The organism is Pontibacter ramchanderi (assembly GCF_002846395.1).
Taxonomy (GTDB): Bacteria; Bacteroidota; Bacteroidia; order Cytophagales; family Hymenobacteraceae; genus Pontibacter; species Pontibacter ramchanderi.
In genome coordinates, this window is the sequence record NZ_PJMU01000002.1 from 287,375 (window position 1) to 345,045 (window position 57,671).

The following is a 57,671-nucleotide window of genomic DNA, read 5'->3' on the forward strand; positions in this document are numbered from 1 at the left end:
GGTAGGTAGTCAAGCCAGTTTCTGACAGAGTTAAAAGTGTCCGGGACAAAGGAGATTTTGACAAAGGACAAAAGTCTACTCATACCTGCTCCATGCCATTTACAGCCGCCCACCCTGCCGCTATAGTGCCCCTCCTGCGCCCCAACCGCTGGTTTTCGGCCACTGGCTTGGTTACAGGCAGCATAGCTCCGGATTTTCAGTATTTTCTACTTTTCCCTTTTCTCGACCAGAGTGGTCATAGCCTGGCGGGTTTGCTGTACTTCAACCTGCCGGTTGCGCTGGTCATCGCATCGGTCTTTCACCTGCTCGTCCGCCGGCCTGCTGTAGCCCACCTCCCGAATTGGTTTAAAAGTCGAGCCCTGGCTGTGCCCCAACTCAATTGGCTAGCCTACCTGAAAGAGCGTTGGCTAGTTTTTGCCTTTTCGGTCATGCTGGGCGCTTTTACGCACATCTCCTGGGATAGCTTTACCCATGAAACGGGTTTCTTCGTGCAGCAATGGCCTGCGCTGCGAAGCATGGTGCATGTGATGGGATACGAGATCATGTTTTGCCGCATCCTACAGCACAGCAGCACCCTGGTGGGGTTCCAGTTTCTTCTTGTCTATACCTGGCGTCTGCCAAGCGTAGCTATACCTGATTCTATACCCACGCGACAAAAGCTCTTGTTCTGGTTAGGTATAGGTATAGCAGGCATGGCTTTTATGGGTTACGCTTTATACGCAAGCGCCTTCATGCGCTCTCCGATGGGTATCGTGGTTTCGCTCCTGACGGGTTCGATGATAGGTATGATCGCCCTCAGCGCAGCTATAAAGCTGAGCTGGCGCAATAAGAGAGCTTAAAAATCGCTTACTTCTGGGCTTGCGGCAGGTCGGCCAGCACGCGCTGGGCCATGTTGGGCATGTTATCGCTCACGATGCGCTGCACGTCGTTCATGTTGGACTGGTAAGGCACCTTCACTTTGTTGCCCGACACGAGTTCGCCTTTGCTGTCGTAGATGGAGTAGTGCACCAGGAAATCGCGCTCGTAGTTCCAGGTGGCGCGGTCGAGGCAGTTTTCATAATTGGTCTTCACCTCAAACTGATTAATGAACACGTAGTAGTCGATGCCGTACTGCCCGTTGAAGTGCGAGAAGAATTTCGGATCCTTCACTTTCACGCCGAAGTGTTTACTTGCATCCTGCGCCACAGGTACGGTGGCCGGCTGTCCGCCTTTTATATTCACTTTCTCTTTCTGGCGCTTCACCCAATCCAGTGCATTTTCGCGTTCTTTTGCTTTAATGGTAGGCTGGTGGTTGTAGCGCGACTGTTTGTTATCCTGGTAGCCGTAGCTCAGTGATTTGTACAAGGTGCTCAGCTCGCTCACGCTGTCGCGGTAAACGCCGCCCAGCAGGTTGATGGTTTCGTAGCCTTCCGGAGCCAGCAGGGCGTTCAGTCTGCCACGGAACACGTGGCGCACGTTCTGGCGCGGTATTTTAGAATGACGGGCGATCTCGTCGTCGGCGTCAGAGAAGTATAGGTATGGGTCGAACGGCACCACCAGAATACGCTGCTTCACTTTGCTCTCCAAGGTGGGCAGTGTGGAAGCCGAAGCTGAGGTACTGGCCTGTGTACGGGCCGGACCAGTCGGATTGTTTGTGCTGGCTGCTCTAGCTGCTTGTGCCGGTGGAGTAGCGGCCTGCCTGGCAGGCTGATTTTGTGGCGCGCCCTGTGTTGTAGCAGCAGACTGCTTTGCTGGTGTAGCCGGTGTTTTAGCAGCGCTGCCCGGTTGTGTGGCTACTGTCGGCGCCTGTTTTGCTGTGTTGCCCGGTTGGGCAGTGGCTGTTGCTGGCTTGGCGGCAACAGACTTAGCTTTTGTCTTGCGGTTGGTCAGGTATAGCGTCTGGCCCATGTTCAGCTGCTTGCCGTTCCACTTCTGCAGCGAGTCCAGTGGGATGTTAAACCGGCGCGAAAGGCTGTAATAGGTATCGCCTTGCTGCACCAGGTAAGTGGTATCCGTTGCTATGGCGTAGCCAGGTATCGAAAAAGCCGATGCTACTGGTGTAGCACCGGCTTGATTAAATGCAAATAAAACAAAAAGAATAACTAGCGTTAGAGCGCTCTTCACGATGGCTTTCATAAACGAATCTTTGGTTAGAAGATTATCTTGAATACATCGTTAAATATAGCAAAAGCCATTAAGCCCAACAATAAAACCATGCCCACTTTTTGAGCGTTCTCCAAAAAATTATCCGAAGGCTTGCGGCCGCTGATCATTTCGTATGTTAAAAATACAACGTGCCCGCCGTCCAGCGCAGGTATGGGCAGGAAGTTCATGAAAGCCAGTACCATCGACAGCATACCCGTGATCGACCAGAACTTGTACCAGTTAAAGGTATCGCCAAAGATCTGGGCAATGCCGATCGGGCCGCTCAGGGATTTGGATGCCGACACCTCGCCTCTGAATATTTTGCCGAACCCTTTCAGGTTGGCCGTGATTACCCCAAAAGCCTGATTCGTACCCAGTGGGATGGACTCACCCAGGCTATAGTCGCGGGTGGCGTACTCTACGAGTGGTTTTTGATAGAAGCCCAGCGTGCCGTCTTCGTTCACGGTGGTTTTCAGGATCACGGGTTGGCCGTTGCGCTCCACCTCTATTGTGACTGGCTTGCCGGCATATTTTTGCATGGCCGCCTGGAAATCGCTGAAGAACTGGGTGCTTTCGCCGTTCACGGTCTTGATATAGTCTCCAACCTGCAGACCAGCTTCAGAAGCCGTACTGTTGGGCGCTACCTCTCCTACCACAAACGGCACACGCGGCTGCACAAAGAACATACGTTCCTTGTTGTCGGCCATACGGTCCATAAAATCTGCCGGGATCGGGATGTTCACCTGCTCGCCGTTGCGCTCCACGGTGTAGTAAGCGTCGCGGCCAAGGAGCATGTCCATGGAGTATACATCGTCGAACTTCTCCAGCGGCTTGCCGTTCAGGGCCACGATCTTGTCGCCCGTCTGGAAACCAATGTCGCGCCCGATCTCGTTAGGCTGCACGCCATACTTCACTTCGCTGGCTGGCAGGTAGCTCTCGCCGTAGTAGTAGTTCAGAGCGATGAAAATAACGATACCCGTGATCACGTTCACAATAATACCACCCATCATCACGATCAGGCGCTGCCAGGCTGGCTTAGCTCTGAACTCGTAAGGCTCCGGGTCTTTCTGAAGCGCCGCTGTGTCAAGCGACTCGTCCACCATACCTGTTATCTTCACGAAGCCACCCAAGGGTATAGCACCCAGCATATACTCTGTTTCGCCTATTTTCTTGCTAAACACTTTAGGAGGGAAACCAATCGCATACTTCTCCACCCGCATGCCAAACCATTTGGCAGTCAACATGTGTCCCAGCTCGTGCAATCCGACCAGTATTGTCAGGCCCAAAAGGAGCTGGCCCACCATTATTAAAATATCCATTTAATCGAAATAAATTTAGAATCGATGATTTTGACTAAAACAAAACGCCTGGCACTGTCCGTCAGATGCTCAGCTTTCCTGCCACTTCTGCCGCATAAGCGCGTGTCTCTCTGTCTGTTGTAACATAGTCCTCGTAAGAAGGATTCGCAATATACGCAACTTTCGCCATACTGCCCTCGATGATGTCGGACATCTCCAGGAAGCCAACCTCCTCACGCAGAAAGGCCTCTACCGCTATTTCGTTGGCAGCATTGAGGATGCAAGGCATGTTGCCACCACGCTCCATGGCATCAAAAGCCAGCTGCAGGTTGCGGAAAGTCTCCAGGTCCGGCTTCTCAAACGTAAGCTGTGGGTAATCCAGGAAACTGAAGCGTGGGAAGTCATTTTTGAGGCGGTTGGGGTAGCCCAGCGCATACTGGATGGGCAGTTTCATGTCGGGCAGGCCAAGCTGCGCTTTGATGGAGCCGTCTTCGAACTGTACCAGCGAGTGGATGATGGACTGCGGATGCACCACCACCTCAATTTGCTCGTTCTTCAGCCCAAACAGCCATTTCGCCTCAATCACCTCCAGGCCTTTGTTCATGAGGGAAGCGGAGTCGATGGTGATCTTGGCGCCCATCTCCCAGTTCGGGTGCTTGAGCGCCTGCGCCCGGGTCACCTGGCGCAGTTCGTCGGCCTTGCGCCCACGGAAAGGCCCACCGGAGGCTGTGAGAATGATCTTCTCGATCGGGTTATGAAACTCGCCGGCCAGGCATTGAAAAATGGCGCTGTGCTCAGAGTCCACGGGGTAGATGTTCACGCCTTGCTGACGGGCCAGGTCGGTGATCAGTTGCCCGGCCACGACCAAGGTTTCTTTGTTGGCCAGGGCAATCTCCTTACCGGCCTTGATGGCGCGAATGGTCGGTTGCAGACCGGCGTAGCCCACCATGGCGGTCAGCACCATGTCTACCGTTCCCATTTCCACTACCGCGCAAAGGGCGTTGGCACCGGCGTATACCTTGATGTCCTCGTGCTGCAGCGCGTCGCGCACCTGCTCGTAGAGGGCCTCGTTGGCAATGACCACCACATTGGGTTTAAAGGCCAGGGCCTGTGCTATAAGCAGATCCGCGTTGTTGTTGGCGGTGATCACCTCCAGTTCAAAACTCTCAGGATTGGCCCCGATCACCTCCAGGGCCTGTGTGCCGATGGAGCCCGTGGAGCCAAGTATGGCAATTCGTTTCATTAGTTTGTGTTTGTTGTAAGGGCGCCCGCCGACTCAATCAGGCCTTCGGCCAGTTTGCGGTCGTTGCTCAGGCGCGGCACTTTGTTCTGCCCTCCCAGTTTGCCCTGCGACTTCATGTAGTGGCGGAACGTTCCTTGTGGCAGCGCCCTGATCTTCAGGTCGGCCAGAATGTGGCCCGTGATCAGGTCGTCGTAATATGTGTTCAATTTCTGCAGCTGCGCATTCAGCTCCTTTTCAAACGCCTCGGTGTTGGCTGGCGGTATCGAGAACTCCACCAGCCACTCGTGGAAAGAAGCTCCTTTGTCCTGGCTCACATAGGGCGCTACCGTAAACTCCACCAGCTCTACCATCGGATAGCTTTGCATGGTGCGCTGCATGGCTTTCTCCACTTCCTCACCGATCACGTGCTCACCAAAGGCAGAAATGTAGTGCTTAATGCGGCCGCTCACGATCAGCTTGTAGGGCTTCACGGAGGTAAACTTCACGGTGTCGCCGATGGAGTACGCCCATAGGCCGGCGTTGCTGCTCACGACCAGGGCATAGTTCACGCCCGGCTCCACCTGGCCAATGGTGAGGCGGGTCGGGTTCTCGTTGAAGTACTCCTCGGTAGGTATAAACTCAAAGAAGATGCCCGCATTCAGCAAGAGCAACAGGCCTTTGTCGTGCTGTTCGTTCTGGTAAGCGAAAAACCCTTCGGAGGCCGGAAATGTTTCGACCGAATCGACTTCGCGGCCGATGGACTCGAACAGCTTTTTGCGGTATGGCTCAAAATTCACGCCACCGTACACAAACAGCGAGAAATTCGGGAAAATATCCTTGATCGGCTTGCCTGTTTGCCGCATCAGTTTATCAAAATACATCTGCACCCAGGGCGGTATACCTGAGATAAGGGTCATGTTCTGATCGATGGTCTCCTCGATGATCTGGTCGAGTTTGGTTTCCCAGTCTTCGATGCAGTTGGTTTCGTAGCTCGGCAGCTGATTGGTGCGCAGGTAGCCTGGCACATGGTGGTTCACAATGCCAGACAAGCGACCGGTATGGATTCCCCCCATTTCGTCCAGCACCGGACTGCCCGACAGAAAGATCATCTTGCCATCCAGAAAACTGGAGTTGCCCGTCTCGTGGATATAGGAAAGCAGCGCGTCTTTCGCCCCGTTGATATGGTTGGGTATAGAGTCTTTGGTGATCGGGATGTACTTGGTGCCGGAAGTGGTGCCGGATGTTTTGGCCAGGTAGAGCGGCTTGCCGGGCCACAGAATGTTCTGCTCGCCTTCTTTTACGCGGTTAAAGTAACTGGCCAACCCCTCGTAATCGCGCACAGGAACTGCTTTAACGAAGTCGGCGTGGGTCTTTATCTCAGAAAAATGGTGTTCGCGGCCAAAGGCGGTGTGCTGCGCTTTCTTGATGATCATCTCGAAAACAGCTTGCTGCGCTTCTACCGGGTTCTGTATCCAGGACTGGTGTTTTTTGTGCACGTAGGCCGCCAGGGGCTTACTGAGCCATGCTTTCACACCCATATGGTTTTTCTTTTTTTAGAGGGGTAAATATAACCAGATAAACGGGCTTTGCCATAGTCGTTCGCCATGTTTTGCCTTATTACGGTGTTTTTAGGGTCAACAAAAAATGGCCTGCTGTAGTTTATGAGTATTGTATCTATCAAAAAACAACGCTAACGGTAAAACCCATGAAAAAAAGCACAGCAAAGGCCCAATGGAACAAAGGCCTGAAAAACGGAAACGGTGAAGTGTCGTCAGGCAGAGGTCATTTTAAGGCAAGCTATACCTACGCCTCCCGCTTCGGAGACGATACCTCGGCCACCAATCCCGAAGAACTGATCGGCGCTGCCAATGCCGGTTGCTTCTCTATGTTTCTGAGTGCATTGCTTGAAAAGGCCAATTATGAGCCCGAGACTGTGAATACAACGGCCACCGTGCACCTGGGCGAAAAGGACGGCGGCCCCCATGTCATGAAGATCGAGCTGGACACAGAAGTGAGTGTAGCAGGTATAGGCGAGGACGAATTCCAGAAATTGGCGCAGGAGGCCAAAGAGAAATGCCCCATCTCGAAGGCACTGGGAGCCGTGCCGGAGATCACGCTGACTGCCCGACTAAAAAAATAAATTTACTATATTGCAGCTTGCACATAAACTGTGCTTGTTTGTTTCACTTTAACATCCCTTTATGCCAACAGCCGGTAATGCAAGATCGTCGCTTTTAGTACAGTTAAGCCCTTCGCGCAATGCTAAGCTCTCGTTCACGGTTCAACTGGTGCTCACCCTGTTCTGGCTGGCCTGGGCCATCATGCTGCTCCTGAGCGATAACCCGACCAACGACCAAAACTACCTGTACTATATTTTCTTTGGTCTGGCGGTTATTTTTCTGGGATACGTGATCCTGCAGAACACCTCGGTGTTCGGCATTCAGTCTTACATCGAAGTGACACCGGAATACATTGTGCAGAAAAACGGCGTGTTTCGTACCAAGCTGATCACGGCTATACCTGATATTGAGGCGGTGCATGTTTCGCCTATGGCTTTGCGCATCACCCAGCGCGACGGCAACAAGGTATACCTCGACCTGAAGCAGATCCGCAAGAAGCGTGACATTGAGAAAGTGAAAAGCAGAATCCGCGAGTTGAGCCGCCTGCATAATTTTGAGGTAACAGAAGCGAACCTGGCCTAAGGTATATGCGCCAGGGGCTATACCTATCCTGGCAATAGATGTGCGCCTTCTGCAAAAGGTCAGAAAATGACAGGCTGCTAAAGAATAATCAGAAAGAAGCGGGCTATACCTGCATAGGTATAGCCCGCTTCTTTTTTTGCAAAACTTAGCCGCTTAACCATATCAAGCTAAAGCATTCTCACTGAGGAGAGCGCAGAGGGGTGTTGCAAGGTAGAAGGGTCAGCCTGACCAACTATTAGCATGCTATTACTAAATTCACCTATCTAGCTGTCCGCAAGGGAATAGTCTCAGTGAAAGAATCGGGCCCATCATGTTAGATTCAGCCCAAACAACAACAGCCGCTACGTAGGTAAAGTAGCGGCTGTTGTTGTTTAAAAGTGCAATGGTCAGGTATAGCTTAGCCCGCCTTCGATTTGAATTTCTTCTGAAGCTCCTGTATGCTCACTTTGAATTTCTTATCGGTATCGATCAGGTCAGAAACCGTCTGAACCGAGTGAATCACGGTACTGTGGTCGCGGCCGCCGAAGTGGTACCCGATGGACTTGAGCGAATGGCTGGTGAACTCCTTGGCGAAGTACATGGCCACCTGACGCGCTGTCACGATTTCTTTCTTACGGGTCTTGGCCTTAAGCGAGTCCAGGCTCACCTGGAAGTATTCGGCCACGGTTTTCTGGATGAAGTCGAGGTTCACCTCGGTTTCCACATCCTCAATGATATGCTTCAGGGCCTGCTTGGCTAGCTCGAGGTCAATTTCTTTGCGGTTGAGCGACGATTGCGCGATCAGGGAGATCAGTACGCCTTCGAGTTCACGCACGTTGGTATCCACGCTGTAGGCCAGGTATTCCACCACGTTGTCCGGGATGTCGATGCCGTCGCCCTGCATCTTTTTCTGGATGATGGCCATACGTGTCTCGAAGTCCGGGCTTTGCAGGTCGGCGGTGAGGCCCCACTTAAAGCGGGACAACAGACGCTCTTCGAGCCCTTTCAGGTCACGTGGCGGACAGTCGGAGGTCATCACAATCTGCTTGCCGGACTGGTGCAGGTGGTTGAAGATGTGGAAGAACATTTCCTGCGTCTTCTCCTTGCCGCTCAGAAACTGCACGTCGTCGATGATCAGGATGTCTACCAGCAAATAGAAGTTGGCAAAGTCCTGCACATTGTTTGTCTTGAGCGACTCGATGAACTGGTTCACGAATTTCTCGGACGACACGTAGAGCACGAACTTATCCGGGTTGCTGTTTTTGATGTGGTTGCCAATGGCTTGCACCAGGTGGGTTTTGCCCAGTCCCACGCCACCGTATACCATCAGCGGGTTAAAAGAGGTCGTGCCAGGTTTGTTGGCCACGGCGTATCCGGCTGAACGGGCAAGGCGGTTACAGTCTCCTTCAATATAGTTCTCGAAGGTATAGGCACTGTTGAGCTGCGAGTTCAGGAAGTTCCGGTCGATGGTCTTCGACTCGAACGGGCTCTTGATAAAGTTCTGCTCCGGCCGGTAAGAATTCACGACGGCCTGCGGTATTTTCTTGGTCGGGATATTGACCGTTTGCGGCTTGTTAGACTCGTTTCCACGGTCCACAATAATTGAGTACTCCAGGCGCCCCTCACTGCCCATTTCCTGGTAAATTACCTTCTTCAGCAAACCTACATAGTGCTCTTCCAGCCACTCATAAAAGAATTGGCTGGGCACCTGTATGGTGAGCACGTTGTCGCGCAGGGACAAAGGCTTGATCGGTTCGAACCAGGTCTTAAAGCTCTGCTCGCCAATATTTTCCTTAATTACCTGTAGACAGTTACTCCATACTGTTGAACAGTCTTTTATCATCCAATTTTCCAAAACACACTAAGATTCGTTTGGTGAAACAAACCTCTCCTTGACGGCGGGGGGTTACAAATTTGACTAATTTATTCTAAACAAAAAATTATTTATTCACGAAGTTAATACAGGGTTATCCACAGCCAAAACAGCCGTCCTTGTATCGGTCCTACGCTTTGATTTTCTGCTGAATGTAACATCTATTCTGCCCAAAAACAAGCCCGACCAGCCTACTTGGTTGATCATCGTTTCGTGGCCGTTTTCGTGGCGCAGCACCTCGGGCTTTTCCATGAAGGTATGGGTGTGCCCGCCCAGTATTAAATCGATGCCGCTGACCTGCGTGGCCAGCTTGCGGTCGTCTATCTTATCGTTGTCGTAGCTATAGCCCAGGTGCGAGAGGCAGATCACGTAATGGCATTTTTCTTTTTCGCGCAAGGCCTGCACCATTTCGCGAGCTTTCTCCACGGGGTCCAGGTATACGGTTTCGCCGTACATGTTCTTGCTCACCAACCCATCGAGCTCTATACCCAGGCCAAATATGCCTACCCGTATACCTTGCTTGTCGAACACCTTGTAAGGCTGAAAACGGTCTTTTAGGATGGTGTTGGAAAAGTCGTAGTTGGCCGTGAGGAACGGAAAACCAGCCAATGGCAGTTGCTTCTGCAGCCCCTCCAGCCCGATATCGAAGTCGTGGTTGCCGAGCGTCGCGGCGTCGTAGCCCATCTGGGTCATGAGTTTGTACTCGAGCTCGCCCTCAAAAAAGTTGAAATAAGGTGTGCCCTGCCAGATGTCGCCGGAGTCAAGCAAAAGCACGTTAGGTTCCTGCTGCCGGATGCTTTTGATCAGCGTGGCACGACGGGCCATCCCCCCCATGCCGCCATACTTGCGCCCGTCGTCCGGGAAAGGGTCGATGCGCGAGTGCTGGTCGTTGGTGTGCAGGATGGTGAGTTTGATGCCATCGCGGGCTGCTGCCTCTGCCGATAGCGGTAACCCCAGCATGCTGATACCTGCCGCGCCTAGGGCGGTGTGCTTTAAAAAGTCTCTTCTCTTCATGGGTCAGGTATAGCTTATTGAATGACAGTCACGCGTTTTTCGGCTGGGGCGGTCACCTGCTTGCCGGCCGCTGTGAGCTGCTGTATGTGCCGATGTATGGCATCGCGCAGCAAAAGGCCCAGTTTCTCGTATTGGATCGGGTTCTTGAGCATGTCAAGTTTATCGCCGCCTCCTGCCAGGTAATCAGACGTGAGCAAGGTATAGGTCTTGTTCGGGTCGAAGGGCTGGCCTTTGATTTTGATATCCTGTGCCTTGCCATTGGCCACGGTATAGGTGGCATTGCCGATGTAGATGATCTTGCGGGCAGCCGCGTTGTTGAAAAGCTGTTGTACCGCCTCGCCGCTCAGGGTCAGCACCACCATCTCGTTCTCGAACGGCATCAGCTCAAAAATATGGCCGGTGGTGATGTTGCCTGCAGGCAGTGGCACACGAAGCCCGCCTTCGGTGGTAACTGACAGGTCGATGGGTTTGCCGTAAACCGGTTCGCTTTGGGCCAGTTGCAGGTCCACCACAAAATTACCGAGCGGCGATTCGTATTCACCCTTGCCCAGCGCCACAGGGGCCGAGCCTACCACTTCTGACATTTTCACGGTCACCTCCTCGCGGTACGGGGCCACGAGCGCCTCCACAGCCTGATCAGCGGAGATAGCCTGGTTAACGGCAAGGTCAGTCTCGGTGAGCGTAGCAGCCGGGTGCAGCGGACGCTGGCAGGCTGCCAAACTCAGGCCTAAGACCAAACCGGAAATGTACTTCAAAAAGGGTCGCTTCATGGGTGCTGCTGTAATTATCCCCAAAGTTATCAACATTGAAGGGGATGGGCAACCTTGCCTGCTGAGAATATTTTTATTTCGTCCGCTTCACAAATATTACACGCTGTCACCCAATTATATGTGCCATTCGCTATGTTATGGCAGCTTGATTTCACTCAAAAAAGTACTTAAGGCATACCTTACGTCTCTTCTAGAGGCATGTGGGAAATTAAATAAAATCAAATTGATCAAATTTTACTACGGATAATACTAAATGAATCTTAAAATTCGTAATATAGTAAACTCCTATACCTATCTAACTGGCTATGAAGAAACTACCTCTACTCCTTTGCCTTTCCGTCTTCCTCTTTGCACCGATCGTGGCGCAGGCGACACACATTTACAGTGGCTATATCAGTTATACAGTAGATCCGCAGAACCCGCTCAAGCTGGATCTTGTGTTCACGCTCTACACAAAAATTTCCTCCACGGCTGATGATCCATTTGTAATGGTCAGTATGGGAGATGGCAATACTGTAAGAGTTGAAAGAGGTAAAATTATCCGCTACTCAGCTTATTATGAAAAGGAAATTTTTACATGGAGCCACACCTATGCTGCACCTGGCAACTATACCGTACATTGGACAGGTGAAAATCGGAATGGTGGCATTTTGAATATACCTGCACCAACTGACCAAGTGAACCTTAAAATACTAACGCGAGTGAAAGTCGGCCCCCCCGTACAAAACCCGCATGGTGCAAAGCTGGCCGGTGCCCCCTTAGCAGCGGTCTATACGGGAGAGGCCTGGACGCACAACCTCCTGGCTTACGACGAAGACGGCGACCAGCTGCATTACGAGCTTGTGACACCCAAGCACAGAACCTCTTCTTTCGAGATTGCCGATATACCTGGTTATTGGTTACCGGAAGGGTTAACCGTGAACGAATTCGGCGAACTCCATTGGCCAGCACCTGGGCAGAAAGGAGAGTATGTAATTGCTGTAAAAATCACAGAAATGCGCAATGGCAGAGAAATAGGCCACACAGTTGTCGACATAAGTTTAATAGTGACAGAACGGACAGATCAGCCCAGCATAAGCCTCCTTAACAAAGACCGCCTGACGGTGAACGACGATGGCTCTATACAGACCTGGCCGGGACAACCGGTGAAGCTGGAATTTTACTTACAGAAGCATCCACAGAGTAACTTACCACTCAGCGCGAGGCAGTATGGAGAGATCGATACGCTAGAGCTAGTGGAGGCTTCGTTTGCTGTCCGGGATACTGCAGCTGGTCTTGCCATTACCTATTCCTTCACTCCCAATGCTGAAATGGAGCGCACAGAACCTTACTTGATTGGTATGCGGGGCAGACCGATCGAAAGCAGCCCGCAACAGCAGCAGACCCTCAGGGTGGAACATGCCTGGGCCTTTGCCTACATCTACGTGGGTGAGCAGCGTCGGCCTCTCTCCTCCGGCGATTATTTTCCACCAGAAAAGCCTAAGCTATACCCGAACCCGGCACGCGGCGAATTCACCTTCGAGGCTCCTGACCTGCCCGGACTTCACCTGCTGGTGCGTGACATCACGGGCAAAGTCGTGGCGAGCTATACCCTGCAGCCGGGGAGAAACGATTTCGCCCGCCCTGCTAAGCTGGCCTCGGGACTCTATACCTATACCCTCACCAGCCAACTATCACCCATCGAAACAGGCAAATTGGTGCTGCAATAGGTATAGAAACAGCAAGCCCTCCCCTACTGCATGATAAGGGAGGACTTTCTATACCTATTTTAAAGATAACTGCTTACTTCTTCCCCTTTCCTTCCATGTAGTTCAAGGTCAGGCTTGTCAGCGTCTTCACACCCAATTTCAGACCACTTTCATCGATAAAGAAATCAGGGGTATGGTGCGGGGCTACTTCCTCTGGTTTCTTGCCTTTCGACATGCCGCCCACGAACAAAAACAAGCCAGGTATTTTCTCCTGGTAAAAAGCAAAATCCTCGGCACCTGTCACAGCCTTAGCCAGCACCACCTTGTCGCGCCCTGCCACGGTGTGCAGGGTAGGCAGCATGCGCTCTGTCAGGGCAGGGTCGTTGTAGGTAACCGGGGTCTGCGGGATGATCACCACTTCTGCCACAGCGCCACTGCTCTCTGCAATTTTGGTGGCCGTGAGGTTGATCTTCTCGTGCAGCTTCTTCTGCATTTCTACATCCAGCGCCCGGATCGTGCCTTCCATCAGCACCTCCTCCGGTATGATGTTGTTGCGCACACCTCCGTGGATGCTGCCTACCGTGATCACAGCGGCGCCTTCCGGCAGTTGCGTCTGGCGGCTGATGATGGTCTGCAGACCGTTGATAATCTGTGCTGACACCACGATTGGGTCTATACCTGACCAAGGGTAAGCGCCGTGAGACTGCTTGCCTTTTACTTTGATCCGGAAGATGTCGGCGCTCGCCATGGTGCCGCCAGGCGTGTACTTGATGGTACCCACCTCGGTCTGTGAGTTGATGTGCAGGCCGAAGATCACCTCCGGTTTTGGTCCTTTGCCGAGCACGCCTTCCTTCACCATCAGGGCGGCACCGCCTTCCTCGCCTATCGGAGACCCCTCCTCAGCGGGCTGGAAGATAAACTTCACGGTTCCTTTCAAGTCGTTTTTCATACCTGCCAGAATCTCGGCAGCTCCCATCAGCATGGCAATGTGGGTATCGTGCCCGCAGGCATGCATCACGCCCACTTCCTGGCCATTGTAGGTACTGCGCTCTTTGGAGGCAAAAGGCAAATCTACCCGCTCTGTTACCGGCAGTCCGTCAATGTCGGCACGCAACGCTACGACCGGTCCGGGTTTGCCACCTTTCAGGATGCCCACCACACCGGTATGCGCCACACCGGTCTGCACTTCCATACCTAGTTTGCGGAGATGAGCGGCAATCTTCTCGGCTGTTTTAGTTTCGCGGTTGCCCAGTTCCGGGTACTGGTGGAAATCGCGGCGCCATTCAATCACTTTCGGCTCCAGTTTATCGGCCATGGTGTTGGCTTTGGCAATCAGTTTGGAGTCCTGCGCAAAGGCAGGTATGGTCACCAGCAGCCCCAGGCAGAGAGGTAGCGACTTTTGGAGGAAGGTATAAGGATGTTTCATTTCCAGGTTTAAAGGTTTACTTCCTCTAAAGCTACATAATTTTTGGGATTGCCGTACAACAATCCATGCTACAGCAATGGAAAGCCACCGTTCGGAAACTGAAAGAGGACATCTATACCTTATACCTTGCCTACCGTGATCCGCGCGTGCCTTTTCATGCCAAGGTGGTGCTCATCATCACAGTCGCCTACGCCTTCAGCCCCATCGACCTGATACCGGACTTTATACCTGTGCTCGGTTACCTCGACGACCTGCTGTTGCTCCCGCTTGGTATCTGGCTATCTATTAAACTTATACCTAATGAAGTGGTGCAGGAATACAGGGAGAAAGCTAAGCAGCAGCTGTTGGAGCGAAAGCCAAACTACATCATGGCGGGCATCATTGTCCTGATCTGGCTCTTAGCAGGCTTTTGGCTATACCTCCGTTTTGTGGTTCACGTAAACTAAAGTCACAGCGATAAAACCACCAGACCTTTTCCCTGCTTTTTATAAGCTGCGGGAGAAAGTATATATTTACAGGAAATAACACGCATACACGATGACTGACGAGCAGAAGCTATTCTCAGAATTCAAGCCGGCCACGGCAAACGATTGGGCAGCACGCGCACAAAAAGACCTGCGCGAAACCCCACTCGAAAGCCTCAACTGGCAAACCTATGAAGGCATCACGATCAAGCCCTACTATACCCGCGAAGACATTCAAAATCTGTCTTTTGTGCAGCAGAAGCCCGGCGACTTCCCCTTTTTGCGCGGCAATGCCGGCAGCGACAACAACTGGCAGAACATCCAGAAGATAAAAGTGGAAGGCAATGGCAAAGCCGCCATCGACAAAGCAGCCGACGCCCTGAGCAGAGGTGCCGACGGCGTACACTTTATCGTGGAAAATCCGCAAAATTTTGATGTGGCCTACCTTGCCGAGAGCATCGACCTGACCTTACAATCAGTTAGCTATACCTTGAGCGGCGATCCTGCGGCGTTTTTGAAAGGCCTCTATACCTTGCTTGCTGAGCAGAACATCTCGCACCGCAACCTGAAGGGTTTCCTTAACTACGACCCGATGACGGGCAAAGGAGCCTTGACCGATTCAGAAAGCAAAGCCATCACCCAGGTGCTCGACCTCACGAAAGACAGTCCCGACTTTTACGGCGTGACGGTCTGCGGCACCAATTTCAGCAGTATCGGGGCTTCGCTCACGCAGGAAGTTGCCTATACCCTGAGTGCGGCCGTGGCCTATACCGACCGCCTCACCACTGCCGGAGAGCCCCTGGAATCGGTGCTGCGTAACATGCAGTTCTGCATGGGAGCCGGCACCAATTACTTTTTTGAGATCGCCAAACTGCGTGCCCTGCGCCTGCTGTGGGCGGTCGTGGTAGAGGCCTACCAGGCTGAGCCGGCACTGGCTGCCAAACTGCGCATCCATAGCGCCACCTCCAGCTGGTACCAAACTACGCTCGACCCTTATGTGAACATGCTCCGTGTAACCACCGAGGCCATGTCGGCGGTCATCTCCGGTGCTGATTCGCTTACGGTACTGCCTTTCGACAGCACCTTTAAGGACTCCGATGAGTTCTCGGAGCGCATCGCCCGCAACGTGTCCATCATCCTGAAAGAGGAATCTTACCTGGACAAAGCCGTAGACCCTGCTGCCGGTTCTTACTACCTGGACTCGCTCACAAACGAACTGGCCTCCAAAGCCTGGGAGCTGTTCAGAGAAGTGGAAGCACAGGGAGGTTTTGAAGCAGCCTATGAAAGCGGTTTAATTCTGGGCTCCATCACCGAAGTGAGTCGCCAGAAGTTCCGTGACATCGCCACAGGCCGCATGGTGCTGGTAGGCACCAACAAATACCCGAACCCGAAAGAGAAGATTGATTTCGACCCGGAAGAGTTGATCCAGCGTGCCGAGTTCGACACGACCCGCGCCGCCTACCCGACCGAGGTGATGCGCATGGCCACCGAGCTGCACCTGCGCAAGCGTAAGCGCCGCCCGCGGGCTGTTATTGCTGTAATCGGGCAGACGGCCAAGCGGCACATCAATGCCTCTTTTGCACAGGAGTTTTTTGCCTGCGCCGGCTTCGAAACCGAAATACAGCAGTACGAGGATGCAGAAGCTGCCGCCGACCGTTTGTTGCATGCCGCCGCCGAGGTAGTGGTTGTTTCTACTTCTGAAGCTACCTATGCCCGCGAGTTCGGTTCTAAAATACGGCAACACGAGTCGAAGCCAACCATGATCATGGCCGACGATCCGCAGCACATGAAAGACGAAATGGTAGCACACGGCTACGATGAGTTCATTTTCGAGGACTGCGATATGTCGACCATCCTGGAACTGGTGCAGAAGCGCCTGGAGCGGGAAGAAGACAACCACGGAAAATAGTAGTGGCATTGGGCTATACCTACAGCCAGGTATAGCCCAATGCTTTTACATTCAGAAACAGCGAACCTACGATCATGAACGACGCAATAACCGAAGTAAAGCAGGCCTTGGACGGACAGGTAGCCGCCTGGAACAAAGGCGAACTGGAAAAGGCCATGGACTTTTACTGGGAGTCACCGGAGATGCTCTGGATCAGCCGCAACGGCACCGAGAAAGGCTGGAAAGAAGTGCTGGAGATGTTTCAGAACGACTTTACCGACCGCAGCAAAATGGGCGAGTATACCTACGAACCGCTGCACATCGAGCAGGTAGGGCCAGAAGTCGTGTACTACGTGTACCGCTGGAAGATCGACCTGCAGGGCAAAAAGCTGATGGGCGGCGTGTCGTCGCAGCTCTGGAAGAAACTAGAAGGTCGCTGGGTCATCACCTCCGAGCACGCGAGCTAAGAAATGACTGAATTAGTGAATGAGTGATTAAGTGAATTTGTCTGAGAAAATTCTCTTAGTGACCCATTCTAAACTATAAAAACAAAAGTGGATTTTGATGAGCGGATGAATTGATGGAAAACCTATGCACTCATTCACTCAATCACTCATTCAAAAATAAACCCATGAAACCTGACTTTTCGAACATAGATATAAACAAGGTAGCCAAGGCGGAGCACGGGCCGAAAGACCCGATTCCGGCGAATGACTGGAAGACTGCCGAGCAGATTCCGCTGAAGAGCTATTATACCTCTGAGGATGTGCTGCGCTTTGAGCACATGGATTTTGCCGCCGGTCTGCCGCCGTACCTGCGCGGGCCCTACAGCACCATGTATGTGCAAAAGCCCTGGACCATCCGTCAGTATGCGGGTTTCTCCACAGCTGAAGAAAGTAATGCCTTCTACCGTCGCAACCTGGCGGGCGGACAAAAGGGCCTTTCCGTTGCTTTTGACCTGGCCACGCACCGCGGCTACGATTCTGATCACCCACGGGTGGTAGGCGACGTAGGTAAGGCTGGTGTAGCGATCGATTCGGTGGAGGACATGAAGATCCTCTTCGACCAGATTCCGCTTGACCAGATGTCGGTATCGATGACCATGAACGGGGCGGTGCTGCCAATCATGGCCTTTTACATTGTGGCCGCCGAAGAGCAGGGCGTGACGCCGGAGCAACTGAGCGGTACGATCCAGAACGACATCCTGAAGGAGTTCATGGTGCGCAACACCTACATCTACCCGCCGGAGCCAAGTATGAAGATCATCGCGGATATCTTTGAGTATACCTCTCAGAACATGCCGCGCTTCAACTCCATCTCCATCTCGGGTTACCACATGCAGGAAGCCGGCGCTACCGCCGACATCGAGCTTGCCTATACCCTGGCCGACGGTCTGGAGTATGTGCGCACCGGTCTGAAGGCAGGTATGGACATCGACGTGTTTGCGCCGCGCCTCTCCTTCTTCTGGGCCATTGGCATGAACCACTTCATGGAAATCGCCAAAATGCGTGCTGCCCGTATGCTGTGGGCGAAGCTGATCCAGCAGTTCAACCCGAAAAACCCGAAATCGCTGGCGCTGCGCACGCACTGCCAGACCTCTGGCTGGAGCCTGACCGAGCAGGATCCGTTCAACAACGTGACCCGTACCTGCGTGGAAGCGCTGGCCGCTGCCTTAGGCGGCACCCAGAGCTTGCACACCAACGCACTTGATGAAGCCATCGCCCTGCCAACCGACTTCTCGGCCCGCATTGCCCGCAACACCCAGATCTATCTACAACAGGAAACCAACATTACCAAAGTGGTGGACCCTTGGGGAGGTTCTTATTACGTGGAGGCCCTCACGCACGAGATCGCGCACAAAGCCTGGGAACTGATTCAGGAAGTGGAAGAGCTCGGAGGTATGGCCAAAGCCATCGAGACGGGTCTGCCGAAAATGCGCATCGAGGAAGCCGCTGCCCGCAAGCAGGCCCGCATCGACTCCGGCAAGGATGTGATCGTGGGTGTGAACCGATATAAACCGGAGCAGGAGCAGGAGATCGAGATCCTTGACATCGACAACACCGTGGTGCGCGAGTCGCAGCTGCGCCGACTGGCACAGGTAAAGGAAAGCCGTGACAACCAGGCAGTGGAAGAAGCACTTCAGGCACTCACCGTGGCTGCCGAATCAAACGAAGGCAACCTGCTGGCGCTGGCCGTGAACGCAGCCCGCCAACGTGCCACGCTGGGTGAGATATCTGACGCACTCGAGAAAATTTACGGAAGACACAAAGCTGTGATACGATCCATATCAGGCATCTATTCTGCCGAGCTCTCCGACGACGAGAACTTTGAGCGGGCGAAGGTGCTGGCCGATCAGTTCGAGGAACTGGAAGGCCGCCGACCACGCATCATGGTCGCTAAAATGGGGCAGGACGGTCACGACCGCGGCTCCAAAGTAATCGCCACCTCCTTCGCCGACCTCGGCTTCGACGTGGACATAGGTCCGCTGTTCCAAACTCCGGCCGAAGTAGCCATGCAAGCCGCCGAAAACGACGTGCACGTAGTAGGGGTTTCTTCGCTGGCAGCCGGCCACAAAACGCTGGTGCCGCAACTGATCGAGGAGCTCCGCAAAATCGGCCGCGAAGACATCATGGTGATCGTGGGCGGAGTTATACCTGCCCAGGATTATGACTTCCTTTTCAAAGCAGGCGCTGTAGGCGTGTTTGGCCCAGGAACGATCATCTCAGTTGCGGCTCAAAATATCCTGGAGCAATTGATCAGGCGAGTGGAAGAATAGAACAGCTCGTTCGGAAATGTGAGCTGCAGCTGACTTTGGTTGGCTGCAGCTTTTTATTTATATGCATAGCAGGTATTTCAGACACTCTGCCGGTTCTGCCAGGTATACGGCGCAGCGTTGTTTTGCTCTCCCGTTTCTTAAGCCGTACCTTTGTGGCTATTAAACTTTTAGATTATGTCATCGAAATCAACGAAATACCTTTTACTCAGCGTTGCTGCTGCCCTGATCATCTACTTCATCTACGACTCTTTTTCATTGCCCAGCGTCGACGATCTGAAAGGCGACTTTAAGGAAGTGGCCTTCTACCGCAACGAAAACAATACCGGGCCGATCGTCAGAATCTATGCCGTTACCGTTGCCGATACGTTGTGGCAGGAGATGGAGCAATATGGCAACTACATGCCCCATACCAAGTATGGCACCACTACGGTTTATTTCTTTCTGAACAACCAGCCTGCCCCTGACCAGGTCCTGCCCGGCCAGCAGCACGTCCCCTCCCAGTTTGAGCCCTATACCCTGGCCCGATACGAAAAAGATGCAATGGGGCAAATATCCTTTGTGCGGCATCCTTTCGGGCGCTAGTTAACCTTTCTGCAGGTATGGCGCTCCCTTCTTATAACGGGGCCCGTTGGTTCTAAATACACAATCGCTAAACTTGCTGTTATCCTGTGAGGATCCTGTTGAAAGAGGCATTATGTAAATAACTGTCATTCAAAGCAGTTTAAAAACATACATAAACGGGAGTCTGTTAAATCAGGCTCCCGTTTATGTTATATGGCAATAGTAGCACTTACAACCAGATCAGACTGTTCAGAAAATTCCAAGATTTTCCTGTAGGTATTCAGGAAGTAAAGCAATTCCTGAATTTATAGCTTGTGTAACAGATTGCATAATAGTATACTTGACCCCTTGCTTTGCTGATTCGTATGAATACAGATTCATATATAATGCGCAAAATCATGGAGCAAGGCAGATCAAAAAAATCATACTTCTTATTTAACCTGGTTCTTTTGCTTTTATCTTATATTTTCGCTCCCTCGCCGGTACAGGCCCAGTACCGACCGGAGATCGACCTGCAAGAGCTTTTTCATGAGGTGCAGCTGCAGCCTGTCTTCCCCGATTCCAAAACCTTTGCTGATTGTGTGCCTCTGCAGGAACCAGCGTATATTCTGCAGGCTTACCGGGAGCAGCGCAAGCAACCTGGCTTCAATTTAAAGGAGTTTGTGCTGGAGCATTTCCTGTTACCCACACAGCCTTCCTCCAATTTCACGACCGATACCAGCCTCTCCGTAACAGCGCATATACGACAGCTTTGGCCTGTGCTCACCTGCATGCCTGACGAAAGCGGTGGTTCGCTGCTTCCCCTCCCCCACGCTTATGTGGTGCCTGGCGGACGCTTCCAGGAAATTTATTACTGGGACAGCTTCTTTACTATGCTGGGGTTACAGGCGAGTGGCGAGAATGCATTGATGCAGCACATGGTCGATAATTTCACGCACCTGATCCACAGGACCGGCCATATACCAAACGGAAACCGAAGCTACTACCTGAGCCGTTCCCAGCCACCCTTTTATGCGCTTATGCTGCACCTGCTCACGCAGGAGATGGGGCGCGATGTGTTGGTAAAATACGCTCCTGCTCTGCGCAAGGAATACGCTTTCTGGATGGATGGTGCCGAGCAGCTCACTCCTGCCTACCCGGCACACCGGCGGGTGGTGCTGTTGCCAGACGGCAGCATCCTCAACCGCTACTGGGACGACCAGCCCGCTCCCCGCCCGGAATCCTACAAAGAGGACCTGCACCTTGCCCGGGAGTCTGGCAGACGGCCGGAAGAGGTATACCGCCACATCCGGGCAGCTGCCGAATCGGGCTGGGACTTTAGCAGCCGCTGGTTTGCCGATAAGCAAAACCTGAGTACCATCCATACCACTGACATCCTGCCGGTAGACCTCAACGCACTGCTCTTCCACATGGAACTGACACTGGCCGAGATGGCTGAGTTGGAACGCGATCCTTCCGGAGCCCGCTTATTTCGCCAGAAAGCCAAGGCCCGCCGCAAGGCAGTGCTACAGCACATGTGGCATGACAACGACAGTTTCTTCTACGATTATGATTTCGTGCAGGGCACCACAACCAACACACCGACCCTGGCTGCAGTTTTCCCGCTTTACTTTTGTATGGCCAAGCGACGCCAGGCAAGTGCTGTAGCTGAACGGCTGGAGCGTGACTTCCTGATGCCAGGCGGTTTGGCAACTACTCTGGCACATACCAATCAGCAGTGGGATGCTCCAAACGGCTGGGCGCCCTTGCAGTGGATGAGCATACAGGCGCTGCGCAACTACAACCACGAGAAACTGGCGCGTAGCATTGCCACCCGCTGGATTTCGCTCGGCACGCAGGTGCACGAAAGCACGGGCAAAATGGTGGAGAAGTACAATGTCGAGAATCTCGATTTGGAGGCAGGCGGTGGAGAGTACCCGAACCAGGATGGCTTCGGCTGGACGAACGGCGTGTTTCTGAAGCTGCTTTCGCTATACCCTGAGTTGCGCCCCATTGCGGAGCAGGAGCCTGTCATGCTGCAAAACCGCTGAGCTATAACTGCCTGACAGCATCATGGTATGGGAAGCGCTTTGTTTACAGAACAGGTATAACTCCTGTCTGCTATACCTGAATAGCACCTTGTTTCGGAAACTGGCACTCCCTTTGCAAAGACTGCGTTATATAGAAAAACAGGTTATGATTCAGTTTAAACATACGCTAACGGTTTTCGCCTTGCTCCTGAGCTCCTACGCTGCCTTTGCGCAGGGCGAAACATCCAACTGGTACTTTGGAAAAGGAGCCGGCCTGATCTTCAGAGGCGATACGGTTACGGCAGTGGTCAACAGCAGACTGCACACCGAAGAAGGGAGCGCCACCATTTCTGACAAGGCAGGCAACCTGCTGTTTTATACCAATGGCATCACCGTCTGGAACAAGCACCACCGCGTGATGCCGAACGGCAATGGCCTGATGGGCATGAAGTCCTCTACACAATCAGCATTGATCGTTCCCAAACCTGCTGCCGATAGTGTCTTTTACATCTTCACAACCGATATACAGGCTCAATCCAACGGTTTGCGCTATAGTATCGTGAACATGAATAAAGACGATGGCAATGGTGCCGTCACAGCACGCAACGTGTTCCTAATCGCTCCGGCCACTGAAAAACTAACCGCTATACGACACAGTAACAACCGCGATTGGTGGGTGATTGCGCACCGCTGGAACAGCAATGCCTACATGGCTTACCTGGTAACCGCTGAGGGTGTGAACACTGAACCTGTCATGAGCAACGTGGGCACCGTGCATGGTGGCGCGCACCGCAAAGCCATTGGCTACCTGGTACCGTCACCTGACGGCACTAGACTGGCAGCAGCTCTCTGGGACAGCGAGAGTAATTTCGAAGTCCTTCGTTTCAACCGCAGCACCGGTGAGGTGTCAGATCCGGTCTTGCTGAAGGGCTATGAAGAGGCTTATGGTGTGTGCTTTTCGCCGGATGGCACTAAGCTGTATGGCACCGCAAACGGCAAAGGAGGCGGTAAAGCACAGATCATTCAGTTCGACCTGCAGGCCGGCGACGAAGCGGCTATCGCTAAATCAGCGGTGGTAGTGGGCATGTCTGGCAGCCCGCGCATCGGGGCGATTCAACTCGGCCCGAATGGCAAAATGTATGTGGCCCGCCAGGATAACATTCATTTGGGCGTGATCAACAACCCGAATGCCTTGGGCAAGGAAAGTGGCTATGTGGATACGGGCTTTCACCTGGGTGGCCGCAAAAGCGACCTGGGCCTGCCAAACTTCCCGCAAGGTATACAGTCGGGTGCGGGCAGGTCTGCCAATGTAAGATAAGGTATAGAATTAAGATGTGAGAGCCGGGCATTAGTGTCCGGCTTTTTTGTTTCGGGTAAATAGCTGGCTCGGTAACGCATTAATTCTAAATTTGTAAGGCAAATAATGTTATACCTAACGCTATACCGCCTTGGCAAAACGTTTCAGTGCTGATAAGTATGTAGAGGGCATTCTGGCAGGCGACCGTGTCATGCTGAGCCGTGCCATTACGCTGGTGGAAAGCCGCCTGGCCTCTGACCTGGAACTGGCACAGGACGTCATCAACCAGGTGCTGCCACATGCTGGCAAATCGGTGCGGATAGGTATAACAGGGGTGCCCGGTGTGGGCAAAAGCACATTTATCGAAGCCTTCGGCAACTACCTGATACAGGCGCAGGGCAAAAAGCTGGCCGTGCTGGCCATCGACCCCACTTCACAACGTACTGGAGGCAGCATACTCGGCGACAAAACGCGCATGGAGTCACTTTCTGTCAACCCACAGGCTTTTATTCGCCCCTCTCCTGCTGGCAAGTCGCTGGGCGGTGTCACCCGCAGCACCCGCGAATCGATCATTCTCTGCGAAGCGGCCGGTTTTGACGCCATCATTGTGGAAACGGTCGGAGTGGGCCAGTCTGAGACAGCGGTACATGCCATGGTCGACTTTTTCCTGCTGCTGATGCTGGCGGGTGCCGGCGACGAACTGCAAGGCATCAAACGCGGCATCATGGAGATGGCCGACGCCATTGCCATTACCAAGGCCGATGGTGAGAATGCCATGAAAGCCAAAGCCGCCCGTGCCGAGTACCAGAATGCGCTGCACTTATACCCTGTAGCCGCCTCGGGCTGGCTCCCAAAAGTCTCCGTCTGCTCCGCCATGGAACAAACCGGCCTCAACACCATCTGGGAAACAATAGCAAACTACCTGGCACTGACACAGCAAAATGGATTCTTTGAGAAAAAGCGCCACGACCAAAACCTGCAGTGGATGTACGAAGCCATACGCCAAGGGCTGGAAGACAATTTCTATGCGCATCAGCAGGTAAAGGAACAATTGGCAGGTATAGCTGAGCAGGTGAAAGCAGGCAGGAAGTCAGCTTTCGCGGCCGCCGCGGAGTTGTTGAAGCTCGTATAAAAAAACAGCCGGCACATGGCTGCACCGGCTGCTCTTCAATCAATAAGTAAACTTATCGGGCCTCTGCTAACGTCACTTTGGCCCACTTGCAGATCCCACCCAGCGGAGGGTTGAACTTATACACATTTATTTTAACGGACTGCACAAACGGAAAGCGGTCATAAATCCGGTCGATGATACGGTGGCCCAGGTGCTCCAGCAGACGGGCGGGGACTTTCATCTCTTCCAGCGCCAGCGCATAAAGCACTTCGTAGTTTACGGTTTCATCCAGGTCGTCGCTTTCGGCGGCACGTCGCAGGTCGGTTTCGATGAACAGGTCGATGCCGTACTTGTTGCCGATTTTCTGTTCCTCATCATAAAACCCATGGAAGGCGAAGAACTCCATGCCCTCCAGTGCAATCTGTCCCATCTGTTTCGAACTAGCCTATCTCGTCGAAGAAAGAACCGGCAGGCTTCTGCTGGCGCTGCGCCCAGTCAGCCAGGCTGTTGCGCGAAGGCTCTGTCATCGGGGGCTGAATCTCTGGCTGATCCGGCTTTACAGGCTGAATTTCAGGTACCGGCTGCTCAATTTCAGGTGCAGGTATAGTACCCGGGTAATCTGGCTTTGGCTGCTCTATTTCCGGCGACGGCACATTTGGCACAGGCGTTACCGGGTTTGGAATTTCCGGATGGGGCTGCGTTACGTCCGGGGCCGGATCGCCAAGCGGCTCGTAGCCATTGCTGGCCATAACAGGTATAGCAGCTGCAGCAGTGGCCGTGGCCTCTGGCAGTTGTATTGTTCGGTTTGTTGTCGTTTCCATATCTTTCATGTTACGCAGCAGCTCGGGCTGTTCTACCCGAAGTTCGGCCGCTCTTGAAAGAATACTGGCAGTACTGGTTTTAGGTTTTGACTTTGTCTTTTCAGCTTTTTCCAGCGCCTCGTTGGCCAGGTTGCGCAAGTCGCGCACCATGCTCTCCAAGTACGACTCCATGCGCTGGTAGTCCTGCTCCAGCGCCTTCACCTCCTGCTGCATCTCGCTCACCATGCGCTCGGCCTGCTTTTGGCTGTCTTCGAGCACCATACGAGCTTGGTTGCGGGCCGTGCTCAACAACTGGTCGGCCTGCAGCTGCGCCTCACGTATCTTCAGCTCCGACGACTTGTTGGCCTGCTCCAGAATAGAGTTACCTGTGTCCTCGGCTGTTTTCAGCGTTTTGTACAATGAAGTTTCCACCTCTCGAAGCTTCTGCGTCTCGCGATGAGCTGCTTCCAGCTTGTTGCGCAGGTCTTTGTTCTCATCGAGCAGCTTTTCCCACTGCTGCGACAAAGTCAGCAAAAAAGCATTTACCTCGTCCTTGTCAAGCCCTCTGAATGCTTTCTCAAATGTTTTTTGTCTGATTTCTAAGGGTGTAATCTTCATAAGCTTAGCTGAAATTAATATCCCACACCGAAATGGTGCGGTCATCGCTACACGAAACTAACTGATTCTGATGAGCCGACCAAAATAATTTATTGACGGAAGTACCATGGCTCGCATTTCGGACTTTATCAATAACCTTGAGCAACTTAAAGGTATGGGCGTCCCACACTTTTATGGACTTATCCATGCTGCAGGTGGCGAAATAGCGCCCTTCGGGGCTGAAAGTGATGTGGTTGACGGTATACATATGTGCGATCACATAGCCGCGCTCCTTGTATTTTTCCTGTACTTGCCATACCCGCAGGTGGGCGTCGCGGCCGGCGGTGAGCAACTGCGTGCCATCTGGTGAGTAAACGACCGTGAACACAGAGTTGGTATGTGCGGGCAGCTCATGCTTCAGTTCCAGGGTGCTGGCATCGAATATGCGCACCAGGTTGTCGCTATACCCGGCGGCCAGCTCGTTGGTGGTCGTGTTGTAGGCCAGGCAGCGCACGCTCTGGTCCGATTTGCGCACCATACTATGCAGTTCAAAGTCCTCCGCCCCGATTACGGCTATGCCGCCATTGCCCAGCGCCACGTATACCTGTGCTGTTTCCGGCACGTAGGCAATGTCGAAGATGGGAACCTTGGGCAGCGCCACTGATTTATGAATGGCTTTGCTTTTCAGGTCGATCACCTGCAGGCCCTCCAGGTTCTGCCCGATCAGGAGTAGGTTGCGCTCCGGTATAAAGCGCAGTGCGTATACAGAGGTAGTGACTTTGGCCACCAGTTCACCGTTTTCAGGATGATGCAGGTCCCAGGCGGCCACCATACCGTCGCTTCCCGCCGAATAAATGGTGGCAGGGTTAGCACCGCCCTCCAGGGTATACACACAATCGCGGTGGCCTGTCAGGGTCGCGACTTTCTGCACTTGAATCTTGCTAGCCATCTCTGCTTGGTCTGTTACGCTTGATTTTTGCTAAATTTACAACAATTGCGGCGAACCCTTTTGTAGCTGCCTAAAAATTACCGCTATGCCCCTGCTCCATACCCGCGAACTTGATGCCCATACCTTACTGGGTGTGTGGCTTCTTGATGAGGAACCGGCGGCGTTGCGTGCCTTGCTGCCGGCCCACCTTATACCTGACGAAAGCCTGCAACTCGCCCACCCCAGACGCCAGCGCGAATGGCTGGCCAGCCGCACCCTGACTTACCAATTGCTGCAACACTTTACCGACAAGCCTTTGCCCCTGTTGCGCGACCCGACAGGCAAACCCATGTTTGATGGGGCGCACTTCCAGCTTTCCATCACCCACTCCCCGCGCATGGCTGCCGTTATCCTTTCCGAAAAATATGAGGTTGGCATAGATATTGAACTGGTAAGCGCGAAGGCGCTGCGGGTGGCCGACAAGTTTCTCACGGATCGGGAAAAAGTGTTTACCGCCGATGATGAACAGCAAACTTGTTTGTACTGGAGCGCCAAAGAAACTTTGTACAAGATGTACAGCCAAAAACGACTTATTTTTAAAGAAAATCTGTTGGTAGAGCCCCCTCAGGGTTCTGAAAACAACTTATTGCTGGGGCACGTTATTACCGATAATTTTTCTAAATTGTATCAGATCCATCACGAAGTGCTTCACAACCACGTACTAACCTACAGTGTTGATCGTTGAAACTACTTACACTCACCTAACCAAACAAACATGAAATATCTGGCTTCTTTTGTCGTCGCATTCCTGGTCACGGCCAGTGTATTTGCGCAGGGCAGCTACAAACTGGGCAGCAAAGTGGCTGACTTTTCGCTCAAAGACGGGCAGGGCAATGCCGTGTCGCTGAGCAATTTTGCCGACAGCAAAACCGTAGTGCTGGTGTTTACTGATAACAAATGCCCGTACGCCAAGCTTTACGAAAACCGCCTGGTTACCCTCTCGAGCACCTATGCGGCCCGGGGTGTGCAGTTCATTTTTATTAACCCGGGTGTTGGCGTAGGCGAAGGCAGCGACACCATGGAGGACCTGGCCAGCAAGAACTACAGCTTCCCTTATCTGGCAGACGAGGGGCAGCGCATCAGTCAGAAATTCGGTGCCACCAAAACGCCCGAAGTGTTTGTGCTCCATAACATGGGTGGCGAATTTGTGCTGAAGTATAAAGGTGCGATCGACGATAGTCCGCAGGTAGAGAGTGGCGTGCGTAACAATTACCTGAAAACCGTGATTGACGATGTGTTGGCGAACAAGAACATCAGTGCAGCCGACAAGCGTGCGACAGGTTGTATGATCAAGCGATACTAACGCTATACCTATACCTGCAAAACGAAAAGACCGGTTCATCTGAGAGCCGGTCTTTTCGTTTTTATACCTGTTTTGTTGTGCTTATACTGCTGGGTCCTCGTCGGTGATTGCGGTCAGCAATTTCGTTACTTCAGTTGCCTTTTCCAGATCATTGGTCTTCTCAAACGAAAATGCCAGGTTACGCAAAGCCCGCTTTATGATCTCAATGTTAGAGCAGGGCTCGTAGAAAATATCCACCGGGTTCAGATTAAGCTGCACGATGTAGTTGTCGATATCGGCCTTTGAGAGCATCAGGCCTTTGTTGTACACGTTGATGTAAAACTGCACCTCACCTAGTTTGTACGTCAGGATAAAGAGATTAGGCAGGTTCACGCCGTATACAGGCATACCCAAGCGCTGCGCAATGGTCATGTAGATCACACAAAGCGTGAGCGGGTTTCCGCGTCTCGTCTCCAGCGCCAGGTGCATCATGGAGTTCGACGGGGAATGGAAGTTCTTGGTGTTGGCCGAAAACTTCTTCTCCCTGAAAAGCGAGTTGTTCAACGACTTCACCTGGTCATAAGGGTGCATGTTCTCCTTCATGTTCGTCCAGGCGTCGAAGTAAAGCTGGTCCAGCGCTTTCGATAGCGTGGCCAGTTCCACGTCCGGGTACAGGTAAGTGTTCACAAGCCACATTCCTTCTACCAGGTCTTTCCCCCCTTGCTCCTTCCAGTTTTTGAGGCGCTTCAACAGTCCGTCAAACTGCAGGTTATGGATCAGGTCTTCTATGCGCTTCTGCAGGTCCGAGTTCAGGGTTTCCTCCCACTCTTCCTCCAGAAACGGAATAATGCTCTCCCCCAGCGATACAATCTTCTGCTCTACATGCGACGCGACCTCGTAATCTATATCATCCAACAGCGAGATCATCGCCTTAATCTCCTTCTTCGTCAAAGCTATGCGTAATGGTTAATAAGTAATAGATATTCAATAGTGTACTCTAAATCCCAGCAATCAGATTCCTAATTGCTGGGATTCTTATGTAAATCTTGAAAAAGCGGGCTTAGGTTTGAATAACGCCTACATTATAAGGTTTCTCAATCGGGGCGTGGTTGGCTGCCTCAATCCCCATCGAGATCACTTTGCGGGTCTCCAGCGGGTCGATGATGCCATCTATCCACAGGCGGGCGGCGGCATAGTAAGGCGATAGCTCTTCGTTATACTTGGCCGTGATACGCTCGAGTAATTCCTTCTCTGCTTCTGGCGTAATTTCCTCTCCTTTTGCTTTCAGGGCTGATACCTGAATCTGCAGCAGCGTGTTGGCCGCCGCCGCGCCGCTCATAACGGCCAGTTGTGCCGTTGGCCAGGCGTAGATCAGGCGTGGGTCGTAGGCTTTGCCACACATGGCGTAGTTGCCGGCACCGTAGCTGTTACCAATGATTACAGTGATTTTCGGCACCACAGAGTTCGCCATGGCGTTCACCATTTTGGCACCGTCCTTTATAATGCCACCGTGCTCGGCTTTGCTGCCCACCATAAAACCCGACACATCGTGCAGGAACACGAGCGGAATTTTCTTCTGGTTGCAGTTCATGATAAAGCGTGCCGCCTTGTCAGCTGAGTCGGAGTAAATTACGCCGCCCATTTGCATTTCGCCCTTTTTGCTCTTCACGATCTTACGCTGGTTGGCCACTATACCTACTGCCCAGCCATCAATGCGGGCAAGGCCACAGATCAGCGACTGGCCGTAGAGGTCTTTGTAAGGCTCAAACTCCGAGTTATCCACCAGACGGCTGATGATGTCCATCATGTCGTAGGGCTTGGTGCGGTCGGCTGGGAGCATGCCGTAAATTTCTTTCTCGTCCAGTTTCGGGGCAAGGGGCTCCACACGGCTGAATCCAGCTTTCGGATTATCTCCCATTTTATCAAAGATGGTGCGGATATGGTCCAGTGCCTCTTTGTCGTCTTTGCACTTATAATCGGTTACGCCGGAAATCTCGCAGTGTGTGGAAGCGCCACCTAAAGTCTCGTTGTCAATGCTCTCGCCGATGGCCGACTTCACCAGGTAAGAGCCACCCAAAAACACAGAGCCCGTCCCCTCCACAATCAAAGCCTCGTCGCTCATGATCGGGAGGTAAGCGCCGCCGGCCACGCAACTGCCCATGATGGCGGCAATCTGCACAATGCCCATCGAACTCATGACGGCATTGTTGCGGAACATGCGGCCAAAGTGCTCTTTGTCCGGGAAAATCTCGTCCTGCATTGGCAGAAACACGCCGGCGCTGTCTACCAGGTATACGATCGGGAGTTTGTTCTCAATAGAGATTTCCTGGGCGCGCAGGTTCTTTTTGGCTGTGATCGGGAACCAGGCACCGGCTTTTACGGTGGCATCATTCGCTACGACCACACACTGACGGCCTTTGATGTAGCCTATACCTGTCACCACGCCGCCGCTTGGGCAGCCGCCAACTTCCTGGTACATGCCTTCGCCGGCAAAGGCGCCTACTTCCAGAAACTCAGAGCCTTCGTCGAGCAGGTAGGCGATGCGCTCGCGGGCGGTCATCTTGCCTTTCTCGTGCTCTTTGGCGATGCGCTTTTCGCCGCCACCCAGGTGTACTTTCTTCAGTTTGCTTTTCAGCTGGAAACTCAGCTGTTTGAGAGAGTCTTCGTTCTTATTGAATTCGATATCCATGAAGGGGTTATTATAAATAAGGGGACTACTTACAATGAAAAATCCGCTTTATGGGCGGATTTCACAAATATACAATTTTTATAAGATGCACTATTGCCTTTTTGTGGTATCGGCAGGCACTACCTTAACAGAGTCGGGCGCCGGACGGCGAAACTCGTCCGGGTTTTCGTCCTGCAGTTCTTTCACCTCCTCCAGCGTAATCACGCGGCCTGTGGCATCTACCTTATACTTGTCTTTGCGACCGATAAGGGAGAACTGCACATAGCGCTTCGGATAGGCCTGTATATCGCGCAACAGCAGGTTGAGCGCCTCTGTAGACCGGTTCATGTTACGGTACAGTTCCTCGTCGTTCATGAGTTTGCCCAGCGAGCCCTGGTTGGAGTTAAGCTTGGAGATGGTGGTTTCCAGCTCGTTCACAGCCGAGTTGGCGTCCCGCACCAGTTTGTTGATCTCTACCTGCTTCAGCGTGTCCGTTATCTCGGCCATATTTAGTGTCAGGCGGTCGATGTTGCGCTGCGTCTGTCTTAGTGCAGCAGTAAGCTGACTGAGATTGCCCGTGATCTGGTTGATGTTGCGCTGGTTTTCGCGCAGGATGGCGTTGACCATTTCGGTCGTTCTGTTTGAGTTGGCCAGAATCGACTGGATGTTGTCTTTCGCCTCACTGTCCAGGAGTCTGTTTACACGAGCCAGTGTGGTGTCCACTTTGTCGATAACGGGAACCGATTTGGAAGACAGCATGTCGCCAATACTGGTCTCCTTGAAAGCGATGAGCTCTTCGCCGCCTTTGTACTGTTTTCTGCTGTTGTTAAGGTGCAACGTAATGGCCTTGCTGCCCAAGAGGTCGGAGTTGCCGAGGCTGGCGATGGTGGAGTCTCCTACCTGCAGGTCTTTCCGAACTTCAATGTCCACACGTACCATGTTGGCGCGGTCGGTGAGCAGTTCCATATCCTTCACGTGGCCTACCTGTATGCCATTCAGAAATACAGGATTTGAAATAGTGAGGCCATCTACGCTGTCGTATACTACATAATAAGTGTTGGATTTGGAGAAGAGCGAGGACCCTTTCAGGAATTCATACCCGAAATACAATATCACAACTGCCGCTATACCTAGCAGGGCAACTTTAATTTCCTTTGATATTTTCACGTAGGTGAGTTTGCGTTTTGCTTTAGTTCATGGCTTCAAGCTCCTGCTTGTATTCCTTGAAGGCACGATATATACCTGATGCCATATACGTCTGGCCGGTTTTATCGTTAAGGAATTTTTCTTCAGCAGGATTGGTCAGGAAGCCAGCCTCAATCAGCACGCTCGGCATGTAAGATTTCCAGAGTACCAGGAAGCCCGCCTGCTTTACGCCGCGGCTGGTACGGCCAACGCGGGTTTTAAACTCATTTTCTACTTTCTGGGCAAAACGCAGGCTATTGTCGATGTAGGCGCTCTGGTGCAGCGCAAACATAATGTGGCTCTGCGGGGAGTTCGGGTCGAAGCCACCGTATTTTTCCTTGTAGTCGTCTTCCTGTAAAATAACGGCGTTCTCGCGCTTGGCTACGGCCAGGTTGTTGTTGGAGGTATGGAGCCCCATGGTATAGGTTTCAGTGCCGTATGCGGCAGGGGGGCCTGAGTTGAGGTGAATGGAGATGAACAGGTCTGCATTGTTCTTGTTGGCTATACCTGCGCGGTCTATCAGCTCCACAAACGTATCGTCTTTGCGGGTGTAAACAACTTTTACGTCGGGCACGTTCTTCTCAATTAACGCACCAACCTGCAGGGCCAGCTTCAGGGCCACATCAGCCTCATGCGAAACTTTGCCGTTACAGCCTATGTCTTTGCCGCCATGACCTGCATCGATTACTACCGTCCGGAGCTTGTACGCCTTGCGGTATTCGAGCTTGCTGGAAGATAGTAAAAGTAAACTTAGGGCCAGAATTGAAATAGTAACAATATTTCTCACAACGCTCGTTAGTTAAAAGCTAAAACAATAACTTTGTACAAAATAAATAAAACTTTAGGGAAGTCTGAAGAAGTTGCGCTACATTTTGATTTTTTTGCTGCTGGTGCAGCTCGCCGTGCTTTCTGCCCAGCCTGTGCTGGGGCAACGGGTGCGCCGTCCTACCACCACTGCTACGCCAAAAGACACTGTCAACATCTCTCCGCCGCAGGATTCGCTCGTGACCACAGTACCCCAGGGCGACATCGAGACCACAATCAATTACTCTGCCAGAGATTCCATCTTGTTTGAGGTGGACCGCAAGGTCGTGCACCTCTATGGCGACGCCAAAATCGATTATGGCACCATGGAGCTTTCGGCAGCCTACATCGAAATCAACTACGACCTAAACACCCTAACCGCTACTACGCTTGCCGACTCAACCGGCAAAGAAACTGGTACTCCGGTGTTTAAGGACGGAGCAGAGAGCTACGCCGCCAAGCGCATTGCTTATAATTACAAAACCAAACGCGGCCGAATCTCTGAAGTAGTAACGCAACAAGGCGAAGGGTACATACATTCCGAGGTGGTGAAAAAAAATGAGCACAACGAGATTTTCGGCCTGCACAACAAATACACCACCTGCAATCTCGAGCACCCGCACTTCTATATCAGCGCCGGGAAAATAAAGGCCATCCCGAACGATAAGATCATGTCGGGTCCCTTTAACCTGGTGATAGCCGACATACCTACGCCGCTCGGTTTCTTGTTTGGCCTCTTCCCCACCCCGAAAAACAAACGCTCGTCCGGTGTCATCATGCCGACCTTTGGCGAGTCGCGGGCACGTGGTTTTTACCTGAGCAACGGGGGCTACTACCTGGCCCTAAACGACTACATCGGCACCCGCATCACGGGCGACATTTACTCACTGGGTGGGTATAAAGTGACTGTTGACAACACCTACATCAAACGTTACTCCTACCGCGGCAACCTGAACATCAGCTACGATTACTTTAAAAACGATGAGGCAGATGTGGCCGATCCGAACCGCTCTACCAACAGCCTGGCCGGTTTGCCGCCTAGTCAGCGCACCGCTTTTGTTACGTGGTCGCACAGTCCGGTGCAGAAACCTGGCCGTGGTCGCTTCACGGCCAATGTGCGCGCAGGTAGCAGCCAGCACAACCGCGTGAATTTTAACAGCCCGAATGCATACCTGGCCCCGACTTTCAACTCGACCATCACCTACCAGAAGAACATACAGAACACGCCATTCAGCTATACAGCTACGCTAAGCCAAGGCCAGAACAACGGAGGCTTCGTGGGAGAGGGCGAGAACCGCAGGCCAGCTCCTACGCGCATGAATTTTACGCTGCCTGACCTTAACTTTGCGATGACGCAGACGAGTCTTTACGAGCTTTTCTCGAAGGACGTGCCGACTGGCAAGTGGTACGAGAACTTTACTTTCGGCTACAACGTGCGGCTCCGCAACGAGGTGTCGAACCAGGTGACGGCCCGCAGGCTAGGCAATATACCTGTGGTGAACGGAACGGAAAGAGACACCACGTTTGCGCTTAACTTTGACAACCTCGACCGCCTTTGGCAAAACGGCCGCAAGAGCGCCGACCACAACTTTAATATCGGCCTGGGTAACTACAAGGTATTCCGCTTCTTCAACCTGACACCGACCGTGACCTACCGCGAATCATGGTTCGACAAAAAGCTAACCTATTCCTACGACGAGGAGCAGAGAGCTGTGCGCATCGACACGGCAGGCTTTGGCAGGGTATACGAATACGGCGCCGGAGCCTCCCTTAACACGACGGTGTACGGTACTGTGCAGTTTCCGAAAAGCAAGCGCGTGGAGGCCATCCGCCATACCATGATTCCAAGCATTAGCTATGGCTACCGTCCTAACTTCGGCGACGAAAACCGTTTCGGCTTTAGCCAGACCACGCAAGTTGCCATCGACACGCTCACGAACCAACCAATCTTCCAGACGCTGCCACGCTTTAACGGGAGCGTGCCTGGGGGAGGCTTGCAGAGCAGCCTGGGTATCCAGATCAATAACCGGGTAGAGATGAAGGTACGCTCGCGCAGCGATTCCACAGAAGCCAAATCGGAAAAGGTGAGCCTGATCGACAACCTGAACATCGGTACTACCTACAACCTGGCTGCCGACTCGCTGCGACTTTCGCCCATCAATATCAGCATGAACACACGCCTGTTCAAGGTGTTTGATGTAAACTTCACCTCCACCCTCGACCCTTACCAGCTCAGTCCGGACGGCAACCGTCGTATTGACCGCTACATGCTGGAGTCGCCTGGCTTTAAGCTGGCCCGACTAACCAATGCCAACCTGAGTGTGCGGGCGAACTTTAACCCAGAAGCGCGGTCTACTAACACACCACCGCCGACCAACCTGCCGGGTATGCTGAACCCGAATGACCAGTTCCTGCCGGACTACGTGGACTTCAACATCCCCTGGACGCTCAACCTGGATTATACCATCTACTATACCGGCGGCACACAACAAAACGAGGGCACCATTACCCAGAACATCGGCATGCAGGGCACACTGAACCTAACCGAAAAGTGGAAGTTTGGCTACATGGCCGGGTATGACTTTACGAACAATAACATCTCCAACGCCAGCGTCGATATTTACCGCGACCTGCACTGCTGGGAGATGAGCATCGGCTGGCGGCCTTTCGGTCTGATGCGCGGCTATAACGTAACCATCAACGCCCGTTCTGCCCTGCTACGCGACCTGCGCCTGACCAGAAACAGATCAGGTATGAACTTCAGATAACCCCGAACAGCCATACCTGAAAATTGGATGGCTGTTTATGTTTTGATTTTTATAATTTTGAATCAAATCCAAACCTGCATCCTATGTCTGTTCATAAAAGCGACGTAAAAAAAGTCACCACCCACCAGCTGCAGAATATGAAAGAGCGCGGCGAGAAGATCTCCATGCTCACGGCCTACGATTACTCGATGGCCACCATTCTGGACGCCGCCGGTGTGGACGTGCTGCTTGTCGGCGACTCTGCCTCTAACGTAATGGCTGGCCACGAAACAACACTACCCATCACGCTAGACCAGATGATCTACCATGCCTCTTCTGTGGTGCGTGGCGTAAACCGTGCTTTTGTGGTAGTCGATTTGCCGTTTGGCTCATACCAGGGCAATTCTTCGGAAGCGCTTCGCTCGACCATTCGCATCATGAAGGAATCGGGCGCGCACGGCATCAAGCTAGAAGGCGGTGCCGAGATAAAGGAATCGATTATCCGCATTCTGAGCGCCGGCGTACCGGTAATGGGTCACCTGGGCCTGACACCGCAGTCGATCTACAAGTTCGGTACCTATACCGTGCGCGCCAAAGAAGAGGCCGAGGCTCAGAAACTGATCGATGACGCTCTGCTGCTGCAGGAGCTGGGCTGCTTCTCGATCGTGCTGGAGAAGATCCCTTCGGAACTGGCCAAGCGCGTGGCCGAGAAGCTGGAAATTCCGATCATAGGTATAGGCGCAGGTCCGCATGTAGACGGGCAAGTGCTGGTAGTGCACGACATGCTGGGCATCAACAAAGAATTCAAACCCCGCTTTCTGCGTCGCTATGCCGATCTGCACACCATCATGACCGATGCGGTGCAGAACTACGTGAAGGACGTAAAGAGCAAAGACTTCCCGAACGAGAAAGAAGCGTATTAATTTTAGAGCGTATTAATTTTAGTTAAGAGTTATGAGTTTAAAGTTAAGCGTGAAAGGTATGCGCAGGTATAGCGAGCACCTTTAGGCTTGGCGCTTATTTCAACTGCAATGCTACCCACTTTTTGATTCTAGATTTTTAACTCTTAACTTTTAACTCTTATCTACATTGCTAGACGTTCTTTTTGAGGATAACCATGTGTTGGTGGTGAATAAGCCAGTCGGTTTGCTCGTGCACGGCGATGAAACCGGCGACGTGTGCCTGGCCGACCTGGCGAAGGCTTATATCAAAGAGAAGTATAACAAGCCTGGCAATGTGTACATTGGTGTGGTGCACCGCCTTGACCGACCTGTGAGCGGTGTGGTGCTGCTTGCCAAAACCTCCAAAGCCCTTACCCGGCTCAACGAATTGTTCCGCAGCAAAAAGACTGTGAAAACCTATTGGGCCGTGGTGCTCAACCGCCCGGCTATACCTGAGCAAACGCTGGTGCACTGGCTCATAAAGGACAGCAGTCGCAACGTGACAAAAGCCTACGCCCGCGAAAACAAAAATGGCCTTCGCTCCGAACTAAGCTACCGCCTGATCGGGCAGCATGACAAGAACTACCTGCTGGAGGTAAACCCCGTTACTGGTCGTCCGCACCAGATTCGGGTGCAGCTGGCCTCCATGCACTGCCCCATTGCAGGCGACCTGAGGTATGGCGCCAGCCAGCCACTCCCGGACAAGAGCATCGCCCTGCACGCCCGCATGCTGCAATTCGAGCACCCAACGCTCAAAACCATGATTACCGTGACCGCTCCGCTGCCTTCCGCTCCTGTTTGGGCACCGTTTAAAAACTGATATTAGTCATCTTTCTGAACTTTTATACCTGAATTTATTCTTTCTATAAAATCAGATTGTAATTTTGCAGAAGGCAACGTGTCTGCCTAAACCAAGCCTATACCTGAACAAGAATTTAAACACTTTACACACGACCCGTTAATGGCCATACTTATTTTCTTCGTACTGCACTGGTACATTTCTTTGTTCGTGCAGACCTTTTTCCTGCACCGCTACGCAGCCCACAAGATGTTCACGATGAACCCATTCTGGGAGAAGGCGTTCTATCTGCTCACCTACATTGCGCAGGGCTCCTCGTTCCTGTCGCCACGTGCTTACGCTATTTTGCACCGCATGCACCACGCTTTCTCTGACACGGAGCGTGACCCGCACTCGCCGCATTACTCCAACAATGCTTTTGCAATGATGTGGAAGACCAAGAACATTTACAACGACGTGCTGAACCACCGTGTGGAGCCGGAGCGCCGTTTTGATGGCGACTACCCTATGTGGCCGGCACTGGAGAAACTAGGTGACAGCTATTACTCACGTATTGGCTGGGGTGTGGCTTATGTATTGTTCTACATTGCTTTCGCCACACAGTGGTGGATGTTCCTGCTATTGCCGATTCACTTCCTGATGGGCCCTGTGCACGGTGCCATCGTAAACTGGAGCGGTCACAAGTACGGCTACCAGAACTTCGACAATAACGACAAGTCGCGCAACTCGCTATTCTTCGACTTCCTGACAGGCGGTGAGCTGTTCCAGAACAACCACCACAAACTGCCTAACCGCGTGAACTTCGGCGTAAAGTGGTGGGAAGTAGACCCAACCTGGCCTGTCATCTGGACGCTGGACAAGCTGAGCATCATCAAGCTGAAACCAGTGAAAGTAAAAGCAGCCAGACCTCCAAGAGCAAAAGCCAACGCTTAACTATACAAAAGCCCTCCCGCACTGGAGGGCTTTTTTTGCGGCTGCAGGTGTAGCGGTACACAAGCTTATTTCAGGTTGCCCAAATTGCCAGCAAATGATAGGCAGGTATAGTCGCTGGTATAGCCTACACTCAAAGGAGCGTTGTCTGCTATGGCGCTAAGCATTATACCTGGTGGCACCTCACGAATCAATTCCCAAAATATCTTGCATTAATTGGCACAAAATCATTACCTTTGCGGTTCTAAAAACTGACGGACGGGTTCCGCCGACTTAACAATTTATATAAAAAATGGCTGTTAAAATCAGACTGGCCCGCAGAGGCCGCAAAAAAGCCGCTATCTACGATATCGTAGTAGCTGACGCTCGAGCACCACGTGATGGTAAATTTATCGAGAAACTGGGTACTTACAACCCAAACACAAACCCTGCTTCTATCGACTTCAGCGAGGAGAAGGCGTTCCAGTGGTTGATGAACGGTGCTCAGCCAACTGACACTGTAAAAGCAATGCTTTCTTACAGAGGTATTCTGTACAAGAAGCACCTGCAAATCGGTGTGGCAAAAGGCGCTATTTCTCAGGAAACAGCTGACGCTCGCTTCGAAGAGTGGAAGAAAGAGAAAGAAGCCAAAATCGAAGGCAAGCGCTCTACATTGGGCTCTGAGAAAGAGGCTAAGCGTAAGGCTGCGTTCGAAGCTGAAACGAAAGTGAAAGAAGCTCGTGCAGAGGCGATCCGTCAGCGTGAGGCTGCTAAGCTTGCTGCTGATGCTCCTGCTGCTGAAACAGAAGAGGCTCCTGAGGCAGCTGCCGAAGGCGAATCTACTGAAGAGCAAGCATAAATTACAGTTGCCATGAAGATTGATGACTGCTTTCTGTTAGGACACATCGTCAAAACCCATGGCATCAAGGGACAAGTAGTCGCGTTTTTCGACGTGGACTACCCCGAAGATTATGATGAATTGGAATCAGTCTTCCTGGAACAACAGGGAAGACTGGTTCCTTTTTTTATTGAAGGCATGGAGCCGCAGGCCAAAGGCCGCTTCATCATCAAGTTCGAGGACATCAGCACCATCGAGCAGGCCGAGAAGCTGCGCAACACCAGCCTATACCTGCCGCTTGACGAGCTGCCTGAGCTGGAAGATGGCCAGTTTTACTTCCATGACGTAATTGGCTACCGTGTGGTCGACCAGAACCACGGCCCGCTGGGTACCGTGAAAGAGTTTTACGACATGCCGCAGCAACAGCTGATGGCCATGGACTACAACAACGAGGAGATGCTTATACCTGTAATGGACGAAGTATTCCTGCGTGCCGACCACGAAACCAAAGAGCTGCACGTAAACCTGCCTGAGGGCCTGCTGGAGGTATACACCCAGCCTGGTTCCCCTGACGACGCCGACGACCGCGACGAGTAGCCCCAATCCCCTTATCATGCGATTCGACATTATCAGTTGCCAGCCCGACCTGTTGGACAGTCCTTTTAGCCATTCCATCGTTAAAAGAGCCCAGCAAAAAGGTTTGGTGGATATCCACATACACGACCTGCGCAAATACGCCATCAACAAGCATGGCCAGATTGACGACTACGCCTTTGGCGGCGGGGCAGGTATGGTGATGATGATTGAGCCCATCGATAAACTACTGACGGAGCTAAAAGCCGAGCGGGACTACGATGCCGTGATTTACATGACGCCTGACGGACAAACGCTGAACCAGCAGGTGGTGAATCAGTTTTCGCTGATGCGCAACGTCATTATTCTGTGCGGGCATTACAAAGGCGTGGACGAGCGTGTGCGGCAGCATTACGTGACCCACGAAATCAGCATCGGCGACTATGTGCTGTCGGGCGGTGAACTGGGAGCGGCTGTGCTGGCCGATGCCATTATACGCATTATACCTGGGGTGCTCAACGACGAGTCCTCCGCCCTGACCGATTCGTTTCAGGACGGACTGCTGGCACCTCCCGTGTATACCCGACCTGCAGATTACAAAGGCATGAAAGTGCCCGACATCCTGCTTTCGGGCGACAACCCCAAGATAGAGCAGTGGCGCTTTGAACAGGCCATTGAGCGGACGAAACAACGTCGGCCAGATCTGCTCGACGAGTAGTTTACAGGTATAGAAACGTGCTCAAAACCGCTGTTTTAGCTGGTTTAAGGTATAAGTTTCAAAAACCTACATTTTTTTTCTGCAAAAATTCTTAAGTAATAAATAATTACATATCTTTGCAGTCCGAATTTTGAAGAAGATATTTAGCTTTAACAACATAGCCATGAGCGAATTACTTAAATTTATCGAGCAGGAATCTACAGATAAGCGCGCCTCTTTCCCTTCTTTCCAGGCTGGCGATACGATCAACATCCACGTGAAAATCCGCGAGGGTAACAAAGAGCGTATCCAGCAGTTTCAGGGCGTTGTAATCCAGCGTAAGAACGTAAACACAAACGGTGAGACATTCACTGTAAGAAAAGTGTCTAACCAGATTGGTCTGGAGCGTATTTTCCCACTGCTTTCTCCATCTATCGAGAAAATCGAGCTTGTAAGAAAAGGCCGTGTTAGAAGAGCTAGACTATACTACTTGAGAGGCCTGCAGGGTAAAGCTGCTCGTATCAAGGAAAGAAGATAATTGAAGAACCTGTTTTCATAAGTTTTCCATAGTTTTAGTAAAAAGGAGCCGTTTCTCAGCAAACGGCTCCTTTTTTTATACCCGCTGCAAAGCCCAGGCTATACCTGCTTTGGCCAGGCTTGCTATATTTGCAGCTATACCTGTCTGTATACCTTCACTCATGAAAACCTTACAACGCTATACCTTCCTGCTGCTGTCGCTGGCGCTGCTGGCCTCCTGCCAGACCGACTACGCCGCCCTGCCTACTTACAATGGCAAGAAACAGCTGCAGGCTGTGATCGAGGTTCCGGCCGGGAGCTCCACTAAGCTGCATTACAACCGCCAGACCAAGACCTTTGAGGCAGAGCAGCAAGCGGGCCAAGATCGCGTTATCCCTTTCCTGCCCTACCCTGCCAATTTTGGCTTTATACCTTCTACAGAAACCAACGCACAGAAGAAACCGCTTGAAGTGGTGGTGTTGGCCGGGAGTGTTGCCACAGGCACAGTAATGGAGGTGATTCCTGTAGGTGTGCTGCAACTGGAAACAGCCGGCGAACTTGACCACAAGATCGTGGCAGTACCGGCCAGGCCAAGTGAGCGCCCTATCAATGCCTCGGACTACACCAGCCTTACAGCCGACTACCCTGCCGCCAAGGCCATTCTGCAGCAATGGTTCGTGCACCACAACCCAACCGCCAAAAGCAAGTTTGTAGGCTGGCGCAACGAGCAGTTCGCCGAGCAAGAAATACAGCGTTGGATGAAACTGTAAGGTATAGAAACAAAAAAGCCTCCTGATGTGGAGGCTTTTTTGTTTTACTCAGGTATAACGGCTATACCTTATTTGATATCGCGCAGCTTCGCTCTTACATCTTCTACAGCCTGTTCCATGGCCTGCACCTGCTGGCGGCTGGCCTCCTGTTGCTTGATGTTCAGCTCCACATTCTGCTCCAACTGCCGTAGCTCGTCGGCGTTGCGCACCAGTTCGGCCTCCAGCTCCTGTTTGCGCTTCTTGTTACGTTCTATGCTTAGCTGCAGGTCGTTTGCCTGCTTCACTACGCGGTCCTGCTCTTTTTTGGTGCTGCGCAGCACAGCCTCGGCTTCGTTTATCTGCAACAACACGTCTTCCTGGTACAGTTTTTTGCCGAAGCTCTCCATAAATTGCTCTGCAGCATCGTATACCTCTGGCGTCGCGTTCTTATCAAGGTGGGCAGTGCCCATGTCGAGCGACCACCACACGTAGCTGCCCTTGGCATGCGTACCCACCGTGGAGATCACGCGCATAGGTTGTTTACTGATGCTGATCAGCTTCGCCTCCTCTACCGTATAAACGCCTTTGGAGTGCTTCACCTTGCCCGCTTCCTGCGCCAGATGATCTTTCCAGACTTTCTCAACAAACTTGGGATCCAGTTGCACGCTCAACTGCTGGCCGCTGCGCTTGATGCCGTTCACTACCTGCTCGTTTTCCTCCACGCGCATCACCTGCGCACTCGCCATACCTGATACCAGCAACATAGCCGCTACCAAAAAACCTTTTACTCGCATACTCTACTTAGAAATAATGATTAGACAGGAACAATCGTATACCTACGAAAATAGCTAATCTATAGCATATTTCAGATATAGGAAGCAGGATTAATTTAGCGGCTGTTCTGTTTGGGTTTGGGAACCGCGACGCTTACCTTTGTAGGTTTATGACCCGGGCAGCCTGAATAGGAATTTTTCACGTATGCGAACAATAACATAGGTTAGCCTGTTGGAACCGCAATGAAAATAACGATCTGCAGAAAAGAGCATTTTAATGCCGCACACCGCCTGCATAACCCAGCCTGGAGCGACGAACAAAACGCGGAGGTTTTCGGGCTATGCAACAACCCTAATTTCCACGGGCATAACTACGAGCTCATTGTGAAGCTAACGGGCGCCGTGAACGAAGAAACAGGCTACGTGTACGACATGAAAAAACTGAGTACGCTGGTAAAGGAGGAGGTGATCGACCGGTTTGACCACAAAAACCTCAACCTCGACACAGAAGAGTTCAGGCAGCTGAACCCGACAGCCGAGCACATTGCCATGGTGATCTGGAACCGATTGCGGGAAAAAATAAGCCAGGAATACGAACTGGCGGTAACGCTTTATGAAACTGAACGAAACTTTGTTGAATATAATGGATAACCAGGACCTGGGCCACGAAGCGGAAGAGATGGACGACCACATGATGAGCTCGCTGGAAACACCGTTGCGCCCCGACGCATTTGCCCTTTCTGACGCCGAGAAAATCGTGATCATCGAAAGGCACTTCCGCGAGATCATGCACACCATGGGCCTTGACCTGACAGATGACAGCCTGAAAGGAACGCCGCTGCGCGTGGCCAAAATGTATGTGCAGGAGATTTTCAGCGGACTTCATCCTGAGAACAAGCCGGTTATCCGCCGCTTCGAGAACAAGTACAAGTATAATCAGATGCTGGTGGAGCGCGACATTACTGTGTACTCCTCCTGCGAGCATCACTTTGTGCCCATCATCGGCAAAGCCCATGTCGCTTACATGCCAAACGAGCACGTGATTGGCCTTTCCAAGCTGAACCGCATTGTGCAGTACTACGCCCGCCGTCCGCAGGTGCAGGAGCGCATGACCATGCAGATCGCCAACGAACTGAAGCAGGCGCTGCAGACCGAGAATGTGGCCGTGCTGATAGAGGCTGACCACCTTTGTGTGATGAGCCGTGGCGTGAACGACGTGAGTAGCAGTACCATCACGGCGGAGTACTCCGGCCTGTTTGAGCAGGACCAGTACCGCAACGAGTTCCTGAGCCATATCCGCAAAAAATAAGCGCCGGAGCCGCGCAAACCTTTGTGCTGCCAACCGGTTTTGATCGTTGAAAGCAACTTTCAGTTAGTCCTTACCCGTATAGAGATATTTCTATATAATTTATAATGACGATCATAACCAATGGCAGGTAAAATACTCATCACAGGTGGTTCCGGGCTGATCGGGTCGCGTCTTTCCGAAATGCTCATCGATCAGGGTTATGAAGTAGCGCACCTGTCTAGGTCTCCGGACAAGTACTCGCATTACAAAACGTTTCGATGGGATGTGCAGGCAGGGTCTTTGGACGAAAATGCCATCACTTATGCCGACTACATCATTCACCTGGCGGGTGCCGGGCTGGCTGACGAAAAGTGGACCAAGGAACGCAAGCGCGAGATCCTACGCAGCCGTGTTGACAGCTCGCAGCTGTTGTATAAGGGGCTTCAGCAACAGAAGCATCGTGTCAAAGCTTTTATCTCGGCATCTGCCATTGGTATTTACGGTGACTCAGGCGACCAACTGATGTCGGAGGAGAGCACTTATGGTGAGGATTTTATGGCGGAGGTTTGCAAAGCCTGGGAAGCGTCGGTGTGGCCTATTAAGGACCTGGGTATTCGCACTGTGATACTGCGCACCGGTATAGCCCTGAGCGAAAAAGGTGGCGCCCTTCCTCAGATGGCGCGCCCCGTGAAGCTGATGGCTGGCGCACCGTTCGGCAGCGGAAAACAGTACATGTCCTGGATCCACATGGATGACCTGTGCCGTCTTTACATCCGAGCCATTGAAGACACGCAATTTGCCGGCGTATACAATGCCGTGGCGCCCCACCCTGTCACCAACCAGGAGTTTACCGAAGCATTGGCAGAAGTCATGCACAAGCCATTGGTTTTACCCAAGGTACCTTCCTTTGCCCTGAACATGATGCTGGGTGAGATGAGCGCTGTAGTGCTATCAGGGCAGCGGGTGAGCGCCAATAAGGTGCTGCAGACTGGCTTTACCTTCGAGTACAATTACCTGGACGAAGCACTGGAGTCGTTTTACAAAAACCAGCAAAGCTAATGCTCCTAACTACTCTTAAAGCAGAGGCGCCCGCTGATTGATCAGCGGGCGCCTCTGCTTTTTAACATTACTGAAGGAATTCTGACAGGTCCAGTATCTCCAGGTTCAGGTCGAGCTGAGTAGAGTCTGGCTCCGCTTTTGGCAGCACCGTAGTGCAGTTATACTTCTTGCTGATCTTAACGGTCGGACCAGGGAATCGGCCCATAGTATAGCCCAGGTCTTTGTCTTTGTAGAGGCGCTCCATGAAAAGGCCGTATACCGGCAGGGCTGTTTTGGAACCTTCACCCAGGTTAGAGGTACGGAAGTGAATGCTGCGGTCCTCGCCTCCTACCCACACGCCAGTCACCAGGTCTTTGGTCACGCCCATAAACCAGCCATCAGAATGGTTCGAGGTAGTTCCGGTCTTGCCACCGATCTCGTTTCCTTTCCAGAGGTCATATTCCCACAGGGCCTGTGATGTACCGCCTGGCTCCTCTATACCTCCCTTGAGCATATGCATCATCAGGAAGGCCGTTTCTTCGCTCAATACCTTCTTTTGCTCCGGCACAAACTGCTCAATCACGTTGCCCTCACGGTCTTCGATGCGGGTGATAAAGCGAGGGGCGGTATAGAAACCATGGTTTGGGAAGGTACTGTAAGCACCCACCATTTCATAAACCGACACATCACTTGGGCCCAGTCCAATGGAAGGCACCTTGTCCAGCGGACTACTGATGCCCAGTTTATGCGCGTAATCCACAACCGTTTCCCAGCCAATCAGCTCGGTCAGCTGCGCCGTCACAGAGTTCACCGATTTGCCCATGCCGCGGCGCAGCGTCATCGGGGCACCGGTATAAGTCCAGTCGGCATTGGTCGGCGACCAGCTTTTCTTCTGCCCTTTCTCCACATAATTGATGGTGATGCGCGTGTCCACGATCTTGTCGCAGGGTGAGTAGCCGTTGTCGATAGCCGCCACATACACGAAAGGCTTAAAGGTAGAGCCCGGCTGGCGTCGCGCCTGCTTCACGTGGTCGAACTTGAAGTACTTATAATTGATACCGCCCACCCAGGCCTTTATCTCGCCGGAGAAGGGGTCCATGGTCATCATGCCGCCATGCAGGAAACGCTTGTAGTAGCGCAGCGAGTCGAGCGGCGACATGGTCATTTTCTTTTCGCGAGCGGGATTCTCCCAGGTAAAGACCATCATCTCGCGCGGCGTGTTCAGCTCTTTGTTGATGGCAGCGGTATTGTCGCCATGCTTTTTCTTCAGGCGCTTATAATAGTCTGTGCGTTTGATGGTTTCTTCGATGAAGTTCGGGATCTCGCGGTTCTTTTCGTCCACCCACGGGTTCTGGCCCTTCCAGTGGTTGTCAAAACGGCGCTGCAGGGTGCGCATCTGCTGGTCCATGGCAGCCTCAGCATGCGCCTGTATGCGCGAGTCGATGGTGGTGTATACCTTCAGGCCGTCGCGGTACAGGTCGTAGCCATTCTGCTTGCACCATTCCTTCATAAAATCGGCCACAGCGCCCCGAAAATAAGTGGCTGGTCCGTCGTAGTGGTTCTCTACCTTATAGTCCAGCACCAGCGGCAACTGGCTCAGCGAGTCGGCCTGGGCAGAAGTCAGGTAGTTGTACTTGGCCATTTGCGCCAACACGGTGTTGCGGCGGCGGGTGGCGTTCTCCGGGTTAAAACGCGGACTGTAAAACGTCGGGGCTTTCAGCAGACCCACCAGCACGGCGGCTTGTTCGGGCTTCAGGCTGTCGGGTGAGGTGTTGAAGAAGGTTTTGGAGGCCACCTGTATACCGAAGGAGTTACTGCCGAAGTCCACTGTGTTGAGGTACATGGCCAGGATTTCTTCTTTGGTATAGCGCTGCTCGAGTTTGATCGCAGTTAGCCACTCCTTTGTTTTGGAAATCACGATATTCAGGCCAGGGATGTGGCCGAGTACACCTTTGGAATCGTCGGTGCGGGTTTTGTAGAGGTTCTTGGCCAGCTGCTGCGTGATGGTACTACCGCCCCGGCTTTCGCCGCGCAGGTTATCGTACACGGCGCCGAAAATAGCGGTCGGGTCTATACCTGCGTGCTCATAAAAACGGATGTCTTCGGTGGCGATCAGGGCGTTGATGAGCGTCGGCGACATCTGCTTGTAGCTCACTGGGCTGCGGTTCTCGCGGAAGTACTTTCCGATCAGCTGTCCGTCGGCAGTATAGAGCTCGGAGGCCTGGTCGCTGCGCGGGTTTTCCAGCCTGTCCAGACTTGGGGAGGAGCCAAAGAGGTAGAAGATGTTATACTCCACACTCACCAGGTAGCCGACCACCACCATCAACCCCAGCAAAAAGAGTTTCCAGGTATAGCCGATTATACTGCCGTACACGGATCTTCTCTTCTTAACCGGTTGCTTTACTTGTTCTTTTTCTTGCTCTTGCAGCATGTTATAGTATCAGGGCAAATAGCCTGTAATTTCCGGAACGCTTCTTTCTAATCTACTGCAAATATACCTTTTGTGTACAAATACTTTCTCAGAAACGCATAAAACTTAGTCAGCAATATACAGAAGCTGTTATAACTTTGGCGGGCCCTGCCTATCTTTGCGCATAGCATTTCCCTTACCCTATGCAAGAGCAATTACAGGCAGCTTTCGACAAGATCAAGGGCCTGCCGCTGACCAAAACCACCCGCACCGAGCTGGTGCAATACTTCCATTTCGGCAAAACCAGCTATACCACCCCACAGGGCCTCATCCTGGACGTCGGCCTTTATACGCTGGCCGTGAACTGTCCCTGGACCTTTGAGCTGGCTAAGGGCGAAACCATTAAGCACAGCGAGGTATTTATGCGCAAGCGCGAGCCCGGTCTTCCCTCTCCCAAATTCGACTGGAAAGTGCCCGGCGCCAACCTCCGCGACCAGCGCCTGCAGGGCCTGGTGATCAGCAGCCAGGGATTGGCCATCGAGTCGAGCGAGATCAGAGATGCCTATGGTATAGCACTGACTTTCGTGAACGGCGACCGACTAATTTTAGCGCCTGACCTGGGTAAACCGCAGGAAGAATACTGGCAGCTGTTCAGCAATTCCGGCGACGGCTTCCGCATCGGAGCCGGTGCGACTGGAGTTCGCTAAGCGACAGTCACTATAATCAGGATAATCACTTCACTTCCCGAACGATGTACTTCTTTGAGTATATAGGTGCTTTTTTCTATTGGATTTTTCTTGCCTTACTGGATTGGATCAGAGGCAAGGAAATTTACTCCCTATCTGACATCGCTAAAGGGAGAGATCAATATGATCCGGGCGATCAGTTTAATTTTCAGTGCTACATGGTGAAGCTGAAAGTAATAGGATTTGTGGCCCTGGGTGCTGTTTTATTACTTCTAAAAGAAATATAGTCATTACCACCACTTTACAAACCTAGCTTTTTTGGTGTCCTGTAAAGGTGTACCTTGAGCGGACACCGTAACTAAATGCCGTTAAGTATGAAAAAACTGCTTCAAACCACAGGTATAGCCCTGGCACTTGGCCTCTGCTGCACGCTGGGCGCACAAGCGCAATCCAAGTCGAAAGCAACAGCTAAAAAAGCGCCAGCCGCCACAACGCAGGAAGCTCCCAAAAAGTCGGGTGAGATGGACATGAGCCAGATGAAGACCTATTACATGGCGCTGCTCAAAAAAGGTCCTTACCAACCCACCGACACGGCCGAGGTGAACAGCATCCAGCGCGGGCACATGGCGCACATCCGTAAGATGGCTGCTGATGGCAAACTGGTGATGGCTGGTCCGTTTCTGGACAATGGCGAGCTGCGCGGTATCTTCATTTTTGATGTGGCCTCTATGGAAGAAGCAAAAGCCCTGACCGAGGCAGACCCAGCTGTGAAAGCCGGCAAGCTGATCATGGAGTTGCACCCCTGGATGAGCCAGCGCGGCACCAGATTGCCTTAGCAACTTTTACAGGCGAAGGGCAGTATGCGAACAAAACAACCGCTGCTGCCTTTGAACTTCCGCCTGCACCTTTTCGAGTTTGAAGACCAGCCCTGGTTTCCGCACATTTTCCGCCAAGGCATGCTCGACTTCCTCCGTTTCATGATCTCCAAGCTGGGTGCCTACGGCCCGGCTATACCTTTGCTGGAGGATCTGCTTCGTCGCAGCGGCCAACATCATTTCACAGACATTTGCTCCGGTGCCGGCGGCGGCATAGCAGGTATACGCGAAGCTTTAAGCAAGCGCATGGGCGAGCCGGTGCGCGTTACCTTGTCCGACCTATACCCTAACCTGGGCGCTTACGAGTTTTTGCAAGCCGAGTCCGGTGGCCTGATCGACTTTATCGCCTCTCCGGTTGATGCCACCAAAGTGCCGCCACAAATTCAGGGAGTCCGCACCATCTTTTCTTCTTTTCACCATTTCAAACCCGATCAGGCAGTGGCCATTCTGCAGAACGCGGCCGACCAGCGGGCGCCCATCGGCATTTTTGAAGGCAGCGGAAAGTCCTGGCTGGAGCTAATCATTTTCCTGTTCACCTTCCCGATCATCATCCTGGTCGTAACGCCTTTCATTCGGCCATTTAAACTCAGTCGGCTGTTCTTCACATACCTCATACCGATTATTCCGTTGGGCATATTGTGGGATGGACTCGTATCGCTGTTCCGGATCTACAATCCCCGGATGCTGCACGAACTGGTTGCCCGAGTCGAAACACCGCCCGGCTATACCTGGCGCAGCGGCATTGTCGGTAACGGACCCGGCAAGCAGGTCATTTACCTGATGGGTTACCCGTAGAGGTGAATTGTTGGTTGTTGATTGCTGATTGTTAACAGTCGTTGGGAAAAATCAGCAGGAGAAAAAAACCTATGGTCAATTAGATCAAGTCGATTTGAGCTAAATTCTAAGACAGCCATTTAACAACCAACAATTAACAACCAACAATTAACAACCAACAATTAACAACCAACAATTAACAACCAACAATTCTAACTTGAAACCAGTTGCTATACCTTGGATCGGAAAATACAGCAGTGCGCTGACGCTGATGCGGGTGCCGTTTTCGGTATACCTGATGCCGGTGTACTGGTTTGCGCTGAGCGTGGCCGGTGGCTATACCTGGTGGCGGGCGGTGGCTGTGTTCCTGATTCTGCACGTATTCGTATACCCTGCCAGCAACGGTTACAACTCATACCACGACCGCGACGAGGGCAGTATCGGTGGGCTCCGGCAACCACCCAGGGTTACGCAGGAATTGTATCATCTTGTGCTGCTCTTTGATGCGCTGGCTCTGCTTTTCAGCTTTTTCCTATCGCCAATTTTCGCACTGGCGGTCGCGCTATACCTGCTAGTGTCCAAAGCTTACAGTCACCGGGGGGTTCGTCTTAAGAAGTATCCTGTCATCAGCACACTGGTGGTGACGGTCTTTCAGGGAGCCTTTACTTTTCTGATGGTGCAGGTAGGGGTTGATCTGGACATACAACAGATTCTTCAGCCAACTAATAGTTGGTTCGCTCTGGTAAGTACGCTCTTTCTGTGCGGTTCCTATCCGCTCACTCAAATTTACCAGCACCACGAAGATGCCGAACGCGGTGACAAGACACTGAGTTTACTGCTAGGTATACGGGGCACTTTTGTGTTTTCAGGTATAGCGCTTGGCTTGGGAGCAGCACTTCTGATCGGGCTATACCTGATGCTGGGGCAGATTTACAACGTATTGGTTTTTCTGCTCTGCACCGCGCCCATCACTTATTACTTTTTGAACTGGGTACGGCGGTCGTGGCAAGATCCTGGGGAGGTGAACTTTGAAAACACGATGCGCATGAACAAGATCTCGTCGCTCTGCATCAGCCTGGCTTTCTTCCTGATACTTCTGCTGCGCTTCGTACGAATCAACTGATTACCAGCCCTATCGGCACGCTATAACTCCATACCCTGATTCCGTATAACAGCAAAAAGCGTTTCCTTATGAAACTTCTCTACGCTGTAATAGGTGGGCTTGCCGCCACTGCCGCCATGACGGCTTTCCTATACCTGCTATCCTTTGCGACGCACCGTGTTATGAAAGTAATCCGGATACTGGGCACCATGCTCACCAACCGCACCCAACCCGACGGTTCGCTTTCACAGGCAACCAGCACTAAGGTGTACGGCACCGTAGCGCATTACCTGGTCGGGATTATTTTTGCACTCTTCTACATCGCGCTTTGGCATTCCGGTGTCGGGCTCATCAATGCTTCCTGGGGTTTCCTGTTCGGCCTGGCGCATGGCCTGATCGCCATGTTCCTCTGGTACCTGTTTTTCCTGGTGCACCCAAGGCCACCCCTTATAGCACTCCGCACTTACCTCATCACACTCGTTTTTGCCCACATCGTTTACGGCCTGGTGCTCACTTATACTGTGTATCTCTTGGATAAGCCAGATTATCCTTTTTGGAGCTAAAGTTGAGTGAGTGATTGAGCGAATGAGTGATTGAGTGATTTATGATTTTTAAATGAGTGATGGAGTGGGTGAGTGATTTTAATTAATTACTCATAGATTTTCGGGCTTTGGCCATGATGGATAGCACTTCGTTAAACTCCTGCTTAAGGGCTTGAACAGATTCTGCTGATGTCGTACCGGATTCCTCCAGAAGTTCAAGCTAAAACAAGCTTTCGTCAGCTTCTTCTATCACGATGCTAAGCTTCGAATAAAATTCTGCAGATGATCTCGCTCTACACGCTGCTCTATAGGTAGCTGCAACTGAGGTAGCAGAACGAAGCAATTGTCGCTTCATAATAGTAGCTTCCTCCGTTTTCGGTAGTAGTTTACTGAATTTGATCACATCTAAGGCAAGCCGCTTTGTGCGCTGCCTGAAAAGCTCAGCAAATTGCTCTTTTGGTAAACGTTCGTTACTCACAGTATTCTAAATTGATTACCTGTGAAAATCAAAAAATCACTCATCTAGTTCATTTCCAAATCAGAATAATAATTCATTCAAAAAAATCAAAATCACTCACTCATTCATTCGCTAAATCACTCAATCAACTTCGATATAAAAAAAGAGCCCTGTTGCTTTGAAGCAACAGGGCTCTTTTTTTATATCGAAGTTCTACCCGTTCATCGAGATCAGGAACTCTTCGTTGCTCTTGGTTCCCTGCATTCTGTCTTTCAGGAATTCCATGGCTTCCACGGAGTTCATATCGGACATAAACTTGCGCAGAATCCAAATGCGGTTGAGTTCGTCGCGGTCCATGAGCAGGTCTTCGCGGCGTGTACCGGAAGCAGGCACGTCGATAGCCGGGTAGATTCTGCGGTTGGCCAGTTTGCGGTCCAGCTGCAGTTCCATGTTACCGGTACCTTTAAATTCTTCGAAAATCACCTCGTCCATCTTAGAACCAGTGTCGATCAGGGCCGTGGCGATGATAGTAAGCGAGCCACCGTTTTCTACGTTACGGGCCGCACCGAAGAAGCGCTTCGGCTTGTGCAGCGCATTGGCATCCACACCACCCGACAAGATCTTGCCCGATGAAGGCACCACGGTGTTGTAGGCACGCGCCAGACGCGTAATAGAGTCGAGCAGAATCACAACGTCGTGACCGCACTCTACCATACGCTTGGCTTTGTCCAACACAATGCTCGAAACCTTCACATGGCGCTCGGCTGTTTCGTCGAACGTGGAGGCGATCACCTCCGCTTTCACGCTACGGGCCATGTCAGTTACTTCTTCCGGACGCTCGTCAATGAGCAGGATCATCAGGTATACTTCCGGGTGGTTTTCAGAGATGGCGTTGGCGATCTCTTTCAACAACACGGTTTTACCTGTTTTTGGCTGCGCCACGATCATACCACGCTGGCCTTTACCGATCGGGGCAAAGAGGTCCAAAATACGGGTTGAAAGCAGGTTTGGCTTGGTAGTCAGCTTGAGGCGCTCTTCCGGGAAAAGCGGCGTCAGGTGCTGGAAAGGGATACGGTCGCGGATTTCCTCTGTCGTACGTCCGTTCACAGAATCCACCTTCAGCAGGGCGAAGTACTTCTCCCCTTCTTTCGGCGGACGAATCTGCCCTTTTACCGTGTCACCTGTCTTCAGACCGAACAATTTGATCTGCGAAGGAGACACATAAATATCATCTGGCGAAGCCAGGTAGTTGTAGTGCGTCGAGCGTAGGAAGCCGTAGCCGTCCTGCATCAGTTCCAACACACCTTCGTTTAGGATTATTCCGTCAAACTCGCGGAAGTTATTACTACTTGCTGCTGCATTCTGCTGCCTACGCTGGAAGTTGTCGCCGCCACGGTTCTGGTCGTTGCGGTTACCTACCTCAGGGCGCTGCTCGCGTTGCTCAGCACGGTTTCCAACTTCAGCACGCTGCTCACGGTTATCCGGACGATTGTCGTTGCGCTCGTTTCTTTCGCTGCGCTCAGGACGCTGTGAATCAGTTCTTTCAACGCGCTCTGTGCGCTGCTCAGTTCGCTCAGCACGCTCCGGGCGGGAATCTGTGCGCTCTACACGCTGCTCCCGCGGATTAGCTCCTTCATTGCGGTTTTCGCGACGGGCCGGCACGCGCTCGCGCTGCGGGCCATGGTCTTTTGCTGGTGCTGCCTGTGGTACTAAAGTTGGGTTGGGCTGCTCGCGGCGGGCTGCCTCTCGCACTGGTCTTGGCGCAGCTGAAGCTTCGGCTACAGGAGCCTCTTGCACTTCGTTTATAATAATTGTGTTTTCAGTAGCTTCGGTTTCGCTGGCGGCTGTGCTGGAAGAGGATTTTACTTTTTTGGGCAGTTTTTCGGGAGGGGTAATGGCTTGCTGGTCAAGGATTTTGTAGATCAAATCCTGTTTGCTAAGTTTTTTAAAATTCTTAACACCCAGGTCCTCTGCAATTTCCTTGAGTTCTGAAAGAAGCCTATCTTTCAATTCTTCAATTTTGTACATAAATGTGGTATGGTAGTTAAATTAACCTGCTTGGCACCCTTGGGCGAACGCAGCGAGAGCTTTACTTATAATTCGGAAAATGAATGAATGCGATAGAGTTTTGTGAGGCTCAGGAAAGGGCCTGCCATAAATTGCACTGCAATGTTATTGCAATGCTTATTAATTAACAAATATTAGCGGGGAATTTGTCGAAAATGTTTCAGTATTTCTTTAAAAGATTTCGCAAATGCCGCTTACAACCTAAAAAAGTATATTTTTGCAGCTATACAAAGACCAAAACTATGCTACAGCTAAACGTTTTAAGAGAGCAGACAGAGCTGGTGGTAGCTGGACTTACCAAAAAAAACTACAAAAACGCCGCCCAGGAGGTGGAAGCGATTGTAGTCTTGGACCAGCAGCGCCGACAGGTGCAGAGCCAGCACGACGAGCTGCAGGCCCGTGCCAATGCCATCTCAAAAGAGATCGGTATACTGATGAAAAGCGGGGACCGCGAGAAAGCCGAAGCTTACAAAGCAGAGACATCCGAACTGAAGCAGCAGACCAAGTCGCTGAGCGAACAGCTGACTGCCATCGAAGAGCAAATACAGCAAGCACTATATAAGTTGCCAAACCTGCCACACGCCAGTGTTCCGGAAGGCAGATCGGCTGAAGACAATGAAGTGGTGCTGCAGCATGGCGAAATCCCGAAACTGCACGAAGGCGCCCTGCCGCACTGGGAGCTGATTCAGCAATACGACATCATCGATTTTGAGCTGGGCAATAAGATTTCGGGCGCCGGTTTCCCGGTATACAAGAAGCAGGGTGCCCGTCTGCAGCGCGCCCTCATCAACTTCTTCCTCGACGAGGCGATGAAAGCCGGCTACATGGAGGTGCAGCCACCTATTTTGGTGAACGAAGCCTCTGGCTACGGCACCGGCCAGCTGCCTGACAAGGACGGCCAGATGTACCATGCCACCGAAGACAACCTATACCTGATCCCGACGGCCGAGGTGCCGATCACGAACATCTACCGCGATGTGATTGTGCCGGCCGAGCAATTGCCGATCAAGAACGCGGGCCATACGCCGTGCTTCAGAAGAGAGGCCGGATCGTGGGGTGCCGATGTGCGCGGCCTGAACCGCCTGCACCAGTTCGACAAAGTGGAAATTGTCCAGATCACGTTGCCAGAGAAGTCCTACGAAGCGCTGGAGGAAATGAGCAGCTACATCCAGGGCCTGCTGCAGAAACTGGAGCTACCCTACCGTGTGCTGCGTCTTTGTGGCGGCGACATGGGCTTCACCTCTGCTCTTACCTACGACATGGAGGTATACTCTACCGCCCAGAACCGCTGGCTGGAAGTGAGCTCGGCCTCTAACTTTGAGACCTACCAGTCTAACCGCCTGAAGCTGCGTTACAAAACCGAATCTGGCAAAACACAGCTGCTGCATACGCTCAACGGTAGCGCCCTCGCCCTACCGCGCATTGTAGCCGCCATCCTGGAAAACAACCAGACCCCAGACGGTATCAACATGCCAAAGGTGCTGCACCCATACCTGGGTTTTGAAAAAATCTCCTAGATTTTTTCAGATTTGAGAATGGGGGATTTGGAGATGTGGAGATTTGAAAATCTGGAGATGATAAGAAGTCTGTAATTTGACACCCCAATTCACATTTCTGAATCGTCATCAGGAATTGGCTCAGTAATTTATAATAAACAGAAGCGCCGCTGAGTAATTTCAGCGGCGCTTCTGTTTTCAGGTATGGAGACATCTTCACATCCCTCCATTTCCAAATCTTCAAATCTATAAAACTACCCAAACTGCTCCAGGTACTGCTGGTAATGGTTTTTAAGCTTATACTTCTTAAAGATACTGGTTCGCACCTGCTCTATTGCCTCAACCGTGATCTCTTTCTGGTGGAGTAGTTTTTCCAGAGGTCGGGCAGCCGGTTCTCCCACTCCTTCGTCTAGCGTTGCTTTTTCATACTCCTCCAGAAATTCAGGCGACAGGTATAGCTTGTTTTTCTGTATGGTAATACAACCCGTAGCTATCAGTTTCTCCAATCCTGCCGTTACTTCTTCAAGCGAATAAACAGTACCATCCACGGCGTCACCCATCAGCAAAACATCCTGCAGCGTAGCGCCACCCTCACCTCCGGTCGCCAGCAACAATGCATCAAGCAGTTGAGCATCCGATTCCTGCCATGTCAAATTGTATTTCGCCATCTCTTCAATTAGTCAATTGATTAGGCATTTCGCCCAAAAACTATATAATATTATAACTATATTTGATCTCACAAATTTACCTCAAAATCACCTCGGTTTCCTACACCATACCTAATGAACCGCAAAAATAGTTGTATCACTCTGCTTCTCTTTCTTTTGCTGCTTTCGGGATGGTCGTCTTCCTTGGCGCAGTCCAAAGGCTTCATTGTGCAAGGCGACACGGCTTATACAGACGGTTATATTCAGTTTGACCGGCGGAAGCCTTTTCAGATTGAGTTCCAGCAAGCCAAAAAGAGCCCTATTGTAACCTATGCTGCCCATGAGCTAACGGCATTTGGCTACATCGACAGCACCCGGTATACGGCACGCCAAGTTGAGTACTTTGGCGAAAAGCGCATGGTGTTCCTGAAACAACTTACCGCAGGTGAGCTGAACCTGTATGAGGTGCACGGCGAGGGAGGCAAACAGTTCTACCTCGACAAAGACAACCTCAGCCATCTCACAAAGGAGAATCTGCAAACAAGCCTGCAGCAATATGCCGCTTACTCATATTCCTGGCAAAGGCAGCTTCCGCGTGTCAGGTTATCTGAGCAGTCCCTGCTCTACTTTGCCCGTAATATTAACAAAGGTAAAAACCCCAGAATGTCTATGCTCAGTTTTGGTGCCCTTGCCAGTCTCAACCGCTCTACAATGCAGGTAAGATCCAATGCCTTCCCTAAGAATGAGTTTGGAGAGTACAGCATGACATCAGAAAATACAGAGGCGGGGGTATTTGTAGAGGCGCCTGCCTGGCAAGTGAACAACCTGAGCATGATCAACCAACTGACTTATGGCAAAATGGCTTACACCACTACACGCATCAGTTCTTCGTTGGATCAGCACATCCAACTGTCTCTCGATTTCCTGAAACTGTCGGTTATCCCGCGCTATTACCTCAATGCCCATAAAGCCTCCTTTTATGTAGAGGCTGGCCCAGAACTGTTTTATGTAGCAGAGCAGTCCAGCAACATGCTCGAGGCAAAGCACCACAACAACACCACTTCCATACACGAGCATAACGATGTGTTCCAGTTGCAAAGAGCTAGTTTCGGCATGGCAGCTGGCGTGGGCTTGCAATATTTCTATTTACCGAGACACTACATCAATCTTGGTCTTGGCACCGGCCATGTAGTGGGCAAGGGCTACTCCATTAACAACCTTTCTACCTCTATTCGAATCAATCTATGAGGCTGCTGAGATTATTGCCGTTTGTATTTTTGTTGGTGTTACTTTATGGTTGTGCCGAGGAAAAGGATTTCCCTGAGGCACAAAGTTACCCTATCATCAGAACGCTGGAGGCTATACCTGACAGCATCGGAACAATAGTCAGGGGCCAAATTGTAAGACTTGGAAGAGAGCCGGTGACGGAATACGGGTTTGAGTACAGTGCTTTTGGGGATACCAAGAAGGTTACAAAGCAGGTAGTAGGCACTACTGCCAGCACCGGCGAGTACGAGGCTAAGTTAAACAATAATCTTGTTAAGGGCTATACCTATACCCTACGGGCCTATGCGAAGCACGGCCAAAACACCACCTACGGTACTTCCTTATCGTTTAAAAGCCAGAGCACTGCGATACCGGCCATCCATTCCTTCAGCCCAAAGGCAGCCGAAGATAACAGAACTGTCACCATTTATGGGAAGAACTTTGGGGAAGAGAGCTACCTGGTTAAAGTGACCATTGGGGACGCAAAGGCAGATGTTATGTCGGTGCACCGCGACAGTGTCATAATCCGCACCCCGATTGTGCCTTACTCGGGAAGTTTCCCGCTTTCCATGACCGTGCGCGGTGAGCATGTCACAGCAAAAGAGCAGTTTGAGATCATCGGACCACACATTAGCCACCTCTCGGCAAGCAGTGGAAGGCCAGGAGATGAGCTGATCATCTATGGTAAAAACTTAAGCTACTCTGGTTTTGGTACCTATGTAACTATCGGAGGGCAAACAGCTAACATCCTTTCTCAGACAAATACTTCGATCAGGGTACGAGTGCCCATGGGCACCCCCAACACCTACGATCGGGCACTGTCAGTATCTGTATACCGGAGCAGCAAGACAGCCGTTCTGCCTTACTCGTATACACTGCAATCTGGTTTTACGGCGGCTTCCAGTCTGCCCACCACTACAGGAGTTTCGTCAACCCGCTTACCCTCTTTTGTGGC

At 52.0% G+C, this 57,671-nt stretch carries 55 protein-coding genes (2 of these 55 running past the window's edge); 35 read left to right on the forward strand and 20 right to left on the reverse strand.

The window, feature by feature from the left end; genetic code table 11:
• Positions 1-9 carry the final stretch of an OmpA family protein gene (locus BD749_RS08035; RefSeq protein ID WP_101444697.1) on the forward strand. Its footprint begins 1,977 nt before the window's first position, so only the last 9 of its 1,986 coding nucleotides appear in the window; its start codon lies beyond the left edge, outside the window; its stop codon occupies positions 7-9.
• Positions 10-92: 83 nt separating this feature from the next.
• Positions 93-839, forward strand: a complete 747-nt coding sequence (locus tag BD749_RS08040) for a DUF4184 family protein (RefSeq protein WP_101443891.1) — start codon at positions 93-95, stop codon at positions 837-839.
• 7 nt (positions 840-846) lie between these two features.
• On the opposite strand, the gene BD749_RS08045 is transcribed toward BD749_RS08040, so the two are convergent.
• The 4 genes from BD749_RS08045 to BD749_RS08060 form a co-directional block, all read right to left on the reverse strand.
• A complete protein-coding gene (locus BD749_RS08045) occupies positions 847-2,115 on the reverse strand; it encodes a LysM peptidoglycan-binding domain-containing protein (RefSeq protein WP_101443892.1) in 1,269 nt (422 codons plus the stop codon).
• Positions 2,116-2,129: 14 nt separating this feature from the next.
• Positions 2,130-3,443: an RIP metalloprotease RseP gene (rseP, locus tag BD749_RS08050; RefSeq protein WP_101443893.1), complete on the reverse strand. Its 1,314-nt coding sequence runs from the start codon at positions 3,441-3,443 to the stop codon at positions 2,130-2,132.
• Between the two features lie 61 nt (positions 3,444-3,504).
• Positions 3,505-4,665 carry a 1-deoxy-D-xylulose-5-phosphate reductoisomerase gene (locus tag BD749_RS08055; protein ID WP_101443894.1) on the reverse strand — a complete coding sequence of 387 codons (1,161 nt, stop codon included), beginning with the start codon at positions 4,663-4,665 and terminating at the stop codon, positions 3,505-3,507.
• On the reverse strand, positions 4,665-6,182 hold the full coding sequence (locus BD749_RS08060; RefSeq protein WP_101443895.1) for a GH3 auxin-responsive promoter family protein: 1,518 nt from the start codon (positions 6,180-6,182) through the stop codon (positions 4,665-4,667). The genes BD749_RS08055 and BD749_RS08060 overlap by 1 nt, the downstream gene beginning before the upstream one ends.
• Before the next feature lie 167 nt (positions 6,183-6,349).
• On the opposite strand from BD749_RS08060, the gene BD749_RS08065 reads away from it, so the two are divergent.
• Entirely contained in the window at positions 6,350-6,784 is a 435-nt protein-coding gene (locus BD749_RS08065) for an OsmC family peroxiredoxin (RefSeq protein WP_101443896.1), read from the forward strand.
• A 61-nt stretch (positions 6,785-6,845) separates the two neighbouring features.
• Entirely contained in the window at positions 6,846-7,346 is a 501-nt protein-coding gene (locus BD749_RS08070; protein ID WP_101443897.1) for a hypothetical protein, read from the forward strand.
• Positions 7,347-7,743: 397 nt separating this feature from the next.
• Here BD749_RS08070 and dnaA read toward each other — a convergent pair whose 3' ends face one another.
• The 3 genes from dnaA to BD749_RS08085 all read right to left on the reverse strand — a co-directional run bounded on the left by dnaA (position 7,744) and on the right by BD749_RS08085 (position 10,982).
• The gene (dnaA, locus tag BD749_RS08075; protein WP_101443898.1) at positions 7,744-9,168 is read right to left on the reverse strand and encodes a chromosomal replication initiator protein DnaA; all 1,425 of its coding nucleotides are present in this window, start codon (positions 9,166-9,168) and stop codon (positions 7,744-7,746) included.
• Positions 9,169-9,273: 105 nt separating this feature from the next.
• Positions 9,274-10,212 (reverse strand): bifunctional metallophosphatase/5'-nucleotidase, encoded by a 939-nt coding sequence (locus BD749_RS08080; RefSeq protein ID WP_101443899.1) that lies wholly within the window; start codon positions 10,210-10,212, stop codon positions 9,274-9,276.
• Between the two features lie 14 nt (positions 10,213-10,226).
• Positions 10,227-10,982: a 5'-nucleotidase C-terminal domain-containing protein gene (locus BD749_RS08085; RefSeq protein ID WP_101443900.1), complete on the reverse strand. Its 756-nt coding sequence runs from the start codon at positions 10,980-10,982 to the stop codon at positions 10,227-10,229.
• 305 nt (positions 10,983-11,287) lie between these two features.
• Between BD749_RS08085 and BD749_RS08095 the strand changes: the two genes are divergently transcribed.
• Positions 11,288-12,691, forward strand: coding sequence for a T9SS type A sorting domain-containing protein (locus BD749_RS08095; protein WP_101443902.1), 1,404 nt, complete (start codon positions 11,288-11,290; stop codon positions 12,689-12,691).
• Positions 12,692-12,764: 73 nt separating this feature from the next.
• Here BD749_RS08095 and BD749_RS08100 read toward each other — a convergent pair whose 3' ends face one another.
• The gene (locus BD749_RS08100) at positions 12,765-14,096 is read right to left on the reverse strand and encodes an amidohydrolase (protein ID WP_101443903.1); all 1,332 of its coding nucleotides are present in this window, start codon (positions 14,094-14,096) and stop codon (positions 12,765-12,767) included.
• Between the two features lie 65 nt (positions 14,097-14,161).
• Between BD749_RS08100 and BD749_RS08105 the strand changes: the two genes are divergently transcribed.
• From BD749_RS08105 to meaB, 8 genes are all read left to right on the forward strand, one after another.
• Positions 14,162-14,542, forward strand: coding sequence for a YkvA family protein (locus BD749_RS08105; protein ID WP_101443904.1), 381 nt, complete (start codon positions 14,162-14,164; stop codon positions 14,540-14,542).
• A 91-nt stretch (positions 14,543-14,633) separates the two neighbouring features.
• Positions 14,634-16,469 carry a methylmalonyl-CoA mutase family protein gene (locus tag BD749_RS08110; protein WP_101443905.1) on the forward strand — a complete coding sequence of 612 codons (1,836 nt, stop codon included), beginning with the start codon at positions 14,634-14,636 and terminating at the stop codon, positions 16,467-16,469.
• Positions 16,470-16,543: 74 nt separating this feature from the next.
• Positions 16,544-16,915: a YybH family protein gene (locus tag BD749_RS08115; protein WP_245868917.1), complete on the forward strand. Its 372-nt coding sequence runs from the start codon at positions 16,544-16,546 to the stop codon at positions 16,913-16,915.
• 164 nt (positions 16,916-17,079) lie between these two features.
• The gene (gene scpA, locus BD749_RS08120) at positions 17,080-19,224 is read left to right on the forward strand and encodes a methylmalonyl-CoA mutase (protein WP_101443906.1); all 2,145 of its coding nucleotides are present in this window, start codon (positions 17,080-17,082) and stop codon (positions 19,222-19,224) included.
• Positions 19,225-19,398: 174 nt separating this feature from the next.
• Positions 19,399-19,806 carry a hypothetical protein gene (locus BD749_RS08125; protein WP_101443907.1) on the forward strand — a complete coding sequence of 136 codons (408 nt, stop codon included), beginning with the start codon at positions 19,399-19,401 and terminating at the stop codon, positions 19,804-19,806.
• 428 nt (positions 19,807-20,234) lie between these two features.
• The gene (gene treF, locus BD749_RS08130) at positions 20,235-21,815 is read left to right on the forward strand and encodes an alpha,alpha-trehalase TreF (RefSeq protein WP_245868919.1); all 1,581 of its coding nucleotides are present in this window, start codon (positions 20,235-20,237) and stop codon (positions 21,813-21,815) included.
• 145 nt (positions 21,816-21,960) lie between these two features.
• Positions 21,961-23,112, forward strand: a complete 1,152-nt coding sequence (locus BD749_RS08135; protein WP_101444699.1) for a WD40 repeat domain-containing protein — start codon at positions 21,961-21,963, stop codon at positions 23,110-23,112.
• 130 nt (positions 23,113-23,242) lie between these two features.
• Positions 23,243-24,223: a methylmalonyl Co-A mutase-associated GTPase MeaB gene (meaB, locus tag BD749_RS08140; protein ID WP_101443908.1), complete on the forward strand. Its 981-nt coding sequence runs from the start codon at positions 23,243-23,245 to the stop codon at positions 24,221-24,223.
• 52 nt (positions 24,224-24,275) lie between these two features.
• On the opposite strand, the gene folB is transcribed toward meaB, so the two are convergent.
• The 3 genes from folB to BD749_RS08155 are packed head-to-tail and all read right to left on the reverse strand — an operon-like array spanning position 24,276 to position 26,548.
• A complete protein-coding gene (gene folB / locus BD749_RS08145; RefSeq protein ID WP_101443909.1) occupies positions 24,276-24,632 on the reverse strand; it encodes a dihydroneopterin aldolase in 357 nt (118 codons plus the stop codon).
• Between the two features lie 10 nt (positions 24,633-24,642).
• The gene (locus BD749_RS08150; protein WP_101443910.1) at positions 24,643-25,620 is read right to left on the reverse strand and encodes a DivIVA domain-containing protein; all 978 of its coding nucleotides are present in this window, start codon (positions 25,618-25,620) and stop codon (positions 24,643-24,645) included.
• Positions 25,621-25,624: 4 nt separating this feature from the next.
• Complete coding sequence (locus BD749_RS08155) at positions 25,625-26,548, reverse strand: WD40 repeat domain-containing protein (RefSeq protein ID WP_101443911.1); 924 nt, start codon at positions 26,546-26,548, stop codon at positions 25,625-25,627.
• Between the two features lie 85 nt (positions 26,549-26,633).
• Here BD749_RS08155 and BD749_RS08160 point away from each other — a divergent pair, with 85 nt between their 5' ends.
• Together BD749_RS08160 and BD749_RS08165 are read left to right on the forward strand one after the other, a co-directional pair.
• Positions 26,634-27,272, forward strand: a complete 639-nt coding sequence (locus BD749_RS08160) for a 4'-phosphopantetheinyl transferase superfamily protein (RefSeq protein WP_101443912.1) — start codon at positions 26,634-26,636, stop codon at positions 27,270-27,272.
• 30 nt (positions 27,273-27,302) lie between these two features.
• Positions 27,303-27,890, forward strand: coding sequence for a thioredoxin family protein (locus tag BD749_RS08165; protein ID WP_101443913.1), 588 nt, complete (start codon positions 27,303-27,305; stop codon positions 27,888-27,890).
• An 81-nt stretch (positions 27,891-27,971) separates the two neighbouring features.
• On the opposite strand, the gene BD749_RS08170 is transcribed toward BD749_RS08165, so the two are convergent.
• The 4 genes from BD749_RS08170 to BD749_RS08185 all read right to left on the reverse strand — a co-directional run bounded on the left by BD749_RS08170 (position 27,972) and on the right by BD749_RS08185 (position 32,509).
• Positions 27,972-28,820 (reverse strand): transglutaminase-like domain-containing protein, encoded by an 849-nt coding sequence (locus BD749_RS08170; protein ID WP_101443914.1) that lies wholly within the window; start codon positions 28,818-28,820, stop codon positions 27,972-27,974.
• A gap of 109 nt (positions 28,821-28,929) precedes the next feature.
• On the reverse strand, positions 28,930-30,558 hold the full coding sequence (locus BD749_RS08175) for an acyl-CoA carboxylase subunit beta (RefSeq protein WP_101443915.1): 1,629 nt from the start codon (positions 30,556-30,558) through the stop codon (positions 28,930-28,932).
• Positions 30,559-30,648: 90 nt separating this feature from the next.
• Positions 30,649-31,704: an MlaD family protein gene (locus BD749_RS08180; RefSeq protein WP_101443916.1), complete on the reverse strand. Its 1,056-nt coding sequence runs from the start codon at positions 31,702-31,704 to the stop codon at positions 30,649-30,651.
• Between the two features lie 22 nt (positions 31,705-31,726).
• Positions 31,727-32,509 carry an N-acetylmuramoyl-L-alanine amidase family protein gene (locus BD749_RS08185; protein WP_101443917.1) on the reverse strand — a complete coding sequence of 261 codons (783 nt, stop codon included), beginning with the start codon at positions 32,507-32,509 and terminating at the stop codon, positions 31,727-31,729.
• Between the two features lie 73 nt (positions 32,510-32,582).
• Here BD749_RS08185 and BD749_RS08190 point away from each other — a divergent pair, with 73 nt between their 5' ends.
• From BD749_RS08190 to BD749_RS08230, 9 genes are all read left to right on the forward strand, one after another.
• On the forward strand, positions 32,583-35,294 hold the full coding sequence (locus BD749_RS08190) for a putative LPS assembly protein LptD (protein ID WP_101443918.1): 2,712 nt from the start codon (positions 32,583-32,585) through the stop codon (positions 35,292-35,294).
• Positions 35,295-35,377: 83 nt separating this feature from the next.
• Positions 35,378-36,196 (forward strand): 3-methyl-2-oxobutanoate hydroxymethyltransferase, encoded by an 819-nt coding sequence (gene panB, locus BD749_RS08195; protein ID WP_101443919.1) that lies wholly within the window; start codon positions 35,378-35,380, stop codon positions 36,194-36,196.
• A gap of 166 nt (positions 36,197-36,362) precedes the next feature.
• Entirely contained in the window at positions 36,363-37,034 is a 672-nt protein-coding gene (locus tag BD749_RS08200) for an RluA family pseudouridine synthase (protein ID WP_245868922.1), read from the forward strand.
• A gap of 141 nt (positions 37,035-37,175) precedes the next feature.
• On the forward strand, positions 37,176-37,946 hold the full coding sequence (locus BD749_RS08205; protein ID WP_101443920.1) for an acyl-CoA desaturase: 771 nt from the start codon (positions 37,176-37,178) through the stop codon (positions 37,944-37,946).
• A gap of 289 nt (positions 37,947-38,235) precedes the next feature.
• Positions 38,236-38,781, forward strand: a complete 546-nt coding sequence (locus BD749_RS08210) for a 30S ribosomal protein S16 (protein WP_101443921.1) — start codon at positions 38,236-38,238, stop codon at positions 38,779-38,781.
• A gap of 12 nt (positions 38,782-38,793) precedes the next feature.
• A complete protein-coding gene (gene rimM / locus BD749_RS08215; RefSeq protein WP_101443922.1) occupies positions 38,794-39,357 on the forward strand; it encodes a ribosome maturation factor RimM in 564 nt (187 codons plus the stop codon).
• A gap of 16 nt (positions 39,358-39,373) precedes the next feature.
• Entirely contained in the window at positions 39,374-40,051 is a 678-nt protein-coding gene (gene trmD, locus BD749_RS08220; protein WP_101443923.1) for a tRNA (guanosine(37)-N1)-methyltransferase TrmD, read from the forward strand.
• Positions 40,052-40,214: 163 nt separating this feature from the next.
• On the forward strand, positions 40,215-40,568 hold the full coding sequence (rplS, locus tag BD749_RS08225) for a 50S ribosomal protein L19 (RefSeq protein ID WP_101443924.1): 354 nt from the start codon (positions 40,215-40,217) through the stop codon (positions 40,566-40,568).
• Between the two features lie 160 nt (positions 40,569-40,728).
• On the forward strand, positions 40,729-41,316 hold the full coding sequence (locus BD749_RS08230) for an inorganic diphosphatase (protein WP_101443925.1): 588 nt from the start codon (positions 40,729-40,731) through the stop codon (positions 41,314-41,316).
• A 68-nt stretch (positions 41,317-41,384) separates the two neighbouring features.
• Here the strand turns inward: BD749_RS08230 and BD749_RS08235 are convergent, their stop codons facing one another.
• Positions 41,385-42,089, reverse strand: coding sequence for a DNA repair ATPase (locus BD749_RS08235; protein WP_245868927.1), 705 nt, complete (start codon positions 42,087-42,089; stop codon positions 41,385-41,387).
• Between the two features lie 222 nt (positions 42,090-42,311).
• On the opposite strand from BD749_RS08235, the gene BD749_RS08240 reads away from it, so the two are divergent.
• From BD749_RS08240 to BD749_RS08250, 3 genes are all read left to right on the forward strand, one after another.
• Positions 42,312-42,719, forward strand: coding sequence for a 6-pyruvoyl trahydropterin synthase family protein (locus BD749_RS08240; RefSeq protein ID WP_101443926.1), 408 nt, complete (start codon positions 42,312-42,314; stop codon positions 42,717-42,719).
• On the forward strand, positions 42,682-43,377 hold the full coding sequence (folE, locus tag BD749_RS08245; protein WP_394341664.1) for a GTP cyclohydrolase I FolE: 696 nt from the start codon (positions 42,682-42,684) through the stop codon (positions 43,375-43,377). The genes BD749_RS08240 and folE overlap by 38 nt, the downstream gene beginning before the upstream one ends.
• Before the next feature lie 120 nt (positions 43,378-43,497).
• Positions 43,498-44,415, forward strand: coding sequence for a TIGR01777 family oxidoreductase (locus BD749_RS08250; RefSeq protein WP_101443928.1), 918 nt, complete (start codon positions 43,498-43,500; stop codon positions 44,413-44,415).
• Between the two features lie 67 nt (positions 44,416-44,482).
• Here BD749_RS08250 and BD749_RS08255 read toward each other — a convergent pair whose 3' ends face one another.
• On the reverse strand, positions 44,483-46,825 hold the full coding sequence (locus BD749_RS08255; RefSeq protein WP_101443929.1) for a penicillin-binding protein 1A: 2,343 nt from the start codon (positions 46,823-46,825) through the stop codon (positions 44,483-44,485).
• Between the two features lie 182 nt (positions 46,826-47,007).
• On the opposite strand from BD749_RS08255, the gene BD749_RS08260 reads away from it, so the two are divergent.
• The 5 genes from BD749_RS08260 to BD749_RS08285 all read left to right on the forward strand — a co-directional run bounded on the left by BD749_RS08260 (position 47,008) and on the right by BD749_RS08285 (position 50,804).
• Complete coding sequence (locus tag BD749_RS08260) at positions 47,008-47,511, forward strand: hypothetical protein (protein WP_101443930.1); 504 nt, start codon at positions 47,008-47,010, stop codon at positions 47,509-47,511.
• Positions 47,512-47,864: 353 nt separating this feature from the next.
• The gene (locus BD749_RS08270) at positions 47,865-48,326 is read left to right on the forward strand and encodes a YciI family protein (RefSeq protein ID WP_101443932.1); all 462 of its coding nucleotides are present in this window, start codon (positions 47,865-47,867) and stop codon (positions 48,324-48,326) included.
• Positions 48,327-48,350: 24 nt separating this feature from the next.
• The gene (locus BD749_RS08275; protein WP_101443933.1) at positions 48,351-49,160 is read left to right on the forward strand and encodes a hypothetical protein; all 810 of its coding nucleotides are present in this window, start codon (positions 48,351-48,353) and stop codon (positions 49,158-49,160) included.
• A 196-nt stretch (positions 49,161-49,356) separates the two neighbouring features.
• Positions 49,357-50,262 (forward strand): UbiA family prenyltransferase, encoded by a 906-nt coding sequence (locus BD749_RS08280; RefSeq protein WP_101443934.1) that lies wholly within the window; start codon positions 49,357-49,359, stop codon positions 50,260-50,262.
• A 68-nt stretch (positions 50,263-50,330) separates the two neighbouring features.
• Positions 50,331-50,804: a hypothetical protein gene (locus BD749_RS08285; RefSeq protein WP_101443935.1), complete on the forward strand. Its 474-nt coding sequence runs from the start codon at positions 50,331-50,333 to the stop codon at positions 50,802-50,804.
• A 199-nt stretch (positions 50,805-51,003) separates the two neighbouring features.
• Here BD749_RS08285 and BD749_RS19580 read toward each other — a convergent pair whose 3' ends face one another.
• Both BD749_RS19580 and rho read right to left on the reverse strand, forming a co-directional pair.
• Entirely contained in the window at positions 51,004-51,261 is a 258-nt protein-coding gene (locus BD749_RS19580) for a four helix bundle protein (RefSeq protein ID WP_262502993.1), read from the reverse strand.
• A gap of 192 nt (positions 51,262-51,453) precedes the next feature.
• Entirely contained in the window at positions 51,454-53,268 is a 1,815-nt protein-coding gene (gene rho, locus BD749_RS08295; protein WP_101443936.1) for a transcription termination factor Rho, read from the reverse strand.
• Between the two features lie 281 nt (positions 53,269-53,549).
• On the opposite strand from rho, the gene serS reads away from it, so the two are divergent.
• Positions 53,550-54,824, forward strand: coding sequence for a serine--tRNA ligase (gene serS, locus BD749_RS08300; protein ID WP_101444702.1), 1,275 nt, complete (start codon positions 53,550-53,552; stop codon positions 54,822-54,824).
• 233 nt (positions 54,825-55,057) lie between these two features.
• On the opposite strand, the gene BD749_RS08305 is transcribed toward serS, so the two are convergent.
• Positions 55,058-55,471 (reverse strand): hypothetical protein, encoded by a 414-nt coding sequence (locus BD749_RS08305; protein ID WP_101443937.1) that lies wholly within the window; start codon positions 55,469-55,471, stop codon positions 55,058-55,060.
• 114 nt (positions 55,472-55,585) lie between these two features.
• On the opposite strand from BD749_RS08305, the gene BD749_RS08310 reads away from it, so the two are divergent.
• A complete protein-coding gene (locus tag BD749_RS08310; RefSeq protein ID WP_101443938.1) occupies positions 55,586-56,698 on the forward strand; it encodes an outer membrane beta-barrel protein in 1,113 nt (370 codons plus the stop codon).
• Positions 56,695-57,671 carry the 5' portion of an IPT/TIG domain-containing protein gene (locus BD749_RS08315; protein WP_101443939.1) on the forward strand. The gene runs 733 nt beyond the window's last position, so only the first 977 of its 1,710 coding nucleotides appear in the window; it begins with the start codon at positions 56,695-56,697; its stop codon lies beyond the right edge, outside the window. The genes BD749_RS08310 and BD749_RS08315 overlap by 4 nt, the downstream gene beginning before the upstream one ends.

Excerpts from the sequence above, each read along its gene's own strand:
- BD749_RS08085 (WP_101443900.1), bottom strand. The coding sequence starts at position 10,982 with ATGAAGCGACCCTTTTTGAAGTACATTTCCGGTTTGGTCTTAGGCCTG.
- BD749_RS08045 (WP_101443892.1), bottom strand. The coding sequence starts at position 2,115 with ATGAAAGCCATCGTGAAGAGCGCTCTAACGCTAGTTATTCTTTTTGTT.
- BD749_RS08275 (WP_101443933.1), top strand. The coding sequence starts at position 48,351 with ATGCGAACAAAACAACCGCTGCTGCCTTTGAACTTCCGCCTGCACCTT.
- BD749_RS08135 (WP_101444699.1), top strand. The coding sequence starts at position 21,961 with ATGATTCAGTTTAAACATACGCTAACGGTTTTCGCCTTGCTCCTGAGC.
- BD749_RS08175 (WP_101443915.1), bottom strand. The coding sequence starts at position 30,558 with ATGGATATCGAATTCAATAAGAACGAAGACTCTCTCAAACAGCTGAGT.
- folB (WP_101443909.1), bottom strand. The coding sequence starts at position 24,632 with ATGGGACAGATTGCACTGGAGGGCATGGAGTTCTTCGCCTTCCATGGG.
- BD749_RS08305 (WP_101443937.1), bottom strand. The coding sequence starts at position 55,471 with ATGGCGAAATACAATTTGACATGGCAGGAATCGGATGCTCAACTGCTT.
- BD749_RS08055 (WP_101443894.1), bottom strand. The coding sequence starts at position 4,665 with ATGAAACGAATTGCCATACTTGGCTCCACGGGCTCCATCGGCACACAG.
- BD749_RS08160 (WP_101443912.1), top strand. The coding sequence starts at position 26,634 with ATGCCCCTGCTCCATACCCGCGAACTTGATGCCCATACCTTACTGGGT.
- BD749_RS08205 (WP_101443920.1), top strand. The coding sequence starts at position 37,176 with ATGGCCATACTTATTTTCTTCGTACTGCACTGGTACATTTCTTTGTTC.
- BD749_RS08250 (WP_101443928.1), top strand. The coding sequence starts at position 43,498 with ATGGCAGGTAAAATACTCATCACAGGTGGTTCCGGGCTGATCGGGTCG.
- rseP (WP_101443893.1), bottom strand. The coding sequence starts at position 3,443 with ATGGATATTTTAATAATGGTGGGCCAGCTCCTTTTGGGCCTGACAATA.
- rplS (WP_101443924.1), top strand. The coding sequence starts at position 40,215 with ATGAGCGAATTACTTAAATTTATCGAGCAGGAATCTACAGATAAGCGC.
- BD749_RS08125 (WP_101443907.1), top strand. The coding sequence starts at position 19,399 with ATGTCATCGAAATCAACGAAATACCTTTTACTCAGCGTTGCTGCTGCC.
- rho (WP_101443936.1), bottom strand. The coding sequence starts at position 53,268 with ATGTACAAAATTGAAGAATTGAAAGATAGGCTTCTTTCAGAACTCAAG.
- BD749_RS08165 (WP_101443913.1), top strand. The coding sequence starts at position 27,303 with ATGAAATATCTGGCTTCTTTTGTCGTCGCATTCCTGGTCACGGCCAGT.
- BD749_RS08095 (WP_101443902.1), top strand. The coding sequence starts at position 11,288 with ATGAAGAAACTACCTCTACTCCTTTGCCTTTCCGTCTTCCTCTTTGCA.
- dnaA (WP_101443898.1), bottom strand. The coding sequence starts at position 9,168 with ATGATAAAAGACTGTTCAACAGTATGGAGTAACTGTCTACAGGTAATT.
- BD749_RS08240 (WP_101443926.1), top strand. The coding sequence starts at position 42,312 with ATGAAAATAACGATCTGCAGAAAAGAGCATTTTAATGCCGCACACCGC.
- BD749_RS08285 (WP_101443935.1), top strand. The coding sequence starts at position 50,331 with ATGAAACTTCTCTACGCTGTAATAGGTGGGCTTGCCGCCACTGCCGCC.
- BD749_RS08150 (WP_101443910.1), bottom strand. The coding sequence starts at position 25,620 with ATGAAGATTACACCCTTAGAAATCAGACAAAAAACATTTGAGAAAGCA.
- BD749_RS08270 (WP_101443932.1), top strand. The coding sequence starts at position 47,865 with ATGAAAAAACTGCTTCAAACCACAGGTATAGCCCTGGCACTTGGCCTC.
- BD749_RS08155 (WP_101443911.1), bottom strand. The coding sequence starts at position 26,548 with ATGGCTAGCAAGATTCAAGTGCAGAAAGTCGCGACCCTGACAGGCCAC.
- BD749_RS08100 (WP_101443903.1), bottom strand. The coding sequence starts at position 14,096 with ATGAAACATCCTTATACCTTCCTCCAAAAGTCGCTACCTCTCTGCCTG.
- BD749_RS08080 (WP_101443899.1), bottom strand. The coding sequence starts at position 10,212 with ATGAAGAGAAGAGACTTTTTAAAGCACACCGCCCTAGGCGCGGCAGGT.
- BD749_RS08235 (WP_245868927.1), bottom strand. The coding sequence starts at position 42,089 with ATGCGAGTAAAAGGTTTTTTGGTAGCGGCTATGTTGCTGGTATCAGGT.
- BD749_RS08115 (WP_245868917.1), top strand. The coding sequence starts at position 16,544 with ATGAACGACGCAATAACCGAAGTAAAGCAGGCCTTGGACGGACAGGTA.
- BD749_RS08310 (WP_101443938.1), top strand. The coding sequence starts at position 55,586 with ATGAACCGCAAAAATAGTTGTATCACTCTGCTTCTCTTTCTTTTGCTG.
- panB (WP_101443919.1), top strand. The coding sequence starts at position 35,378 with ATGTCTGTTCATAAAAGCGACGTAAAAAAAGTCACCACCCACCAGCTG.
- folE (WP_394341664.1), top strand. The coding sequence starts at position 42,682 with ATGAAACTGAACGAAACTTTGTTGAATATAATGGATAACCAGGACCTG.
- trmD (WP_101443923.1), top strand. The coding sequence starts at position 39,374 with ATGCGATTCGACATTATCAGTTGCCAGCCCGACCTGTTGGACAGTCCT.
- BD749_RS08070 (WP_101443897.1), top strand. The coding sequence starts at position 6,846 with ATGCCAACAGCCGGTAATGCAAGATCGTCGCTTTTAGTACAGTTAAGC.
- BD749_RS08065 (WP_101443896.1), top strand. The coding sequence starts at position 6,350 with ATGAAAAAAAGCACAGCAAAGGCCCAATGGAACAAAGGCCTGAAAAAC.
- BD749_RS08260 (WP_101443930.1), top strand. The coding sequence starts at position 47,008 with ATGCAAGAGCAATTACAGGCAGCTTTCGACAAGATCAAGGGCCTGCCG.
- scpA (WP_101443906.1), top strand. The coding sequence starts at position 17,080 with ATGAAACCTGACTTTTCGAACATAGATATAAACAAGGTAGCCAAGGCG.
- BD749_RS08210 (WP_101443921.1), top strand. The coding sequence starts at position 38,236 with ATGGCTGTTAAAATCAGACTGGCCCGCAGAGGCCGCAAAAAAGCCGCT.
- BD749_RS08105 (WP_101443904.1), top strand. The coding sequence starts at position 14,162 with ATGCTACAGCAATGGAAAGCCACCGTTCGGAAACTGAAAGAGGACATC.
- BD749_RS08230 (WP_101443925.1), top strand. The coding sequence starts at position 40,729 with ATGAAAACCTTACAACGCTATACCTTCCTGCTGCTGTCGCTGGCGCTG.
- serS (WP_101444702.1), top strand. The coding sequence starts at position 53,550 with ATGCTACAGCTAAACGTTTTAAGAGAGCAGACAGAGCTGGTGGTAGCT.
- BD749_RS08060 (WP_101443895.1), bottom strand. The coding sequence starts at position 6,182 with ATGGGTGTGAAAGCATGGCTCAGTAAGCCCCTGGCGGCCTACGTGCAC.
- rimM (WP_101443922.1), top strand. The coding sequence starts at position 38,794 with ATGAAGATTGATGACTGCTTTCTGTTAGGACACATCGTCAAAACCCAT.
- BD749_RS08255 (WP_101443929.1), bottom strand. The coding sequence starts at position 46,825 with ATGCTGCAAGAGCAAGAAAAAGAACAAGTAAAGCAACCGGTTAAGAAG.
- BD749_RS08110 (WP_101443905.1), top strand. The coding sequence starts at position 14,634 with ATGACTGACGAGCAGAAGCTATTCTCAGAATTCAAGCCGGCCACGGCA.
- BD749_RS08040 (WP_101443891.1), top strand. The coding sequence starts at position 93 with ATGCCATTTACAGCCGCCCACCCTGCCGCTATAGTGCCCCTCCTGCGC.